56 protein-coding genes and 2 pseudogenes (2 of these 58 only partly in view) are annotated in these 56,336 nt (G+C 69.4%); 36 read left to right on the top strand and 22 right to left on the bottom strand.

Annotated features, from left to right (window positions below; all coding sequences use genetic code 11):
- Together H483_RS38875 and H483_RS39290 are read left to right on the top strand one after the other, a co-directional pair.
- Positions 1-309, top strand: partial view of a serine protease gene (locus H483_RS38875; protein ID WP_081615234.1) — the 3' end only. The gene continues 342 nt to the left of window position 1, outside the view; the window shows 309 of its 651 coding nt (coding positions 343-651); its start codon lies off the left edge, out of view; it ends in the stop codon at positions 307-309.
- A complete protein-coding gene (locus H483_RS39290; RefSeq protein ID WP_152428043.1) occupies positions 306-809 on the top strand; it encodes a hypothetical protein in 504 nt (167 codons plus the stop codon). The genes H483_RS38875 and H483_RS39290 overlap by 4 nt, the downstream gene beginning before the upstream one ends.
- 36 nt (positions 810-845) lie before the next feature.
- Here the strand turns inward: H483_RS39290 and H483_RS0120050 are convergent.
- Positions 846-1,331, bottom strand: a pseudogene (locus H483_RS0120050) (IS630 family transposase); the annotation flags it as partial.
- Between the two features lie 10 nt (positions 1,332-1,341).
- Between H483_RS0120050 and H483_RS0120045 the strand changes: the two are divergent.
- The 6 genes and pseudogenes from H483_RS0120045 (at position 1,342) to H483_RS40200 (ending at position 5,259) form a co-directional block, all read left to right on the top strand.
- Positions 1,342-1,635 carry a VOC family protein gene (locus H483_RS0120045; protein ID WP_193746904.1) on the top strand — a complete coding sequence of 98 codons (294 nt, stop codon included), beginning with the start codon at positions 1,342-1,344 and terminating at the stop codon, positions 1,633-1,635.
- A gap of 914 nt (positions 1,636-2,549) precedes the next feature.
- Positions 2,550-2,834 carry an alpha/beta fold hydrolase gene (locus H483_RS40210; RefSeq protein WP_238556366.1) on the top strand — a complete coding sequence of 95 codons (285 nt, stop codon included), beginning with the start codon at positions 2,550-2,552 and terminating at the stop codon, positions 2,832-2,834.
- Positions 2,835-2,932: 98 nt separating this feature from the next.
- Entirely contained in the window at positions 2,933-3,328 is a 396-nt protein-coding gene (locus H483_RS40205; RefSeq protein ID WP_238556365.1) for an alpha/beta fold hydrolase, read from the top strand.
- 186 nt (positions 3,329-3,514) lie between these two features.
- Positions 3,515-3,685, top strand: a pseudogene (locus H483_RS40615) (heme-binding protein); the annotation flags it as partial.
- Between the two features lie 104 nt (positions 3,686-3,789).
- Positions 3,790-4,086, top strand: coding sequence for a heme-binding protein (locus H483_RS39910; protein WP_017838081.1), 297 nt, complete (start codon positions 3,790-3,792; stop codon positions 4,084-4,086).
- Between the two features lie 72 nt (positions 4,087-4,158).
- The gene (locus H483_RS40200) at positions 4,159-5,259 is read left to right on the top strand and encodes a type IV toxin-antitoxin system AbiEi family antitoxin (RefSeq protein WP_238556364.1); all 1,101 of its coding nucleotides are present in this window, start codon (positions 4,159-4,161) and stop codon (positions 5,257-5,259) included.
- 239 nt (positions 5,260-5,498) lie between these two features.
- On the opposite strand, the gene H483_RS35195 is transcribed toward H483_RS40200, so the two are convergent.
- From H483_RS35195 to H483_RS35185, 3 genes are all read right to left on the bottom strand, one after another.
- On the bottom strand, positions 5,499-6,167 hold the full coding sequence (locus H483_RS35195) for a DUF3800 domain-containing protein (RefSeq protein WP_017838079.1): 669 nt from the start codon (positions 6,165-6,167) through the stop codon (positions 5,499-5,501).
- 344 nt (positions 6,168-6,511) lie between these two features.
- Positions 6,512-6,748, bottom strand: coding sequence for a hypothetical protein (locus H483_RS35190; RefSeq protein ID WP_017838078.1), 237 nt, complete (start codon positions 6,746-6,748; stop codon positions 6,512-6,514).
- 221 nt (positions 6,749-6,969) lie between these two features.
- On the bottom strand, positions 6,970-7,578 hold the full coding sequence (locus H483_RS35185; RefSeq protein ID WP_017838077.1) for a hypothetical protein: 609 nt from the start codon (positions 7,576-7,578) through the stop codon (positions 6,970-6,972).
- Between the two features lie 69 nt (positions 7,579-7,647).
- On the opposite strand from H483_RS35185, the gene H483_RS35180 reads away from it, so the two are divergent.
- A complete protein-coding gene (locus tag H483_RS35180) occupies positions 7,648-8,790 on the top strand; it encodes a plasmid pRiA4b ORF-3 family protein (protein WP_017838076.1) in 1,143 nt (380 codons plus the stop codon).
- Positions 8,791-8,872: 82 nt separating this feature from the next.
- On the opposite strand, the gene H483_RS35175 is transcribed toward H483_RS35180, so the two are convergent.
- The 3 genes from H483_RS35175 to H483_RS35170 form a co-directional block, all read right to left on the bottom strand.
- Complete coding sequence (locus H483_RS35175) at positions 8,873-10,201, bottom strand: type II toxin-antitoxin system HipA family toxin (protein WP_238556363.1); 1,329 nt, start codon at positions 10,199-10,201, stop codon at positions 8,873-8,875.
- Complete coding sequence (locus H483_RS38270; protein ID WP_193746902.1) at positions 10,119-10,565, bottom strand: helix-turn-helix transcriptional regulator; 447 nt, start codon at positions 10,563-10,565, stop codon at positions 10,119-10,121. The genes H483_RS35175 and H483_RS38270 overlap by 83 nt, the downstream gene beginning before the upstream one ends.
- A gap of 451 nt (positions 10,566-11,016) precedes the next feature.
- Complete coding sequence (locus tag H483_RS35170) at positions 11,017-11,466, bottom strand: siderophore-interacting protein (protein WP_081615233.1); 450 nt, start codon at positions 11,464-11,466, stop codon at positions 11,017-11,019.
- A 227-nt stretch (positions 11,467-11,693) separates the two neighbouring features.
- Between H483_RS35170 and H483_RS35165 the strand changes: the two genes are divergently transcribed.
- From H483_RS35165 to H483_RS38865, 3 genes are all read left to right on the top strand, one after another.
- The gene (locus tag H483_RS35165) at positions 11,694-12,371 is read left to right on the top strand and encodes a DedA family protein (RefSeq protein WP_017838072.1); all 678 of its coding nucleotides are present in this window, start codon (positions 11,694-11,696) and stop codon (positions 12,369-12,371) included.
- A 194-nt stretch (positions 12,372-12,565) separates the two neighbouring features.
- On the top strand, positions 12,566-13,591 hold the full coding sequence (locus tag H483_RS35160; RefSeq protein WP_017838071.1) for an LLM class F420-dependent oxidoreductase: 1,026 nt from the start codon (positions 12,566-12,568) through the stop codon (positions 13,589-13,591).
- A gap of 150 nt (positions 13,592-13,741) precedes the next feature.
- On the top strand, positions 13,742-15,214 hold the full coding sequence (locus H483_RS38865) for an SIR2 family protein (protein WP_193746901.1): 1,473 nt from the start codon (positions 13,742-13,744) through the stop codon (positions 15,212-15,214).
- Between the two features lie 299 nt (positions 15,215-15,513).
- Here the strand turns inward: H483_RS38865 and H483_RS35150 are convergent, their stop codons facing one another.
- The gene (locus H483_RS35150) at positions 15,514-16,773 is read right to left on the bottom strand and encodes a sodium:proton antiporter (protein ID WP_017838069.1); all 1,260 of its coding nucleotides are present in this window, start codon (positions 16,771-16,773) and stop codon (positions 15,514-15,516) included.
- Between the two features lie 68 nt (positions 16,774-16,841).
- On the opposite strand from H483_RS35150, the gene H483_RS35145 reads away from it, so the two are divergent.
- Positions 16,842-17,537 (top strand): TetR/AcrR family transcriptional regulator, encoded by a 696-nt coding sequence (locus H483_RS35145; protein ID WP_017838068.1) that lies wholly within the window; start codon positions 16,842-16,844, stop codon positions 17,535-17,537.
- Positions 17,538-17,564: 27 nt separating this feature from the next.
- Here H483_RS35145 and H483_RS35140 read toward each other — a convergent pair whose 3' ends face one another.
- Positions 17,565-18,350 (bottom strand): SDR family oxidoreductase, encoded by a 786-nt coding sequence (locus H483_RS35140; protein ID WP_017838067.1) that lies wholly within the window; start codon positions 18,348-18,350, stop codon positions 17,565-17,567.
- Between the two features lie 130 nt (positions 18,351-18,480).
- Here H483_RS35140 and H483_RS35135 point away from each other — a divergent pair, with 130 nt between their 5' ends.
- From H483_RS35135 to H483_RS35125, 3 genes are read left to right on the top strand one after another with little or no spacing between them, the layout of a single operon-like run.
- Positions 18,481-19,482: an NADP-dependent oxidoreductase gene (locus tag H483_RS35135; protein ID WP_017838066.1), complete on the top strand. Its 1,002-nt coding sequence runs from the start codon at positions 18,481-18,483 to the stop codon at positions 19,480-19,482.
- 11 nt (positions 19,483-19,493) lie between these two features.
- A complete protein-coding gene (locus tag H483_RS35130) occupies positions 19,494-20,447 on the top strand; it encodes an NADPH:quinone oxidoreductase family protein (RefSeq protein ID WP_017838065.1) in 954 nt (317 codons plus the stop codon).
- Positions 20,444-20,947 carry a thioesterase family protein gene (locus tag H483_RS35125; protein ID WP_017838064.1) on the top strand — a complete coding sequence of 168 codons (504 nt, stop codon included), beginning with the start codon at positions 20,444-20,446 and terminating at the stop codon, positions 20,945-20,947. The genes H483_RS35130 and H483_RS35125 overlap by 4 nt, the downstream gene beginning before the upstream one ends.
- A gap of 89 nt (positions 20,948-21,036) precedes the next feature.
- Here H483_RS35125 and H483_RS35120 read toward each other — a convergent pair whose 3' ends face one another.
- Positions 21,037-21,507, bottom strand: coding sequence for a MaoC family dehydratase (locus tag H483_RS35120; protein WP_017838063.1), 471 nt, complete (start codon positions 21,505-21,507; stop codon positions 21,037-21,039).
- Positions 21,508-21,615: 108 nt separating this feature from the next.
- Here H483_RS35120 and H483_RS35115 point away from each other — a divergent pair, with 108 nt between their 5' ends.
- From H483_RS35115 to H483_RS35065, 11 genes are all read left to right on the top strand, one after another.
- Complete coding sequence (locus tag H483_RS35115) at positions 21,616-22,377, top strand: SDR family oxidoreductase (RefSeq protein ID WP_017838062.1); 762 nt, start codon at positions 21,616-21,618, stop codon at positions 22,375-22,377.
- A gap of 11 nt (positions 22,378-22,388) precedes the next feature.
- Positions 22,389-23,195, top strand: coding sequence for an SDR family oxidoreductase (locus H483_RS35110; RefSeq protein ID WP_031265144.1), 807 nt, complete (start codon positions 22,389-22,391; stop codon positions 23,193-23,195).
- Entirely contained in the window at positions 23,192-24,718 is a 1,527-nt protein-coding gene (locus H483_RS35105) for a class I adenylate-forming enzyme family protein (protein ID WP_017838060.1), read from the top strand. Before H483_RS35110 ends, H483_RS35105 begins: the two co-directional genes overlap by 4 nt.
- A gap of 16 nt (positions 24,719-24,734) precedes the next feature.
- Positions 24,735-25,952, top strand: a complete 1,218-nt coding sequence (locus tag H483_RS35100) for an acyl-CoA dehydrogenase family protein (protein WP_017838059.1) — start codon at positions 24,735-24,737, stop codon at positions 25,950-25,952.
- Entirely contained in the window at positions 25,945-27,114 is a 1,170-nt protein-coding gene (locus H483_RS35095) for an acyl-CoA dehydrogenase family protein (RefSeq protein ID WP_017838058.1), read from the top strand. The genes H483_RS35100 and H483_RS35095 overlap by 8 nt, the downstream gene beginning before the upstream one ends.
- Positions 27,111-28,181: an acyl-CoA dehydrogenase family protein gene (locus H483_RS35090; RefSeq protein ID WP_017838057.1), complete on the top strand. Its 1,071-nt coding sequence runs from the start codon at positions 27,111-27,113 to the stop codon at positions 28,179-28,181. Before H483_RS35095 ends, H483_RS35090 begins: the two co-directional genes overlap by 4 nt.
- A 40-nt stretch (positions 28,182-28,221) precedes the next feature.
- The gene (locus H483_RS35085) at positions 28,222-29,418 is read left to right on the top strand and encodes an acetyl-CoA C-acyltransferase (protein WP_017838056.1); all 1,197 of its coding nucleotides are present in this window, start codon (positions 28,222-28,224) and stop codon (positions 29,416-29,418) included.
- 27 nt (positions 29,419-29,445) lie between these two features.
- The gene (locus H483_RS35080) at positions 29,446-32,637 is read left to right on the top strand and encodes a carboxyl transferase domain-containing protein (RefSeq protein WP_017838055.1); all 3,192 of its coding nucleotides are present in this window, start codon (positions 29,446-29,448) and stop codon (positions 32,635-32,637) included.
- Positions 32,638-32,654: 17 nt separating this feature from the next.
- A complete protein-coding gene (locus H483_RS35075; protein ID WP_017838054.1) occupies positions 32,655-34,331 on the top strand; it encodes an AMP-binding protein in 1,677 nt (558 codons plus the stop codon).
- Positions 34,332-34,588: 257 nt separating this feature from the next.
- On the top strand, positions 34,589-35,938 hold the full coding sequence (locus tag H483_RS35070; RefSeq protein ID WP_042330090.1) for an MFS transporter: 1,350 nt from the start codon (positions 34,589-34,591) through the stop codon (positions 35,936-35,938).
- Positions 35,939-35,997: 59 nt separating this feature from the next.
- A complete protein-coding gene (locus tag H483_RS35065; RefSeq protein ID WP_017838052.1) occupies positions 35,998-36,960 on the top strand; it encodes a phosphotriesterase in 963 nt (320 codons plus the stop codon).
- Between the two features lie 54 nt (positions 36,961-37,014).
- On the opposite strand, the gene H483_RS35060 is transcribed toward H483_RS35065, so the two are convergent.
- Both H483_RS35060 and H483_RS35055 read right to left on the bottom strand, forming a co-directional pair.
- On the bottom strand, positions 37,015-37,824 hold the full coding sequence (locus tag H483_RS35060; RefSeq protein WP_017838051.1) for an enoyl-CoA hydratase-related protein: 810 nt from the start codon (positions 37,822-37,824) through the stop codon (positions 37,015-37,017).
- On the bottom strand, positions 37,821-39,230 hold the full coding sequence (locus H483_RS35055) for an MFS transporter (protein ID WP_017838050.1): 1,410 nt from the start codon (positions 39,228-39,230) through the stop codon (positions 37,821-37,823). The genes H483_RS35060 and H483_RS35055 overlap by 4 nt, the downstream gene beginning before the upstream one ends.
- Positions 39,231-39,284: 54 nt before the next feature.
- On the opposite strand from H483_RS35055, the gene H483_RS35050 reads away from it, so the two are divergent.
- Genes H483_RS35050 through H483_RS35040 form a run of 3 tightly spaced genes read left to right on the top strand, consistent with a single transcriptional unit; the run spans position 39,285 to position 42,229 of the window.
- Positions 39,285-39,962, top strand: a complete 678-nt coding sequence (locus tag H483_RS35050) for an HAD-IA family hydrolase (protein ID WP_017838049.1) — start codon at positions 39,285-39,287, stop codon at positions 39,960-39,962.
- Positions 39,963-39,992: 30 nt separating this feature from the next.
- The gene (locus H483_RS35045; RefSeq protein WP_017838048.1) at positions 39,993-41,216 is read left to right on the top strand and encodes an acyl-CoA dehydrogenase family protein; all 1,224 of its coding nucleotides are present in this window, start codon (positions 39,993-39,995) and stop codon (positions 41,214-41,216) included.
- Positions 41,213-42,229 carry a phosphotransferase family protein gene (locus H483_RS35040; RefSeq protein WP_017838047.1) on the top strand — a complete coding sequence of 339 codons (1,017 nt, stop codon included), beginning with the start codon at positions 41,213-41,215 and terminating at the stop codon, positions 42,227-42,229. Before H483_RS35045 ends, H483_RS35040 begins: the two co-directional genes overlap by 4 nt.
- 181 nt (positions 42,230-42,410) lie before the next feature.
- On the opposite strand, the gene H483_RS35035 is transcribed toward H483_RS35040, so the two are convergent.
- The 6 genes from H483_RS35035 to H483_RS35010 form a co-directional block, all read right to left on the bottom strand.
- Positions 42,411-42,953: a Dps family protein gene (locus tag H483_RS35035; RefSeq protein ID WP_017838046.1), complete on the bottom strand. Its 543-nt coding sequence runs from the start codon at positions 42,951-42,953 to the stop codon at positions 42,411-42,413.
- A gap of 137 nt (positions 42,954-43,090) precedes the next feature.
- The gene (locus H483_RS35030; RefSeq protein ID WP_017838045.1) at positions 43,091-44,290 is read right to left on the bottom strand and encodes an FAD-dependent oxidoreductase; all 1,200 of its coding nucleotides are present in this window, start codon (positions 44,288-44,290) and stop codon (positions 43,091-43,093) included.
- A complete protein-coding gene (locus H483_RS35025; protein WP_017838044.1) occupies positions 44,287-45,192 on the bottom strand; it encodes a DUF1295 domain-containing protein in 906 nt (301 codons plus the stop codon). Before H483_RS35025 ends, H483_RS35030 begins: the two co-directional genes overlap by 4 nt.
- A gap of 112 nt (positions 45,193-45,304) precedes the next feature.
- Complete coding sequence (locus H483_RS35020) at positions 45,305-46,564, bottom strand: type II toxin-antitoxin system HipA family toxin (RefSeq protein WP_017838043.1); 1,260 nt, start codon at positions 46,562-46,564, stop codon at positions 45,305-45,307.
- Complete coding sequence (locus tag H483_RS35015; RefSeq protein WP_152428041.1) at positions 46,561-46,998, bottom strand: helix-turn-helix domain-containing protein; 438 nt, start codon at positions 46,996-46,998, stop codon at positions 46,561-46,563. The genes H483_RS35020 and H483_RS35015 overlap by 4 nt, the downstream gene beginning before the upstream one ends.
- A 166-nt stretch (positions 46,999-47,164) precedes the next feature.
- Positions 47,165-47,545, bottom strand: a complete 381-nt coding sequence (locus tag H483_RS35010) for a helix-turn-helix domain-containing protein (protein WP_017838041.1) — start codon at positions 47,543-47,545, stop codon at positions 47,165-47,167.
- Between the two features lie 79 nt (positions 47,546-47,624).
- Between H483_RS35010 and H483_RS35005 the strand changes: the two genes are divergently transcribed.
- A complete protein-coding gene (locus H483_RS35005) occupies positions 47,625-48,032 on the top strand; it encodes a RidA family protein (protein WP_031265139.1) in 408 nt (135 codons plus the stop codon).
- A 35-nt stretch (positions 48,033-48,067) separates the two neighbouring features.
- Here the strand turns inward: H483_RS35005 and H483_RS35000 are convergent, their stop codons facing one another.
- Together H483_RS35000 and H483_RS34995 are read right to left on the bottom strand one after the other, a co-directional pair.
- Positions 48,068-49,708 carry an alpha/beta hydrolase gene (locus H483_RS35000; protein WP_031265138.1) on the bottom strand — a complete coding sequence of 547 codons (1,641 nt, stop codon included), beginning with the start codon at positions 49,706-49,708 and terminating at the stop codon, positions 48,068-48,070.
- Between the two features lie 143 nt (positions 49,709-49,851).
- The gene (locus H483_RS34995; protein WP_017838038.1) at positions 49,852-50,100 is read right to left on the bottom strand and encodes a DUF6480 family protein; all 249 of its coding nucleotides are present in this window, start codon (positions 50,098-50,100) and stop codon (positions 49,852-49,854) included.
- An 82-nt stretch (positions 50,101-50,182) separates the two neighbouring features.
- On the opposite strand from H483_RS34995, the gene H483_RS34990 reads away from it, so the two are divergent.
- Positions 50,183-50,572, top strand: coding sequence for a VOC family protein (locus H483_RS34990; protein ID WP_017838037.1), 390 nt, complete (start codon positions 50,183-50,185; stop codon positions 50,570-50,572).
- A gap of 66 nt (positions 50,573-50,638) precedes the next feature.
- Here the strand turns inward: H483_RS34990 and H483_RS34985 are convergent, their stop codons facing one another.
- Positions 50,639-51,094 (bottom strand): hypothetical protein, encoded by a 456-nt coding sequence (locus H483_RS34985; protein WP_017838036.1) that lies wholly within the window; start codon positions 51,092-51,094, stop codon positions 50,639-50,641.
- A 185-nt stretch (positions 51,095-51,279) separates the two neighbouring features.
- Here H483_RS34985 and H483_RS34980 point away from each other — a divergent pair, with 185 nt between their 5' ends.
- The 4 genes from H483_RS34980 to H483_RS34965 all read left to right on the top strand — a co-directional run bounded on the left by H483_RS34980 (position 51,280) and on the right by H483_RS34965 (position 56,240).
- Positions 51,280-53,934, top strand: coding sequence for a helix-turn-helix transcriptional regulator (locus tag H483_RS34980; protein WP_017838035.1), 2,655 nt, complete (start codon positions 51,280-51,282; stop codon positions 53,932-53,934).
- A 167-nt stretch (positions 53,935-54,101) separates the two neighbouring features.
- Positions 54,102-54,689, top strand: coding sequence for a hypothetical protein (locus H483_RS34975; protein WP_238556372.1), 588 nt, complete (start codon positions 54,102-54,104; stop codon positions 54,687-54,689).
- 64 nt (positions 54,690-54,753) lie between these two features.
- Entirely contained in the window at positions 54,754-55,482 is a 729-nt protein-coding gene (locus tag H483_RS34970) for an alpha/beta fold hydrolase (RefSeq protein ID WP_017838033.1), read from the top strand.
- 383 nt (positions 55,483-55,865) lie between these two features.
- Positions 55,866-56,240: a hypothetical protein gene (locus H483_RS34965; protein WP_017838032.1), complete on the top strand. Its 375-nt coding sequence runs from the start codon at positions 55,866-55,868 to the stop codon at positions 56,238-56,240.
- A gap of 16 nt (positions 56,241-56,256) precedes the next feature.
- Here H483_RS34965 and H483_RS34960 read toward each other — a convergent pair whose 3' ends face one another.
- On the bottom strand, positions 56,257-56,336 hold the 3' portion of the coding sequence (locus H483_RS34960) for an SDR family NAD(P)-dependent oxidoreductase (RefSeq protein ID WP_017838031.1). It continues 676 nt past the right edge of the window; 80 of the gene's 756 nt are visible here — the last part of the coding sequence; its start codon lies off the right edge, out of view; its stop codon occupies positions 56,257-56,259.

The following is a 56,336-nucleotide window of genomic DNA, read 5'->3' as shown; positions in this document are numbered from 1 at the left end:
ACGCTAGGGTTTCCGCACGCAAACGTCGGAAGGTTCGTGCTCACTCAGCAACACGCGCATGTTGGGGCGCGGGTGCTAATCGATAACTCCGGAGTGAAGAGTAAGCACATCGTTTTGAATACGCAGGCGAGAGAAGGCCAATCCGGCGGGCCAGTGTTCGACACTGGGATGTCGAGTCTTGTCGCTGTTCTTGTGGGGAGTTTTGCCCCCGGGGGAGGGGGAGGGATCAGCCTCGGTGGTGTTGATCCCTGGACTCTTCACCAGACTACCCATGCTGTTTCAGCTGAGTATCTTCAGGGGATGCTGTGATAGGTGGAGCTTACGAAGGTATTTTTGCTAGCGGCGGGCCGGACTGGGTGGACGCTTTGCCGGGCTACCAGCGCGACCACTTGCAGGTGTTGTTGGAGTCGCGAGACCATGTTGAAGTAGCAAAGACTTGGCTCTACAACTCAGGTCCTGCGAACACAGCACCTTATGGCGGCGCAAAAGTCGCCGCGAGTCGCTTTTACGAGAACTTTCTGATGGAATTTCAGAAGCTTCTTTGTGTGGACGATCAGTACGTTGCTGAGCAGGAGCAGATAAGGCAAGTTTCGGAATCGGGAAAGCTCATGGTGATGGGGGCTATTTCCGCAATAGTTGCCCCTCATGTTGGCGTGGCTGCAACGGTTTTGATACCGGTTATTGCCGTAACTCTTTCGATGCTAAGTAACGCGGGCCGCGCAACCCTTTGTCAGAGCCTTAGCGAGTTGATAGAGCAGGTGCGGCTAGACGCAGGTGACTCATTTCCGCCCACAGATCGGGCTGATTGAGCGCCCATTGAATGCGCCTGCGCGGCGTCGCCGCTCCTAGTGGTCCGCATTTGAATTGTTCTTTCGGTTGGCTTTCGCGAGGACTTCCTCGGCGGTTTTCGTCCAGACGAAGGGGTGGGAGCAGTGGTTCCACCCGTCGATGAAGGCGCGGATCTTGGCGTTCAGGTCCTTGACGGAGGTGAAGACTCCGCGGCGGATGGCCTGGCGCTCGACGATGCCGAACCAGACCTCCACCAGGTTCATCCACGAGGCGTGGGTCGGCGTGAAGTGAACCGTGAACCGCGGATTGGCGGCCAGCCAGGCTTGGACGTTGGCGTGCTTGTGGGCGGCGTAGTTGTCCATCACCAGGTGCAGCTCGACCGGCTGGCCGTCCGCATCGACCACGTTCCGGTATGCCCGCTCGATTCGCTTCAGGAACGCCAGGAACTCCTGGTTGCGGTGCCGGGGCTTGAGGGCGGCGGTGACCTGCCCGGTGGCGATGTCCAGCGCCGCGAACAGTGTCGATGTGCCGTGGCGGACGTAGTGCTGGCGGATCCGTGAGGACGATGACTACTCGGACTGGGTCGACGTCCTCCCACCGGAGGGTGAACCGGGGGCGCTCGCGCTCGCGTGCCAGACCGTCCCCGACTTCCGCGCCCCGACCTGGCCCGACGGCCCGGTGCCGACGCAGATGCACCTCGACTTCTACGTGGACTCGATCGCCGACTCCGAGCCGGCCGTCCTCGCCGCCGGCGCCACCCGGCACGACCACCAGCCCAGCCCCGACGGGCGCTTCGTGGTGAACCTCGACCCGGTGGGGCATCCGTTCTGTTTCTGCGAGGAGTGATCGAGGGCCGTTGAGGGCAGGCCCGGTGCTCGGGCTCGCAGTCTGGTGCGACACGTCTGAGCATTCGAAGTGGAGCGGCGTTGACATTGAACCGGGAAACTCGCTTATTTGCCGTTTGCTCAGTGCATGATCGGTGGGATACGACGCCCACTCGGGCACTGACGAAGGGCCTGCAATTGAGTGCACCTACCCGCCGACATCTCTCGCACTCCTCGAAGTGGAGGGTGGTCGGCGCCGAGTTATCGACGCTCGTACTGGTGGCCGGGTGCGGGGGCGAACCGGCGACTGGCGAGCCGACCAGCACGGATACGACGACTTCGAAGTCATCGACGCGGACCACCACAAGCAAGTCCACCACCACGACCGTCGAAAGGACGCCTGAGAACGAGACCGCGGCGACGGGGGCGCCGGTCGCGGCCACTCCCGCAGCCACCGGGCCGACGCTCGTCGAGTGCGTCTACGGCGGGGGAGCGTGGACGGAGAGTGGCTGGCTGAGCGACGGATCGCACGGGTACCACCCGCAGTGCGCAGCTCTGCGCAGTGATCAGATGGCCAGGAACCCGTACCGATGCCCGCAGACAGATCATTACGTGGCGGGCCTGTCCGAATGTGCCAATCCGAACGGCATCCCCGTCCCGCCCGAGGAACAGAACTCTCCGGCGGTGGAAAAGCCCGAAGAGACAGTAGAACCCGTCGAGCCTCCTGCCGAGCCGCCTGTCGAACCAGGGGCTGGCGAAGCCACTGAAGCCGACCCGTGCGAAACCGGTAATACTGCCGACGCATGCCAGGAGTAGCCGTCCTCGTCCTTGGGGAACTTGGGCGGCGGGCTTGGCGGGAGGGGGACGAAGTTGTCGTCGTCATCGTTCCTCTCGTGTTTCCTCCTGTGTCTTGGGCCCCGGGAGCCCGCAGTAATCGTGAGTAGGGGCGGTCCCCACGACGGACATTGTCTTTCTCCCGGCCTCCACGGTGACGCGCAGACGTGGGCGCCGGTGATGCGTGCACTGCCGGACGGCGTCCACGCCACGCCGCTGGACCTTCCGGCCGTGGCCGACCTCGATGCGCTCGTCGACGAGGTGGCGGGCCGGGTTGCGCCCGGCAGCGTCGTCGTGGGGCATTCGCTCGGCGGCGTGGTGGCGATGCATCTGGCCGAGCGGCACCCATCGTTGCTGGCGGACTCGTCCTGGTCACCGCCCCGGTAGGCGCGGAGGACCCGGAGTCGGCGAAGGCGCGGGCCGACCGCGCCGCGGGACTGAGCCCGAAGGCGTACGAGGAGATCGCGCTCGACGGAATGGAGGCGGTGTACTACGGCGACCGCGGCCACGATCCCGAGGTCCGGGCCGAGCGGCTGCGCGCGGCACAGGCGTACGGGCTCGAGCGGTTCGCCGCCCATTCGGTGGCGATCGGCGCGCGGCCCGATCGCAGCGAGTCCCCCGCGCGGGCCGGTGTCCCGGTGCTGATCGTGGGCGCGTCGAACGACCAGGTGGTGCCCACCGAGGAGCAGCGGCGGTGGGCTGAGGCGAATAGGGCTGGTGCTGGGGCGGACGACGCCGGCGCCGGTGCTGGTGCGAACGGTGACGCGGGTGGGCCCGTGACCTACGTCGAGATCCCGGAGACCGGACACATGCTGCCGGTGGAGGCCCCGGACGAGTTGGCCGGCGCGATCGTCGACTGGCTTCGCGGACTCTCGGGCTGACCCGGCCGATTCCGCGCCACCCGGCGGCCGCGGGTCGGGCGGGTGGAGGTGCGCCTCGTCGTCGTCATCGTCGTCGTCGCGATCTTCCACCCGCACCACGTCGCCCAGTGGCATGCCCGCCTGGCAGTCTCCGGTGACTGGACGCGCGGCGCCGCCACTGGCCGCTCGCGCGCGTACCGTCGATTCATGACCGAGCAGCAGCCCTACGAGGTGCTCGAGCATCACCCGGAGTTCGAGCTGCGGCGGTGCCCCTCCCATGTCGTGGCGGAGGTGTCCGTCGGCGGGTCGTTCAGCAGTGCCGGCAACCAGGCATTCAGCGCGCTGTTCCGGTGCATCACCGGTCACGATGAGTCCGCCGGGTCCATCGCCATGACGGCACCGGTCGTCCAGGAGGCCTCCGGCTCCGAGAAGGTCGCCATGACCGCGCCCGTGGTCCAGACCGAGGCCGACGGCGGGAGCACGTGGTCGCCTTTGTCCTGCCCGCCTCGCTCACCGCCGCGACCGCGCCGGTGCCCACCGATCCTCGGGTGCGGGTCAAGCAGGTGCCCGACCGTGTCGCCGCAGCAGTGCGCTACTCGGGACGGTGGAGCGAGTCGGCCTATCGACGTCACCTGGCCGACCTCGAGGCCGCGATCGCCCGGGCCGGGCTGGTCGCCACCGGGCCGCCCAGGTACGCCCGATTCGACCCGCCCTTCACGCCGTGGTTCCTGCGGCGCAACGAGGTGGTGCAGGACGTGGTGTGGCACGAAGGCGGCTGACTCGCGTCGCGCTGGCGGTGTTCGGCAAATTGTCCGCTTCCGTTGGCTGCGGAACGGCGCTATTATCCGAACATGATAAACGGCAAGACGATAGATTCGAGACCCCCTTCGGAGGCGGAACTCGTCGATGCCGCGTCCCAGGCACTTCGCGAGAGACTCCCGCCGGAGTGGAAGATCGATACCAGGCAGGGCGCTACATCGTCGACATCTGGCGGCGCAGATTCTCTGATTGTCGCCAAGGCTCCCGATGGGAGTGCCGCAACATTCTGTGTCACCGTCAAGAGCGCCGTCGTAGCTCGCGACATACCTGCGCTTCGGAAGAGGTGCGGCGACACTATGGCCCAGGTGCCGGACAGTGGGTGCCTGGTCTTGACTCGCTATCTCGCGCCCGCCGACCGTGCGCGGCTCGACGCGGCTGGCATTTCATATATCGATGCGACCGGCAATATGAGGGTTTCATCCCCCGTTCCCGCACTCTTCGTCTCGGATCGTGGTGCCGAAAGAGATCCCTGGCGGGGGCCAGGGCGCCCGAGGGGCACCCTCAAGGGAGAACCCGCGGCGAAGGTAGTTAGAGCGCTACTCGATCTTCCCGGGCCATGGCGTGTGCGGGAACTCGCCGACGTCGCCAAGGCCTCGGTGGGGTCGGTATACCGTGTGATGCAGTTTCTCGAAGATCAGGGACTTGCGCAGCGGCTGCCTGACCGGCGATTCCTGGTGTCCGATTGGGCAGCTCTTCTGCGCAGATGGAGCGACGACTATCAGTTACTCCGGTCCAATGCCGTGTCCCATTGGATCGCTCCCCGGGGCCTGTCGGACCTTCTCGATACGGTGCGCGAGGAAGAGGACGTCGACTACGCGCTGACCGGGTCCGTCGCAGCAGCAGCGTGGGCTGCCTACGCGCCAGCCAGGTCGGCGATGGTGTACGTCCGAAACGTCGAACGTGCAGCGGCGAACTGGGGCTTGCGCGCGACCGAAGCGGGAGCGAACGTGCTGCTGATCGAACCCACTTACCCCGTCGTCATGGAACGCGCCATGACCGCGTTGAAAGGGCTCACGGTCGCCCGCCCGGCCCAGGTGGCTGTGGACCTCATGACCGGGCCGGGCCGGGCACCCGCAGAGGCGAACGAGTTGATCAAATGGATGGGGGCACATGAACAGTCCTGGAGGGGGTAGTGGCGATCTGCTCGTCAGTGCCCGGTCTGCGCTTCTGGACGCGGCCGAGGCGTTGTCCGAGCAGGCCGCAGTCGACGGGCTGATTGCGAGACCGGCATGGAGGGCCGCCCGTCATGACCTCGACACGCTTTAAGGCTGTCAAGTTGCTTGACACGGTGGTACATTTTCAGTGCGACCCCAATCGACGAAAGAGCCCCTGGGCTTCGGGAATGATCCCTAGTTGGTTGGGGTTTCGTGCGTCAGTAGTAGTGCTCGGTGCCGTACCCGAAGTAGTCACTCTCGATCCTGATCTTGCTCCGGATCAGTCTGTGAGCCCGGTCGTCGCCGGTCTCCCACTTCCGTGTGACCGCCCAGGTGCAGTAGTCCGCAGCCTGGAGACCGAAGTCGGACTCATCCCGCCAGAATGCCAATACTCGCTTGGCGCGGAAGGGCAGACACTGGGCCATGACATCGTCCACGGCGCCCCTGAACGCAGCCCGGGTCTTCCTGGTTCCCATCTGAGCGGCGACGACCTGGATGGAATCGCCCTGGTGGAACAACTGAGGGGCGGCCCGACTGAGATGAAAAAACCAGGCGCACTGGTAGAACTTCGGTTCGGTTGGGCGGATCGAGGGCTGGGCCTTGGACTTCTCCAACAGAGTGATGTCGAACCGGAACTCAAGTTCCACCAAGGCGTCGAACACCGCGTCTCGCACGACCTGGGCGTCCGGAGAGGCGTGGAAACACGAATCCAAACCCTGGGCCTTCCAGGCCAGTTCGTCCCGGAGCCGCATGAGGCGCGTCCGGAGCGCCCACACCTGTTCTTCGTCGGCGCACAGCGTGCCAACCGCGAAGTACCTGGATGCCTTCCCATTGCGGAGGAACTGGAGGTCGCCACTCTCATCTGCGAACAGATACTTGATCGCCACGAAGGGGCCTTTCTCTCGACTGCCACCTATGGAAGCACATCGAGAGGACACTCCTCGGGCGGGAAACTCACTAAGCGCCATTACCCGCAGATGACATAAAGGCAGGTCAGCGCGAATATTCAGCTGTTAATCCACAGGCACTCCCCAGCAAGTCACAGCCTTGTAGGCCACTGTGACGAGTTGAGGGCGCGGTGGGTGAATAGCGTGGACCAGCTCTACGTCGCGCCGCACGAGTTGGTCTATGCCGGTCGGTTCGAATGGCGGGAAGTGGCGGTCCGCTCTCGGCGGTCGTGGGCCTTGTCGTCGTCGCCCTCAAGACCGCAGTCCACGTCGGACAGTGAGCGTTAAGACGGAGCGGGTCCGGTGAGCCACCAGGCGATCACGTTACTTGTCAGCTCGGGGATCGGGCCCTCGCCGGTGGAGCCGTCGCCCCACCGCGGAAGGTCCACCCAGATGCGCAATGGTGGACTGCCGATCATCGGGAGGTCGACATGGGCGAGTGGGCGCATCGTCGAGGCGAGCACGTCCCTTTCGGAGGTCCCGCAGTTGAGCGCCGGGACGACACCCGGCAGGCAGATCACCTCGGCTCTCCGCCACACCGGCGCCGTGGGCCTGCACAAGGGACCCCGCCACTCCGCGCAACTACCGCACGTCGCTCGACCCGCGTGCTGACCGTCCTGGCCTCCGCCCGATCGCCCCGCGTTGGGGGCGAGCGCCCCGGATCGAGCGGGATCGTCCACTCGGCGGGATCCGCCCGGTGGTTGGGGGCTCGGTGCGCGGAGCGCGGGAGCGGCGGCCGTCGTCATCGCTTTCGCGCTGGCACGTGAGCGATGTCGACGGACACCGGCCGCCACGAGATCCCGGGGATCGAACGCAGGGGAGCGAACGAGTCGGCAGCGCGCAGCCAGGCGACCGCCAGACTGCTCGCGATAAGGTCGGCGTCGGCGGGGTGGGCTCGCGTGGCGACGCGACGCAGGAGCTGGACGTCGGTGAGCTTGACCGTGACCGTCCACGTGATCGTCCCCCGGTCGTAGATCTCGGTGGTCACAGCGCTCTCAACATCGAGAACCCGGAACGCGCCCTCTTCGAGGAGTTCCTCCACACCGCCCGTAGGCCAGATCAGCCAGTTCAGTTGAGGCAGCGGCGGCAGGGTGGGATCGGGCCCCGCCTCCTCACTCGCCGGGTCCTCGATCACCGCACCGGAGAACGCATCGACCACCACCGTGTCCTCACGGTACTGGGCCAGTGCCGCCGTCACCGCCGCCGCATCGACGATGGCGACCTCCGCGGACACAGTGCAGGACCATGTCTCGCGGTTCCTGCCGGGACGGGGCCGCGCAGGCGAGGGCTGCGGGGTGGGCTCAGGCGCGGACTCGGGTAGGTCGAACAGCCCGGGCTCGTCGGTGTCCATGGCGGCTGAGACTACTTTCCCGAACGGGGGCGTCCCAGCACGCCACTCGCATCTCGTATCGTCGGTGAGGTGACGCCTTCGACAGATCGCCCCTACGGACCAGGCGACCTCACCGCAGACGAGTTGAAGCACGCGGTTCTCGACGCATTGGCGAGCGCGGGAGTCCCGCAGACCGAGCTGATGGCCTCCCTCGCAGCTGGAGCCGACTACCAGTCGCCGTGGGACCGCCCGGCCGTCAACCGGCGACACCCGAGGCGCGAGACACCGGTGATCTACCGTGTCAAGGTCGAGCTGCAGGACTCGTCCCCGCCCATCTGGCGACGCCTGGACCTGCGCAGCGACCTCATGTTGCCGCGCCTTCACCTGATCCTGCAGGAAGCCATGGGCTGGACGAACAGTCACCTGCACGAGTTCGTCCACGCATCCTCGCGCCGGGACCGCGACGCCGAGCACTTCGCCTCCATGGACTACCCCGACGCCGGGGAGATGGGCGAACTCGACGAGGCTGACGTACGGCTCGACGAGCTGGCGCACAGCGTGGGCGATAGGTTCCTGTACCTGTACGACTTCGGTGACAGTTGGTGGCATCGCGTCACCGTGGAGAAGGTCCTGGAGCCCGACGACGACGACGAGATCCCGGATGCGACGGTGGTGGCAGGTCGCCGGGCATGCCCTCCGGAGGACTGCGGGGGGATCTGGTCATATAACGAGTGGATCGCCGGCGGCGAAGAGTTCGACTCGGATGGCTGGGGCCCGGAGGTACTCGAGTTCTGGGCCGGCTGGGACGCGGAAGAATTCGACCTCGAGGACGTTCAGCGGCGAGTGGTCGGAATCGTCGACACGCCAGCCACTCTCAGGGAAGTCCAGCGGGACGAGGCCGCGAAGCTGCAGATCCTGCTCGAACGGGTCGGCGACGGGGTCAAGCTCACCGCGGCCGGGTACCTGCCGCCGACGATGGTCGAGCAACTCATGGCCGACACCGGCTGGGACCGCACGTGGATCGGGAAGAACAATCGCGAAGACCTGACGTTCCCGATCTGGCAGCTGAGGGACTGGGCCCGCGCGCTGGGGCTGGTGCGTAAGTACAAGGGCGAGCTCCGGCCGACCCGCCGCGGTACCGCGTTGAAGAACGACCACCAGGCCCTCACCGAGCTGATCGCTCGCAGCTTGCCGCACGATCGGCTCTACGGCACCCCGCTCGACTGGTTCTGACCCGGCCGGTTCCGCGCGGCCGGGTTTATGCGGGCCGGGGGCGGGTGGCGGACCTCGTCGCCGTCGCCCCAGTTCGGTTCACTCAACCGAACCAGGCCAGAACCCGTCGACACTGGGCCTCGACCTCGGCCATAAGCGTGTCTGCCAACCGGTGTTCGTCGTCAGTGCGCGGGGGGTGCAGCTCGATGGCGGATCGGAGTGCCCCGGGCAGCTCATCGGCGTCGAGGTAGATCTGGGCGGTGAGCACGCTCGGATCGAGGTCGTTGGTCTCCGCAAAGGTGATCCAGTGGCGGAGGGTGATCTCGTCGTAGGCGTACCGACTCCCGATCTTCATGGCGAGTCTGCGCTGACTCCGTTGTGGTGAGTACGGGTAGATCGACGCGATGTCATAGAGCGGTGCGAGCCGGGGTGGGGAATCATCGGCGTGAAGAATCGCGTAATTCTTGGCATGGGCGTCGGTGGCGCCGAGCAGAAAGTTGATCGCAAGCGCTCGAACGAAAAGCCAGACGTCTTCCTCGAGGCGGAGCGCCCGCAAGAAGGAGATGACATCGCCGGGGGATGGGCCTCCATCGGCCTGGTACTTGCGCGACGGATGAACTGCGAGAGCTTGGCAGAGGTCCTCCTGATGGACACGGGTCACGGTTCCATCAACGGCGACATGGCGGTCCCACCGTCGGCTGATCACAGCGGGAGTGCCAGCGAAATCGACATAGTTCGTGGCGGCCGTCGGCAAACCGATTGTTCGGACGGCTTGCAGACACAGGACTTCGTTGTACGCCTGGCAGGGGAGATCGGTAACACCGGGCTTGATGATGTGCGTAGTGGGGATCGCGCCGGTCGCCTGGTACCACTGGTCTGCTCGTCGGTGGAGAGCGACCTTCTCCTGAGCTCCTGCGAGCGACCAATGCTCGCCGCGGGCCTGCCAGGATGCCTGTCTGCTCGAGATCAGCTCGCGAAGTCTCCTGCTGATGTCGGCGTCAGATATCGGTACGAGGACCCCCTCGTCGAGTTCATCCATCGCATCGGGGCGGAGGAACTGAACAGCGCCGGCGCAATCGCGACCGACAGCGGTGAGGAGGGAAAACGTGTTGCCTGCGACGGCCCCGTGATGGCGGGCGATCTGGACCCGCGCGGCCTGGTTGTCGGGCAACAGTCCGTCGAGGAAGGGCTCGACCCGATCGGGGCCCCAGGCCTGACGGCGTCTGGGCATGGAGAGCGAGAGATTCCGTTCGGGGCCGTCGAGGTCGTAGGAGAACGAGTGCTTGCCATGACGGTCCTCCGTCAACGTCCCCAGTCTCTGTCCAGACAGTAGGACCGCGAGTTCCTTGTCAGGCATCGGAAGACCGCTGAGTGATGTCATCTGCGACGTCGCGTGCACGGTGGGCCGCCCGGATGGCGCGTGCAGCGGCAAGCGCTACTTCGCCAGGGGGGGCCACTTTTGCGGAAGTCAGGACTTCAAAATCGTCCGCCGGTGTGTCGACTGCTTCGGGTGCCTCCATCGCCTCGACTGCATCGACCGCCTCGGGCAGGTGCCGCGGGTGGCGGGCCGACTCGGCGGGGGGCGTGTCCGAGTCCGGTACGGGATACGCCAGCCGGATCGTGACGTCCAGAACATCCATCATCGCGAGCACCTTGCTCAGTGACGCATTGGGAGCGCGCCCGCTCTCGAAGAGGCTCACCCAGGAGCGTGTGAGATGGGCTGCCGCTGCGAGGTCGGCCTGGCTCATACCGGCGGCGAGACGGGCGTCCCTGACCGACGTAGCGATGTCGGTCACAGTCCGGGCCCTAGCGGCGAACGTTGCCATGACGCTCCTGAGGTTCGTTGTATCGAACGCAGCCTAGGTGTTCGGTTTACCGAGCACAAGGTAGTGTGTGCGCTATTTCGAACTTTGCGGTCGTCAAGCACCCTGTCCGGGTATCGGGGAGAGCCTTGTCGTCGTCGCTTTCAGGCGCGCAACCACAGGCCGAACTGTGCGCGTTACGACAGCGTGCGGCCGGTGAGTCACTTAGACGATGACGTCGTTCGTCGCCTCGCGGATGGGGCTCTCGCCGGTGGAGCCGTCGCCCCGCCGCGGAAGATTCACCCAGATGCGCAGCGGCGGCCCGCCGAGTTCGAGATGGCCCGGCCGGTTCCGCGCCACCCGGCGGCCGCGGGTCGGTCCGGGCAAAGGGTGAGCCTCGTCATCGTCGCCGCTTCCCAACGCGGGCCGGGGAGCGGCTCAGGAGCTACAGCGGCCCGCCGAGGCGCCAGTTGCCGGTGAACTTAATGCGGTCGGCGCCGGCGGGCAGACCGCGGGCAGGACGGTCTGGGTAGCGCCGCCTGGCCGGACCCTCCAGCCAGTGCGCGCCCGCGCCCGAGGCGTGCCGGACCAGGTCCACGCACAGCGCACCGTCGCGCAGTGAGCGCACCGTGTACTCCCGGACCAGCGCGGCGCCGCCCGGCGGGTGCGCCAGACCGCCGCCCGGCGCGGCCACGGGGAGGTGGACCTCGCCGGTGGCGGGATCGGGAAGGCAGAAGAACACCACGTCGTCGAAACCCTCGCTGTACGCCGCCGGCGCGGAGTCCTCGGTGGCGGCGGTGAACTCCCCGAGCTGATCGCCGTCGAGCGTCACGCGCACCAGATCCGCGGCGAAGGCAGCGACGGCCGCGTGTGCCGGCCAAAGGGACGGGTGCAGTAGTAGCTGCGATCACTGTTGAGCGAGTGGTCTCGCCGCACCACTCCCACGCCGGCCGGCCCGCTCGGCCGTTCACGACAGGAAATCTCTCAGCCAACCCGGGGTTCTGAACCGGTATCCTCCAATGGTTGCCGGGCATGCGCTGCACCGCGACCGGGCCGTGGACACCCGGCCCCGCGACCAGAGACGCTCGGCGGGCCCCGAGCGTGGGAGAAACGGACATCGATGTGATCACCCTTGCCGCGGCACCGCCGGTCGAACCCTCGGCCGAGTACAGCGGGTTCATCGGATGGGTCCTGAACCTGATGGAGACGCTGGGCGAGCTCGGCGTGGGCATGGCGATCCTGCTCGAGACGTTCCTGCCACCGATCCCGTCCGAGGCGGTCCTGCCCGGGGCGGGGTTCCTCGCCTACGAGGGGCGGATGAGCTTCTCCCTCGCCTGGGCCGCGGCCACGGCGGGCGCGCTGCTCGGCGCCTGGATCTGGTACGCCGTCGGGGCCGCGCTCGGACGCGATCGCACGAGGCGCCTGGTGGGCAGGATCCCGCTGCTCGACTACGAGGACTTCGACAAATCGGAGGCCTTTTTCCAGCGGTGGGGCGGAGTGGCCGTGCTGCTGGGGCGCTGCGTCCCCCTGGTGCGCTCGTTCGTCTCGATACCCGCCGGGATCAACCGGATGCCTGTCACGCACTTCACGGCGTACACGCTCATCGGATCAGGGGTGTGGAACGCCATCTGGATCGGCGCGGGGTTCGCGTTCGGCCCGGCGATCAAGCCCGCGCTGGAGCGGTGGAGCGGGGTGCTGTCCAACGCGGTGTTGGTGGTCATCGCGATCCTGGTGGTCTGGTTTGTGGTCAAGCGCGTACGGCGGCTGATCGAGCGCCAGCGCGCTGTGAGCGTGCAGTGAGCGCCGGTGTTCTCCCGCCCACTCGTCGAGTGGTCGAATGTGACGGATTCGCCAACACCCGACCTGGGAGAACGCGATCAAGAGTGACCCTGCGATGGCTTTGTCGTCGTCGTTCGTTTCGTGCAGCCCCGGTTGGGACGCGCATGGGCCGGTCACACTGGCACGCCTGATCAAGCGGAGGCATTCTGGACGTCATGCCAGCCGACTCCAGCCAGCCCGCGCCCGGCGCCACCACGGTGCCCAGCTCCGCCACCGCGTCCAGCGCCACCACTGACCGCGCGTCTGACGAAAAGGTCGGGCTGCGCGTCTTTGTCGAACCCCAGCAGGGTGCCACCTACGCTGATCAGCTCGCGGTCGCCCGCGCGGCAGAGGAGCTGGGCTACGAGGCGTTCTTCCGCTCGGACCACTACCTCAAGATGGGCGACGTCAGCGGCCTGCCCGGACCCACCGACGCCTGGCTCACCCTGGCCGGCCTGGCCCGGGAGACCAGCACCATCCGGCTCGGCACCCTGCTGACCTCGGTGACGTTCCGGCACCTCGGCCCGCTGGCGATCTCCCTCGCGCAGGTCGACCAGATGTCCGGGGGACGCCTGGACATCGGCCTGGGCGCCGGGTGGTACGACGACGAACACACCGCGTACGGGATCCCCTTCCCGCCCATCGGCGAGCGATTCGACATGCTCGAGGACACCCTCGGCGCACTGGAGACCCTGTGGTCGACGCCTGAGGGCGAGACGGTCACCGTGCGCGGCAAGCGAATCGATCTAGTGGACTCTCCCGGCCTGCCCAAGCCGCTGCAGCAGCGACCGCCGGTCATCGTCGGGGGCTTCGGCAAGCGTCGCACCCCCGCACTGGCCGCCCGGTTCGCCGACGAGTTCAACGTGCCCTTTGCCGACGTCGACACCGTGGCCACCCAGTATCGCCGCGTCGACGAGGCGTGCGCTGAGCGCGGCCGGGCGCCGGGGGAGATCGTGCGCTCAGCGGCCCTGGTCCTGTGCTGCGGCCGCGACGAGGCGGAGCTCGCCCGCCGGGCCGGCGCCATCGGCCGGGATCCGGAGGAACTGCGGGCCAACGGCGCGGCCGGAACCCCGGATCAGGTGGTCGACACCATCGGCCGGTACTCGGCGATCGGTGCCCGGCGCATTTACCTGCAGGTTCTGGACATGTCCGATCTCGATCACCTGGAGCTCGTGGCCTCGGAGGTCGCGCGGCAGCTGTAGGGGGAGCGGATTAGGTCCCTCTCTTCGCTGGAGAAAGCGTGCGTTGCGGGACAGAGAGGTCGCCTATGAACCAGTTCGAAAGGTGGGTTGTCGGAGTCTGCGCCTAGGGTGTCGATGGAAGTTCCAGATCGACGCGGATGGGGGCGCTGCATGGTCGCTGCTGACCTGGATGCGGTGAAGCTCGCTGCTTTCGCTTCAGCTGCCGACTCGACCGCGATCTCGCTGCTTTTGGGTGCAGGGGCTTCAGTCCCGGCGGGACTCCCAGATTGGGAGGAACTCGTCGTTCGACTTCTCGTCAGAAGTGGGGTTGTCGCGCAAGAAGACGATGCGCGGGGGTTCGTCCGAACGCAGGACCCGATGCTCGCCGCGGAGGCGGCGCGCTGCGACGACCCCGAGTGGCGCACCCTTGTTCGGCAATCGTTGTATGGAGAAGGCACGGATGGTGCGCCGCTGGCGGATCCGACAGACCTTCACTATGCGGCAGCGTCATTGGCGCTCCACTACCAGCCGTCAGGGCTGAGGCTCTTCACTACCAATTTTGACCTCTTGCTCGAGGGCGCCCTGTTCACAAGTCTCGGTGAGAATCAGAGGGACCTACCGGTTCAACCTCGTGCCCGAGCTGCACCCCCAGACGCGGAAGGAGGTTTTCTGGTCCACCATCTACATGGACTGGTGGGCGACACTGAGGACGTCTGGGAGAGCCCGATACTTACCCTCAATGATTTCTCCGTGCTCGCTGGTCGGCCAAACACATGGCAGGCAACGGAAATGTACTCTGCGCTCCAGCAGGGTCCGCTGATTCTCGCTGGGACTTCGTTCAGAGACGTCGACATCAGGAAGTGGTTGCACGAAATCATCGCGGATGGCTTCGCCCCGATGGTTGTCGCCGCCATGGCTCGTGAAGGATTGCAGCTAACTCCGGGGGAGTTGACCGCAGTCAGCGTGGCAATCGAGAACCAGTGGCGAGCGATTGGAGTAACTGCCGTGATGTTCGACGATTACGGGGAGATCGCCCAGGCGGTGAAGGAGCTTCCGTACCTTAGGCGCTCCGACTACGCGTCTCCGAGCTTGAGGGTTGAGGCGCTTTGGCGCCCGATCCACGGTGCATTCGACACTTGGCAAACTGCTCACTCTGAGGCTCTGGCAACTGGACGTGAAGCGCTGAGGGACGCGCTCGGACGTGACGCAAACCTGACCTTGTGGCTTGCCGACGGGAACGGCGGTCTAGTTCGGTGGGCATCCCCAGATCGCTGCTACAGAACTCGAGACGACTTGCGCCGGGTGGCAGCCGCATATGACAGTCCGTGGGTCGCCAGTCTCGCTCTCACCTATGGTGCGATCATCGCCAGGGACCCGGAGGGCATCTCCACAACCGGGCGGTGGCGTTCAGTGGTGGCAGCCCCGGTATCGGTACAGGTAGGGGAGTACCCACCCGTCACTATGGCGGTGTTGTCGTCCGCTGTTGGAGTCCCGCTGGACGAGACCGACCCAAATCTCTGGGTCGAAGTACTGCAGGAACTTTCCAACGAATGGTCCGAGAGACTGTCAGAGATCGCGAACGTTCCCAGCCAATTGGATCCATCACTAGACGTAGACTCGAAGCCTGACGAGGAGACCACATGAAGTCGACACAGAAAATTGCAGTCAACAAGATCGCGGCCGGAACCTATCGAGTGAGCAGTAGCCACGGGCGTAGCGTGAGCACCGGCCGTTACGTTACGGGCAGAACGTCGACGACCGCGAAGCCCGAGCCGAGGAGCAAGACCAACTGAGCGAGGGCGCCCGTCCGTCGCCGACAACCTGATACACAGCCCGTACAGGCTGGGCGAAAGGTCCTTGGCTCTCGGCCCGAGCGCCCGGGGTGACTCCGCGGCCGACCCTCGATTCGATCATTGCCCTTAGTGCCGTGCGCTTTTCGGCGCTTAGCTCCCCGCCCGGGACCTCCGGCGGTCCAGCGCCCGCATGACCTGGGACGCGCTCGCCCCGTGGAGCACCAGGGAGGCGATGATGACCAGCGACACCGCCGGCCACAGGGACCAACCGTCCTCCTTGGGGAAGAAGCCCATCGCGTAGCAGAGGTAGAACAGCGAGCCCACGCCGCGGACGCCGAACACCGACACCACCATCCGCTCGTCGCGGCGGAGTTTGCGGTCTCCCAGGAGCGAGACCCAGGCGGCGATCGGGCGGACCACCAGCAGGACGCCGGCAGCAACCGCCACGTGGGTCCACTCCAGGCGGCCGACCGCATCGGAGATGAACGAGGCGCCGATCACTAGAAGAACCAGCAAGGTGAGCAAGTGCTCGGTGTACTGCACGAACTCGTGAAAGTGCTCGTGCTTCTCGTCGTCACGCTCGGACGCGCGGACCCCGAGCGCCGCGCAGAACACGGCGAGGAAGCCCCAGCCGCCCAGCAACTCGCCGAGGCCGTAGGCCAGCAGGAGCGTGGCCACGGCGGCGGCGGGTTCGGCGAATCCCACGAGTCGGTGGTCTCCCACCCGCACCCGGTAGACCGCGGCGCCGATGAGCCGGCCGAGGAGATAGCCCACCACCGCGCCGATGACCGTCTTGCCCACGAGGTCCCACGCCAGCCAGCCCAGGAGCCACTCGCCGGGATCCCCCTTGGTCGCCAGGTAGATGGCGAGGTACACAAACGGGAACGCGAGGGCGTCGTTCAGCCCGGCCTCGGAGGTCAGGGCGAAGCGGGCCTCGTCGTGCTCGTCGTCGACCTCCTCCCCGGAACTCGGACCCTCAACCTGCACGTCGGAGGCCAGGACCGGGTCGGTCGGGGCGAGCACCGCCCCCAGCAGCACGGCGACCGCGGGGGTGAGCCCCAGTACCCACCACCCCAGTACCGCCACTCCCGCGATGGACAGGGGCATGCCGATCGCCAGCAGCCGCCACGTGGTGGTCCACCCGCGCAGGCTCAGCGGCCGATCCAGCGCGAGGCCCACGCCGAAGAGCGCCACGATCACGGTGACCTCGGCCATCCGCTCAGCCAGCTCGGCGTGCTCGATCACGTCGACGAGCTGCGACTCGTTTGGCATCAGCCAGCCGATGAGCATGCCCACGCCCACCACCACGATCGGTGCGGACAGCACCCGCTCGCGGAGCAGGCGCGGAAGGAACGACCCGATGAGCAGGGCCGCGCCGATGACCGCGTACATCAGGTCGGTATTGGGCACGCAGTGAGTGTGGTCGCCCTCAGGTCACCTGCGCCACCGCAGACGAATCAACAGACACACCCGCTAGCATGTTCGACATGCCCGGCGACAGCGATACCAATACGGAGGCCCCCGACCTCGTCGACGCCGCACGTCTGGGCAGCCAGCCGCAGCCGCAGACGGCACGGGGTCGGCGAACGCGGGAGGCGCTCATCGCGGCGGCCCGCACGGTCTTCGAGCGTGACGGGTACGTGGACTCCCGGCTCATCGACATCGCCGCCGAGGCCAAATGCTCGATCGGCAGCTTCTACACCTGGTTCGACAGCAAGGACGAGGTCTTCGCCGCGGTCCTCTACCAGGCGCAGAGCGATATGCTTCACCCCGGTACGGGCCGTATCGAGGCGAGCGATGACCCCGTCGCCATTATCGCGGCGAGCAACCGCGCCTACTTCGAGGCCTACCGTCGCAATGCCCGCCTCAACATGCTCCTCCAGCAGGTGGCGGCGCTCGACCCACGCTTCCGCGACCTGCGCAATGCGCGCTCGATGGCCTTCGTCACCCGCAACGCGCGCGCCATCGCGGACCTGCAGGAGCGGGGCCTGGCCGATCGCGGTGTCGATGCCTCGATGGCCGCGATGGCCCTGTCCGGGATGGTCGCCCGACTGGCCTACGAGGCCTTCACCGGGGGTGCGGTCGTCGAATCCGTCGACGACCTCGTCGAGACGGCGACCCGACTGTGGACCAATGCCCTGGGGCTGACGACGCCGGAGCTGCGCGCGGACTGATCCGTCCGCGCGCAGCCCCGTCCGTGGTCATCGGGCGATGGTGACCCCGCCGTCGACGGTGAGTGTGCTGCCGACGACGTAGTCGCCGGCGTCCGAGGCCAGGTAGACCGCGGCGCCCGCCATGTCCTCGGGGCGGCCGATTCGGCCGGAGGGGATCTGCCCGGTGATCTGGTCGCCGTGGTCGCGCGCCTCCTTGTTCATGCTCGAAGCGAAGGCGCCGGGCGCGATCGCGCTGACGATGATGCCCTCGGGCGCGAGGCGCATCGCCATCCGCTTGGTCAGGTGGACGATTCCGGCCTTGCTCGCGTGGTACGAGTAGGTCTCCATTGGGTTGAGCGAGAGGCCGTCGATCGAGGCGATGTTGATCACCTTGGCCAGGTGGCCGGTCTGCTCGCGGCCGGCGAGCAGCAGGCCCTTGGCGGCCTGGGTGAGGAAGAAGGGCGCCTTGACGTTGAGGTCCATGACCTTGTCCCAGCCGCTCTCGGAGAACTCGTCGAAGGGCTCGCCCCAGGCCGCACCCGCGTTGTTAACGAGCACGTCGAGGTGGTCCTCGTGCTCGCGGAAGGCCTTTAGGAGGGCCGCGATACCGGCGGTCGTCGAGATGTCGTGGGGGAGGGCGACGCACCGCCCCTCACCGTGGATGGTGGACAGTTCGGCGGCGGTGGCCCGGCAGGCCTCCTCCTTGCGTGCGGTGATGTAGACGGTCGCGCCCTGGGCGAGCAATCCCTCGGTGATCATGCGGCCGATGCCGCGGGAGCCGCCGGTCACGAGCGCGACGCGTCCGTCGAGTGAGAAGAGGGCAGGGATGTCCATGGAGGTCCTTCGCGTCGGGTGGTGGTGGATCGACGGTAGCGGTAGTTGAATCCGGATTCAATAGTAGTTGAGCCGGGATTCATGTTGTGGGAGGGTGGCGGGGACATCCAATCGAGCACAGGAGCAGCCCATGACCCGGAACTCGCAGGAGATCCGCCTCGCCGCCCGACCGCAGGGCCGCACCGACGAGAGCACCTGGAACCTCACGACGAGCGAGGTGCCCGACCCGGGACCCGGTGAGATCCTCGTGCGCGTCGACCTCGTCTCGCTCGACCCGGCGATGCGCGGCTGGCTCAACGATGTGCGCTCCTACGTCCCCCCGGTCGGTATCGGCGACGTGATGCGGGCACTCGGTGCCGGCGAGGTGGTCGCGTCCGAGCATCCCGACTTCGCCGTCGGCGACGTGGTCAGCGGCACCTTCGGCGTGTGCGAGTACGCCCTGTCGGACACGAACGGGGTCACCCGACTCGACCTCGACGTCGCACCGATGAGTACCTGGCTGGGCGCACTCGGCATGCCCGGAATGACCGCATACTTCGGTCTCATCGACATCGGCCGGCTGCAGGCCGGCGACACCGTCCTCGTCTCCGCGGCGGCCGGCGCGGTGGGCAGTACCGTCGCCCAGCTGGCCAAGGCCATGGGGGCCCGGGTCATCGGCGTCGCCGGCGGCGCGGACAAGGTCGCCTGGCTGCGTGAGCTCGGTCTCGACGAGGTGATCGACCGTCGCGACGGCGACCTGCTGCGCCAGGTCCGCAAGGTCGCCCCCGACGGGATCGACGTCTACTTCGACAACGTCGGCGGCGAGCTCCTCGACGCCGCCCTGGCCAACCTGCGCCGCGGCGCGCGAGTCGTCCTCTGCGGCGCCATCTCGGCCTACAACGACGAGACCCTCGCCGAGGGCCCCCGGCGCTACATGTCCCTGCTGGTCTTCCGCGCGACGATGCAGGGCTTTGTCGTGTTCGACTACGCGGACCGCTACCCCGAGGGCGTCGCCGAGATCTCCCGACTCATCTCAGAGGGCCGCCTCGTCCCGACCGAGACCGTCCTCGAGGGCGGGGTCCCCGCCTTCCCCGACGCCCTGCTCGGCCTCTTCGACGGGGTCAACACGGGCAAGCTCCTCCTGAAGATCTGAAGGGACCCACCATGCGTGCCATCCACATCTCCTCGCTCGACGGCCCGGGCGCCGTCGAGGTCGTCGACCTGCCCGACCCCCACCACGAGGACCTCGTGACCATCGAGGTCAAGGCGGCCGGGGTCGCCTTCCCCGAGCTGCTCCAGACGCGCGGCCTGTACCAGGTCAAACCCGACCTCCCCTTTGTCCCGGGGGCGGAGGTCGCCGGCGTCGTCACCGCCGCCCCCGAGGGCAGTGGCCTGTCCGTCGGTGACCGCGTCGCCGCCCTCACGCTGCTCGGCGGGTTCGCGGAGCAGGCCCTGGCCCGCCCCGACCTCACCTTTGTGCTGCCCGACGAGGTCGGCTTCGAGGAGGGGGCCTCCTTCCTCTTCAACTACGCGACGGTCTACTTCGCGCTCATCGAGCGAGGCCACCTCGCCGAGGGGGAGACCGTTCTCGTCCACGGTGCCGCCGGTGGCATCGGGACCGCGGCCATCCAGATGGCCAGGGCGTTCGGGGCGGGCACGGTCATCGGAGTGGTCTCCACGCAGGAGAAGAGGGAGATCGCCCGGGCCGCGGGTGCGGACGAGGTGGTCCTCGCCGACGGCTTCCTCGAGGCCGTCGGCAAGGCGAGCGTCGACGTCGTGGTCGATCCCGTCGGTGGCGACCGGTTCACCGACTCGTTGCGCTGTCTGCGCGAGCACGGCCGCCTCCTCGTCATCGGCTTCACCGCCGGCTCGATCCCTGAGGTCAAGGTCAACCGGCTACTGCTCAACAACGTCTCCGTCGTGGGGGTCGGCTGGGGTGCCTACGCCCTGTCCCGCCCCGGCCACATCGCCACGGAGTGGGACGCGATGCTCCCGCACCTGCGCAGCGGGGCCCTCCGGCCCGTCGTCGGGGCGACCCACCCGCTCGGGGACGCGGCGGCGGCGTTGCGTTCCCTCGAGGGCCGGACGGTCACCGGCAAGGTCGTGCTGGTGCCGTGAGCGGGAGTCTGCCCCCCGTCGAGGAGATCGACCGGATCCCGGCGGCCTGCAGCACCGTCGCCGGTCGCGAGTGGGAGGACGGCAACGGCCACGTCAACGTCGCCCACTTCTACGGCTTCCACATCCGGGGCGCCGAGGAGGCGCTGCGCCGGGTGGGGATCGACGACGACTACCGCAGCAGCCGGCGGCTGGGGGTCTTCAGCATGGAGCAGCACCTGCGCTTCTTCCACGAGGTCCACATCGGCGAGGAGGTCTCGGCACACGTGCGGTGGCTCGACCGGGGGGACAAGGTCTTCCATGGCATCTCGGTCGTTCTCAACCGCACGACCGGGCGCATCGCCAACACGCTCGAGGTGATCGAGGGCCACGTCGACCTGGCCACGCGTCGCGCCGCGCCCTTCCCGGCCGACGTCGCGCAGCGGATCGACGACGAGTTGGCCGCCCACCGGGCCCTCGGGTGGCAGCTGCCGCTCTCGGGGGCCATGGGTGTGCGTCGCTGACCGGGCCCCGGCCCGGATATGAGAGGACCGCACCTGCTCTGCAGGTGCGGTCCTCTCGTGCGTGACGGGGTCGGACGGTGGCCCAGGGGTCAGACGGTGAAGCGGCCGATCGACTCGGCGACGAGGATCGGCTTGTCGATGCCCTCCGTCTCGACGGTCAGCATGGTGACGACCTTGACCGCGCCCGGTGCCGTCTCCTCGACCGATGTCAGGCTGGCCCGCAGCCGGATCCGCGAATCCACCGGTAGCGGGTGGATGAAGCGGACCTTGTCGTAGCCGTAGTTGAGGCTGTGCGCGAACCCGTCGAAGGCCATGAGCTCCTCGAGGAAGGCGGGCGTGCGCGAGAGGCTGTAGAGGCCGTGCGCGATCGTCGACCCGAAGGGGGAGTCCGCCGCCCGCGCGGGATCGACGTGGATCCACTGGTGGTCGCCGGTGAGCTCGGCGAAGCCGTCGATGCGCGACTGGTCGACGACGTGCCACTCGGTGGGGCCGAGCTCCACCCCCACGAGGTCCCGGAGGTCCTGCACGGAGGTCGGGCGGCGCTGGGCGGTCTGGGTCACGATGGGCTCCTTCGATCAGGGACGATTCTCCCCGAATCTAGTTGAACTTGAAGCCGGATTCAAGTATGTTTCGGGTCATCCGGCAGTCGAGACCACAGGAGTTCTCACATGACCATTGACCACCAGCGCATCGCCGTCGTCACCGGCGCGGCCCGAGGTATCGGTGCGGGTGTCGCCCGTCGCCTGGCCGACGACGGGATGGCCGTCGCCGTCCTCGATCTCGACGAATCCGCCTGCGCGGGCGTCGTCGAGGAGATCGTCGCGAGCGGGGGCCGGGCGCTCGCCGTCGGCGCCGACGTTTCGGATCCCGGGCAGGTCGAGGCGGCCGTCGCGCGCATCGCCGACGAGCTCGGAGCGCCCACGGTCCTGGTCAACAACGCCGGCATCATCCGCGACAACCTGATCTTCAAGATGTCCGTCGAGGACTGGGACTCCGTCATGGCGGTCCACCTGCGCGGGGCGTTCCTCATGACCAGGGCCTGCCAGGCGTACATGACGCAGGAGCGCTTCGGCCGAATCGTCAACCTCTCCTCGACCTCGGCGCAGGGGAACCGCGGCCAGGCCAACTACTCGGCCGCCAAGGCCGGCATGCAGGGACTCACCAAGACCCTGGCCATCGAGCTCGGCAAGTTCGGGGTCACCGCCAACGCGATCGCCCCCGGCTTCATCGAGACCGAGATGACCGCGGAGACCGCCGCGCGCATCGGCATCGCCTTCGACGACCTGAAGAAGATGGCCAGCGAGCAGGCGGCGGTGGCCCGCACCGGTACGCCGCGCGACATCGCGCACGCCGTCTCCTTCTTCGCGAGCGAGGGCGCAGGCTTCACCACCGGCCAGGTCCTCTACGTCGCCGGCGGGCCGTGCGACTGATGGGTACCGCGATGCAGGTGCAGGACAAGGTGGCCGTCGTCACCGGCGCCGCGGGCGGCATCGGTGCCGCCCTCGCCGAGGCCCTCGTCGAGGCCGGCGCGAGGGTCGTCGTCTCCGACCTCGACGAGGCGCGGTTGACCACCACGGCCGAGCGGCTCGGCGTGGTCGCGGTCGCGGGGGACGCCTCCAGCGACACGACGATCACCGCGATGATCGCCGCCGCGCAGGATCACCACGGCCCGGTCGACCTCTTCTTCGCCAACGCGGGGGTCGGAGACGGTTCCGGCCTGGCCGCCACCGACGAGCAATGGCAGCTCGCGCTCGACGTCAACCTCCTCGCGCATGTGCGCGCCGCCCGGCAGCTCGTGCCGGGCTGGGTCGAGCGGGGGAGCGGGTACTTCGTCTCCACCGCCTCGGCCGCGGGACTGCTCACCCAGATCGGTTCGGCCACCTACTCGGTGACCAAGCACGGCGCCGTCGGCTTTGCCGAGTGGCTCGCCGTGACCTACGGCGCCGACGGTGTCGGCGTCAGCTGTCTGTGCCCGATGGGCGTCGACACCGACATGCTCCACTCCGGCATGAGCTCGACCGAGGGCGACGGCGGCCGGGTGGCCGCGGCCGCCGTGACGAGCGCGGGCGAGGTCCTCGCCCCGCGCGACGTGGCCGATCAGGTGCTCGCCGCGGTCGCCGAGGGGACCTTCCTTGTCACGCCACACGCCGACGTGCGGGAGTTCCTGCGTCGCAAAGTGGACGACCACGACCGGTGGATCCACGGCATGCAGCGCTACCAGCGACACCTCCAGGGAGGGACCCGATGACCAACGCAGCCGGACTGGTGTGGACCTGGGCCGACAAGACGCCCGAGGCCGTGGCCCTGCGCGAGGGGGAGCGAACCTGGACCTACGCGCAGTTGCGTACCGGGGTACGCGGGGCGATGGAGCGTCTCGTCGCCCTCGGCGTCGAACCGGGGGACCGGGTCCTCATGGTCCTGCCGACGAGCGCCGAGTTCGTCCTGGCCTACCACGCCGTCCTCGCGCTCGGCGCGACCGCCGTGACCGTCAACCCGTTGTGCACGCAACGCGAGTTGACCCACTTCGTTGACGACGCGGGCTGCACCACCGCGCTCGGCTGGCACGAGGGACGCGAGCCGGTGGAGGCGACCGCGAACGCGGCCGACCTGCCCCTGTGGCTGCTCGAACCCGGGTGCGTCGCCGCCCCCCAGGGGCAGCCCGCCCTCGCCGACGTGTCGCCGGAGGACGCCGCGGTGCTGCTCTACACCTCCGGCACCACCGGCGCACCCAAGGGCGCCGTGCTCACCCACGGCAACCTGCTCGCCTGCGGCGCCGGCTTCGCCGAGGCACTCGAGGTGACGCGCGAGGACCGGATGGGCACCGCACTTCCCCTCTTCCACGTCTTCGGCCAGGCCGCGGTCATGTTCACCGTCTACACGCCCGGCGGCAGCCTGTCGCTCATGCGCCCCTTCGACCCCGCGGCGCTGTTGCGCCTGGCCGCCGACCAGCAGCTCACCGCGCTCGCCGGCGTGCCGACGATGTGGAACGCCATGCTCCACGCGGACACCGACGTGACCGCCGAGGACCTGGCCCACCTGCGGCTGGCGTGCTCCGGCGGTGCCGCCCTCCCCCTCAAGGTGGCCAAGGCCTTCCGCGACCGCTTCGGCGCGATGGTCCTCGACGGCTACGGGTTGAGCGAGACGACCGGCGCAGCGAGCTTCAACCGCGCGATCCACCCGCGCAAGGAGATGAGCGTCGGCCGCGCCCTCGACGGGTGCCGATTGTCGATCGTGGACGACGACCGCAACCACCTGCCACCTGGTGAGGTCGGCGAGGTCGCCATCGCGGGGCCGGTGGTCATGCGCGAGTACTGGGGCCGGCCCGACGCCACCGCCGACGTCCGCGAGGGCGAGTGGTTCTTCACCGGGGACATCGGCCGGATGGACGAGGACGGCGACCTGTGGATCCTCGACCGCAAGAAGGACCTCGTCATCCGCGGCGGATACAACGTCTACCCGCGCGAGGTCGAGGAGGTTCTCTACGGCCACCCGGACGTCCTCGAGGTAGCGGTCATCGGGGTCCCCGATGAGCGGCTCGGCGAGGAGATCGCCGCGGTGGTCACCCCACAGCCCGGCGCGACGATCGACCCCGCAGCCCTGCGGGCCTGGCTCGCGGAGCGGCTCGCCTCCTACAAGGTCCCGCGGATCTACCGCCTCGTCGAGGCGCTCCCCAAGGGGGCGACCGGCAAGATCCTCAAGCGCCAGATCGACCGCGACGACATCGCGACCACCGGTGAGCGGCCCGCCCGGGCCACCACCCCCACCACCTGAGCGAAGGGAGCGACCCGTGGACTTCACGACGGACGCCGAGACCGCGGAACTGCAGGAGCAGCTCGACGCCTTCATGGACGAGCACGTCTACCCCATCGAGGCGACCTACCAGGAGCAGCTCGACGCGGCTCCCGACCGCTGGTCGCCGCCGCCGGTCATCGAGCAGGCCAAGGAGGCGGCCCGCAGCCAGGGGCTGTGGAACCTCTTCCTCCCCGGGGAGGACGGCGCCGGGCTGACCAACCTCCAGTACGCGCCGCTGTGCGAGACCCTCGGTCGGAGCCTGCACATCGCCCCGGTCGCGACCAACTGCGCGGCGCCCGACACGGGCAACATGGAGGTGCTGCACATGTTCGGCACCCCGGAGCAGAAAGAGCAGTGGCTCCAGCCGTTGCTCGATGGACAGATCCGCTCGGCCTTCGCCATGACCGAGCCACGCGTGGCCAGCTCCGACGCGACCAACATCGAGTGCGCGATCGTCCGCGACGGCGACGAGTACGTCATCACCGGCCGCAAGTGGTACATCTCCGGCGCGATGAACCCCGACGCCAAGATCTTCATCGTCATGGGCAAGACCGACCCGTCGGCCGGCCGCAACCGGCAGCAGTCGATGATCCTCGTCCCGCGAGACACCCCCGGCGTCGACGTCCGGCGCGGGATGAAGGTCTTCGGCTACGACGACCGCGACCACGGTGGCCACGCCGAGATCGACTTCTCCGACGTGCGCGTGCCGGTGAGCAACCTCATCGGCGACGAGGGAGCGGGCTTCGCGATCGCCCAGGCCCGCCTCGGCCCCGGCCGCATCCACCACTGCATGCGCCTCATCGGTATCGCGGAGCGCTCGCTCGAGCTGATGGTGGCCCGGGCCGCGAGCCGAGTCGCCTTTGGCAAACCACTGTCCGAGCAGGGCGTCGTCCGTGACTGGATCGCCGAGTCGCGGGTGCGCATCGAGCAACTCCGCCTGCTCACCCTCAAGGCCGCCTGGCTCATGGACACCGTGGGCAACAAGGGCGCCCACACGGAGATCCAGGCCATCAAGATCGCCGCGCCCGCCACCGTGGAGTGGATCCTCGACAAGGTGGTGCAGGTGCACGGCGCCGGCGGCCTGAGCCAGGACTTCCCCGTGGCGGAGTGGTACGCCCAGGTGCGCACCCTGCGCTTCGCCGACGGCCCCGACGAGGTGCACAAGAACGCCCTCGCCCGCCACGAGATCCGCAGGATGACGGCCGATGTCTGATCTGCACCAGCGCGTCGACCAGCTCCTCGCGAGCCACGACCCCCGGACCACCCCGGACGCCGAGTTCCTCGCCGCGCAGTTCGACCATGGCCTGGCCTGGGTCCACTTCCCGGAGGGGAAGGGGGGACTCGGTCTTGCCCGCGGACGCCAACTCGAGGTCGACGCCCTGCTCGACGCCGCGGGGGCACCCCGACCGGACCTCGGGCGCAACAGCATCGGCCTGGGCATGGCCGCCCCGACCATGCTCGCCTTCGGCAGCGAGGAGATGCAGCAGCGCTACCTGCGGCCGCTCTTCGCGGGGACCGAGGTCTGGTGCCAGCTGTTCAGTGAGCCGGGCGCCGGGTCCGACCTCGCGGGCGTCTCCACCCGGGCGGTTCGCGACGGCGACGACTGGGTCGTCGACGGACAGAAGGTGTGGACCTCCGGTGCCCACAACGCCGACCTGGCGATCCTCCTCGCCCGCACCGACACCTCGGTGCCCAAGCACGCGGGGTTGACCTACTTCGTGCTCGACATGACCGATCCCGGCGTCGAGGTGCGTCCCCTGCGTCAGATCACCGGCGAGGCGGAGTTCAACGAGGTCTTCCTCACCGGCGTCCGAGTGCCCGACACCCACCGGGTCGGCGCCGTCGGCCAGGGGTGGAAGGTCGCGACGACGACCCTCAACAACGAGCGCGTCGCCATCGGCGCCGGAAGCGACCGCGAGGCGGGCCAGATCGGCCTCGTCGCGCAGCGCTGGCGCGACGATCCCTCCGTGCGCACGCCCGGACACCACGCCGAGCTCATGCAGTGGTGGGTCGAGACCGAGGTGACCCGGCTGGCCGGGGAGCGGCTGCGCCAGTCCCTCGAGGCCGGTCAGCCCGGCCCGGAGAGCTCGGCCATGAAGCTCGCCTTCGCCCACCAGGCGCAGCAGGTGAGCGGTTTCGCCCTGGAGGTCGCCCCCGAGGAGGGGTTGACCTACCACGACTGGACGATGGTCCGTCCCGACGGGGGATCGTTCCTCGGGCACGGCCCCGGCTACCGCTACCTGCGCGCCAAGGGCAACTCGATCGAGGGGGGCACGAGCGAGATCATGCGCAATGTCATCGCCGAGCGGGTGCTCGGCCTGCCCCCCGACCACCGCCCCGACAAGGGGATCGCCTTCAAGGACGTGCCGCGATGATCGACCTTCTCCACTCCGACGTCGAGGAGTCCCTGCGCTCGAGTGTCCGCTCGGCACTCCAGCGCGCGCTCGACGACGCGTTGCCCGCCCGCCTGGCCGACGAACCCACCGCAGACGTCACCGGCCTGTGGCGCATGCTCGCCGAGCAGCTCGGCCTCGCCGGTCTGCTCGTTCCCGAGAGCCTCGGTGGATCCGGGGCGAGCGCCCGCGAGGCCGCGGTCGTCCTCGAGGAGCTGGGGGCCGCCGTCGCGCCGATCCCCTTCCTCACCAGCGCCGTCGTGGCCACCACCGCCCTCGTCCACGCCGGCGACGAGGTGCACCTGCCGGCCCTCGCGGCCGGGGAGCGCACCGCCGCGCTCGTCCTGCCGTGGACCGCGCGGCGGGGGGCGTGGACGCCGGTGGACCACTCGGCCGAGCCGGTCGCCGGGGCGCTCGGCGCCCACCTCTTCCTCGTCCCGACCCGGGACGACGGGGGCGCGACCTCCCTTCGGGCGTTCGGCCGGGACGAGGTGGACCTCACGCCGATCACCTCGCTCGACGTGACCCGGCCGCTGGCCCGGGTCACCGTGACCGGCACCGGCACCGAGATCGCCTCCGGGGGCCGGGCCGACGACGCCGTCGACGCCGCCCTCGCGGCGGGGGCCGCGCTGCTGGCCTCCGAGCAGCTCGGGCTGACGCGGTGGAGCCTCGAGACCACGGTGGAGTACGCGAAGACCCGCGTGCAGTTCGCTCGCCCGATCGGGTCCTTCCAGGCGATCAAGCACCGGCTGGCCGACCTCTACCTGCTCCTCGTCACCACGCAGGCGGCCGCCCGGTACGCCGCCGCCACGCTCGCCGACGAGGACCCCGACCAGCACGTCGCGCAGGCCCTCGCCCAGTCCTTCTGCTCCGACGCCGCCGTCCGCGCCACCGAGGAGGCCCTGCAACTGCACGGCGGCATCGGCATGACGTGGGAGGCGCCGGTGCACACCCGGCTCAAGCGGGCCAAGTCCGACCAACTCGCCCTCGGCACGCCGGACCGCCAACGCACCGACCTCGCAGCGCTCGTGGACCTCCCCGCGAGCTGACCCCCCACCCGACCCCACCCCAGTCGACACAGGAGTGACCATGCGCGACGCAGTCATCGTCTCCACCGCCCGCACCCCGATCGGTCGCGCCTACCGCGGCGCCTTCAACGACACCCAGGCCCAGGAACTCATCGGCCACGCCGTCCGGCACGCCGTCGAGCGAGCCGGCGCCGAGGGCGAGCGCATCGAGGACGTCGTCATCGGCGCCGCGCTGCAGCAGGGCTCGACCGCCATGAACATCGGACGGCAGGCCGCGTTGCGCGCCGGCCTGCCCGTCTCCGTCGCCGGCATGTCCGTCGACCGCCAGTGCGCGAGTGGCCTCATGGCCATCGCGACCGCGGCCAAGCAGATCGTCCTCGACGGCATGGAGGTCGCGGTCGGCGGTGGCGTCGACTCGATCTCGCTCGTGCAGAACGAGCACCTGAACACCTACCGCGCGCAGGACCCGTGGCTCGTCCAGCACGTGCCCGCGACGTACATGTCGATGCTCGAGACCGCAGAGGTCGTGGCCGAGCGCTACGGCATCAGCCGCGACGCGCAGGACGAATACGCCCTGCAGTCGCAGCTACGCACCGCGGCCGCCCAGGAGGCCGGTGCCTTCGACGACGAGATCGTCCCGCTCGAGTCGACGATGCTCACCAAGGACCGGGCCACCGGCGAGGTCGGGTCGCAGCAGGTCACGCTCACCCGGGACGAAGGCAACCGGCCGACCACGACGATCGAGAACCTGGCCACGATCGGCCCGGTCCTGGCCAAGGACGGCACCGAGGGCTACTCGATCACCGCGGGTAACGCCTCCCAGCTGTCCGACGGTGCCTCCGCCGCGGTCGTCATGGAGGCCGCGGAGGCCTCCCGCCGGGGACTGACCCCCCTCGGCGCCTTCCGCGGGATGGCCGTCGCGGGGTGCGAGCCCGACGAGATGGGAATCGGGCCGGTCTTCGCCGTGCCGAAGCTACTCGCACAGCACGGCCTGACCGTCGACGACATCGACCTGTGGGAGCTCAACGAGGCCTTCGCCGTCCAGGCCCTCTACTGCCGCGACAGGCTCGGCATCGACCCGGAGAAGTACAACGTCAACGGCGGGGCCATCTCCATCGGCCACCCGTACGGCATGAGTGGCGCCCGCATGGCCGGTCACCTCCTCATCGAGGGCCGCCGCCGCGGCGCCAGGTACGGCATCGTGACGATGTGCGTCGGAGGCGGCATGGGCGCCGCCGGCCTGTTCGAGATCTTCTGACCCACCCCGTCCCGCCGAGGAGCCCGCGTGCCCGAGTCCGTCTTCGTCGCCAACCGTGGAGAGATCGCCCTCCGCATCGTCCGTGCCGCCAGCGAGATCGGTCTCGACGTCGTCGTGGCCGTGACCCGGGCGGAGGTCGACTCGCTCGCCGCCCGGGTCGCCACGGGGGTCCACGTACTCCCCGGCGAGGGGGCGGGCGCCTACCTCGACGCCGAGTCCCTCGTCGCCGGGGCGACGGAGCACGGGTGCACCCTGCTCCATCCCGGCTACGGGTTCCTCAGCGAGAGCCCGGTGCTCGCCCGGGCCTGCGCCGCCGCGGGCGTGACCTTCGTCGGTCCGGACGCGTCGCTGCTCGAGCTCTTCGGCGACAAGGGCAGCGCCCGGGCGGCGGCGCACGCGGCCGGCGTGCCGGTCCTGCCGGCCACCGACGTCGGGGTCACGAGGGACCAGGTGGAGGCCTTCGCCCGGGAGCAGGAACCCGCCGGTGTCATGGTCAAGGCGGCGGCCGGAGGCGGGGGCCGTGGCATGCGGGCCGTGCCCGCCGGTGAGCCGCTCGCCGACGCGTGGGAGCGGGCGCGCTCGGAGGCCGAGCGCAGCGTCGGCTCCGGCGCCCTCTTCGCCGAGCTCTACGTCGCCAGGGCCCGTCATATCGAGGTCCAGGTGGTCGCAGACGGCGACGGGGGCGTCACCCACCTCGGCGACCGTGACTGCACCCTGCAGCGCCGTTTCCAGAAGTTCGTCGAGGTCGCCCCCGCCCCCGACCTGCCCGACGAGGTGCGCGCCGATCTCCACGCGGCAGCCCTGCGGCTCCTGGCCGGCCGCGGCTACCGCGGCCTGGCGACGGTCGAGTTCCTCGTCGACGCCGACCACCCGACCCGGTGGTGGTTCATCGAGGTCAACCCCCGCCTGCAGGTCGAGCACCCGGTGACCGAGCTCGTCACCGGCGTGGACCTCGTGCTGGCCCAGCTGCGCCTCGCCTCGGGCGGGACGCTCGCCGACCTCGGTCTGTCATCCCCTCCCCGCGTCACCGGCGCGGCGGTGGAGGTGCGGGTCGCGGCCGAGCGCACCGGCATCAGCGGCGAGGCCCTCCCCGCGCAGGGCGTCGTCTCCGGCCTCGCGCTCCCGGCCGGCCCGGGGGTACGCGTCGACACCCATCTCGTCGAGGGCACCCGGGTGGACGGCTCCTTTGACTCGCTCGTCGCCAAGATCGTCACCCACAGCCACGGTGGGCACGCCGGGGCGATCGCCAAGGCGCGCCAGGCGGTGGACGAGTGCGCGATCGGCGGCCTGGAGACCACACTGCCCGTGCTGAGCGAGGTGCTCGGGCACGACGACGTGGCGACGTGGTCGGTGACGACCCAGTGGTTCGCCTCCGCCGACCTGTCGCGCGCAGCGGTACCCGCCCACGTCGTCGACGGCGAGGTCCTCGCCGAGATGGGCGGGACCGTCGTCGCGGTGCTCGTCGAGGAGGGGCAGGACGTCGCGGCGGGGACGCCGCTCCTTGTGGTCGAGGCGATGAAGATGGAGCACCTCCTGCCCGCGCCGGTCTCAGGGGAGGTGGCGGCGATCCGGGTAGCCGCCGGAGCGACCGTCGTCGCCGGCGACCTGCTCGTGCGGCTCCTCCCGTCGGCCGACCAGTCCGCGACCGGTGCCGTCGAGGACGGCCCCGACCTCGACTCCGATCGGCCCGACCTCGCACGTGTGCTCGAGCGCCGCGACCGGCGCATGGACGACGCGCGCCCCGAGGCGGTCGCCAGGCGGCACGCCCGCGGTCAGCGGACCGCGCGGGAGAACATCGCCGACCTCGTCGACGAGGGCAGTTTCGTCGAGTACGGCGGGTTCGCCGTGGCGGCCCAGCGTGCCCGCCGGACCGAGGAAGACCTCATCGCGAACACACCGGCCGACGGCATCATCACCGGGATCGGCCGGATCACGGCGGCCCCGGCGGAGGACACCCGCTGCGCAGTCCTCGCCTACGACTACACCGTCCTCGCAGGCACCCAGGGATACCTCAACCACAAGAAGACAGATCGCATGCTCGAACTGGCAGAGCAGCAGCGACTGCCCGTGATCCTCTTCGCCGAAGGTGGCGGTGGGCGTCCCGGCGATACCGACACGACCGTGGTCAGTGGCCTCGACGTGCCGACCTTCGCGACGATGGGGCGCCTCAGCGGGCAGGTGCCCACGATCGGCATCGCCGCCGGCCGCTGCTTCGCGGGCAACGCCGCCCTCCTCGGGTGTTGCGATGTCGTCATCGCCACCCGCGACTCGACCATAGGGATGGGCGGCCCGGCGATGATCGAAGGCGGTGGTCTCGGGCTCTACTCTCCGGACGAGGTCGGCCCCATCGACGTCCAGAGCGGCAACGGCGTCGTCGACGTCGTCGTGGCCGACGAGGCGGAGGCGGTCGCGGTGGCCCGACGCTACCTCGGGTACTTCCAGGGTGTGCAGCCGGAGTGGGCCGCGGCCGACCAGCGCACGCTGCGCCACGTCGTCCCCGAGAACAGGGTGCGCGCCTACGACATCCACGCCGCGATCGACGCCCTGGCCGACGAGGGGTCGGTGCTCGAGCTGAGGGCGGGCTTCGCCCCCGGTATCGTCACTGCCCTGGTGCGCATCGAGGGGAGGCCGATGGGTCTGGTCGCCAACAACCCGCGGCACCTCGGCGGGGCGATCGACACGCCGGCCGCCGACAAGCTCGCGCGCTTCCTGCAGCTCTGCGACGCTCACGGGCTGCCCGTCGTCTCCCTGTGCGACACCCCCGGCTTCATGGTCGGCCCCGATCACGAGCGCACTGCGACCGTGCGGCACTTCGCCCGGCTCTTCGTCATCGGAGCCCACCTTCGGGTGCCGATCGTCACCGTCGTCCTGCGCAAGGCCTACGGACTGGGAGCGCAGGCGATGGCCGCCGGCAGCTTCCACCGACCGGCCGCGACGCTCGCCTGGCCCACCGGCGAAGTCGGGGGGATGGGGCTCGAGGGGGCCGTGCGGCTCGGCTTCCGTCGCGAGCTCGAGGCCGTTGCCGACCCGACCGAGCGGCGTGAGCTCGAGGACCGACTCCTCGCCGACCTGTACGAACGCGGACGGGCCGTCAACGCGGCCGCCGTCGTCGAGCTCGACGACGTCATCGACCCGGCCGACACCCGACGGTGGATCCTCACCGCGATGGCGACCGCGACCCCGGTCGACGGACCGACCCGCTACATCGACACCTGGTGACGCGAAGGAGCGCAGGAATGGAATACACCCAGCACCTCGAGGACGTCCGACGCCGACAGGAGCGGGTCCGTCCTGCGGACACGCCGCGTGACGTCGTCCACCCCCTGGGCGACCTCACGGTGCCCGAGTACATCGACGCCTGGGCCCGGCAGCGCCCCGACCGGGCCGCCGTGGTCCACGACGACGTCGTCATCGACTACCGCGCGCTCGCCGACCGGCACGCACGGTGGGCCGGCTGGCTGCGGGAGCAGGGAGTAGCCCCCGGGGACCGCGTGGGCGTCCACCTGGGCAACGTTGCCGAGTTCGTCGTGGCCTTCCTCGGGACCCTGCGGGCCGGCTGCGTGCACGTCCCGGTCAACCCGATGTTCCACCACGCCGAGCTCGTCCACGAGCTCGGCGATTCCGGAGCCCGTGTGGTCGTGACGAGCGCGGCGCTCGCGGAGCGGCTCTGCGCCGCGGCCGCGGAGACCGAGGTGCGCACCATCGTCGTCCTCGGGGAAGAGGGGGACCCCCTTCCCTCCGTCGACGGTGTCGAGGTCGTGCGCTGGTCCGAGACAGCCGGGGCCGAACCGCTGCTCGAACCGGCCGGGGACCTCGACGCCCTCGCCGCGCTCAACTACACCGGGGGCACAACGGGCTTGCCCAAGGGGTGCGAACACACCCAGCGACACATGGTCTACACCGCGGTGAGCGCGACGGGGGCCAACGGGCTCGCCGGCCGTGACATCGTCTCCCTGTGCTTCATCCCGGTCTTCTGGATCGCGGGGGAGGACCTGGGAATCCTCATCCCGCTCGTCATGGGTGGCACGACGGTCCTGCTCGAGCGCTGGGACGCGGCGACGGTCGTCAACCTGATCGAGCGTCACCGGGTGACGATGACCGCGGCGACCGTCGAGAGCTACCTCGACATCCTGGAGGTACCCGGGGTGGAATCGCGCGACCTGACCTCCTTCACCGCCCCCATGGCGATGTCCTTCATCCGCAAGCTGACCCCGGAGATCCGACACCGCTGGTCGCAGGTCATCGGTGCGGGGTCGGTCCTGCGGGAGGGGTCCTACGGCATGACCGAGAGCCACACCGTCGACGTGGTGCCCCACGGCTTCCACGAGAACGACCACGACCTGCTGACCGAGCCGGTCTTCTGCGGGCTGCCCGTGCCCGGGACCGACGTGATCGTCGTGGACCCGGTGACCGCCGCGCCGATGCCCTTCGGAGAGGCGGGGGAGATCCTCCTGCGCAGCCCCTCGATCATGACCGGCTACTGGGGCAAGCCGGCCGCGACCGCCGAGCAGCTGCGCGACGGATGGTTGCACACGGGCGACACCGGTTACCTCGACGACGACGGGTGCCTGCACTATCTCGCGCGCAGCAAGGACATGATCAAGGTCAAGGGCATGAGCGTCTTCCCCGCCGAGGTGGAGATGATGCTCGCCGACCACCCCGAGATCGGCTCGGTCGCGGTCGTCCCCGCCGAGGACGCGAACAGCGGTCAGCGTCCGGTCGCCTTCGTCAGCACCCGGGCGGGGTCGTCGCTGACCGCGGCCGCCGTGGAGGAGTGGGCGCGCGGCCGCATGGCCGGCTACAAGGTGCCCCTCGTCGACGTGATCGAGGCATTCCCGCTCACCGACACTGGCAAGATCCGCAAGCCCCTGTTGCTCACCCGCGCGCAGGAACTCGCCGACACCCGGGACTGACAGCGGGGCTCCAACAGCGGCGTCTGCGCTGACGGGGCAAGAGAAGCGCCCGCGGGGAGCAACCCCGATCGCGGCCGGCTCACAGCCACGTCGACCCGCGGACCAGACGCGGATCCCGGGCTGTGCCGCTCGACATCCGTAGTGGCCTCCCCTTGCTCGCCCCGAACTGTCGAGGGGCACGCCAAATGTGACCCTTGACACAACCTGAATCTGGGTTCAATATGAACCTGAATCATCATTCAGATCCAGGAGTTCACATGACTGCACCGGCAACCCCGTCGGACCTCGTGCACGCCAGGGCGACCAGGAAAGCCTTCGTGCGCCTGATGCCCCTGCTGATGGCGGCCTACTTCATGGCCTTCGTCGACCGGACCAACGTCGGTCTGGCCAAGACCTCGCTCGAGATCGACGCGGGGATCGACGCCGCGGCCTACGGGCTCGGGGCGGGCCTGTTCTTCCTCACCTACGCGGCCCTCGAGGTGCCGAGCAACCTCATCCTGCACCGGATCGGTGCCAAGGTCTGGATCAGCCGCATCGCGGTCACGTGGGGATTGATCACCATGGCGATGATGTTCATCTCCAGCCCGATGGTCTTCTACATCCTGCGGCTGCTGCTCGGGGCGGCCGAGGCCGGCCTCTACCCCGGAATCATGTACCTGATCACGACCTGGTTCGCGCAGAAGGACCGCGCCACCGCCGTCGGCCTCATCCTCACCGCCTCGTCCGTCGCCTTCATCGTCGCCAACCCCATCGGTGGTGCGCTCATGAAGATGGACGGCATCGCCGGCCTACACGGCTGGCAGTGGCTCTTCATCCTCGAGGGCATCCCCACCGTCCTCCTGGGCATCTTCATCTACTTCGCCCTACCCAACTCGCCGGCGACGGCGCCGTGGCTCGAACCGGAGGAGGCGCGCGAACTGACCCGCCGTGCCCTCGGTGAGCAGCCGGAGGAGTCGCGCCCCGGCGCGATCATCCGTAACGCGATGTCCAAGCCGTTCCTGTTGACCATCGCGGCGATCTACTTCATGAACCAGATCGCGACCTATGGCGTGGTCTTCTTCGTTCCCTCCATCGTCGAGGCGATGGAGGTCACCGACAGCTTCATGATCGGGCTCATCTCGGGCGTCGTGGGTATCGGTGCCGTCATCGGCGTCCTCGTGGTGCCTCGGGTGCTCAAGCGCAACCCCGGCACCGAGGTGCAGCTCATCGGCATCACGACCGCCGCCGCGATCGCCATGGCTCTCACCTTCATCTCCCTGGAGAACCCGGTGGCCAAGATGCTCGTGCTCAGCGCGACGATGGTGTTCATCGTAGGCGTCCAGCCCCTCTACTGGTCGGTCCTCATGGCCCGACTCGGGGGAGTGGCCGCCGCCGCGGGACTGGCCTTCGTCAACACGATCGGGCTCACCGGCGCCTTCGTCGGACCGTACGCATTCGGCCTCACGGAGAAGGCGACCGGTTCGCCGTCCTCCGGGTTGTGGGTGCTCGCGGGCGCGACCTGCCTCGGCCTCCTCTGCGTTCCGCTCCTCAAGCGCATGCTCGCTCGTCACGACCGCGAACATCCGGACGTGCAGCCGGAGGCCGTACCCGTAGCGGACCGAATCTAGTAGTTGAACTCAAGTTCAGTTGAGCTTACGCTCCGAGAACCGACCTTAAGGAGAGCGCCATGGTGGCCGTCCCGACAGTGACAGGGAGTATCGACTCCGCCGACCTGGGCCGTGTGCTGGCCCATGAACACATCTTCGTACTGGGGGAGGAGTACCGGGAGAACTACCAGGGCGACTGGGACGAGGACGCCAAGGTGGCCGAGGCCGTCGTCGAGCTCGCGCAGCTGCCGACCCTCGGTATCGACACGATCCTCGACCCGACCGTCCTCGGGCTGGGTCGTTACCTCCCGCGCGTGCAACGTGTCGCCGAGCAGGTCGACCTCAACATCGTCGTCGCGACCGGTCTGTACACGTACAACGAGATCCCCTTCCAGTTCCACTACACCGGCCCCGGCCTGCTGTTCGACGTGCCCGAGCCGCTCACGCAGCTCTTTCTCAAGGACCTGCGCGAGGGCATCGCCGACACGGGAGTGCGCGCCGGATTCCTCAAGTGCGCGATCGAGGAGCAGGGGCTGACCCCGGGCGTCGAGCGGGCCATGCGGGCGGTCGGTGCGGCGAGCGCCGAGAGCGGGGCCCCCATCACCGTGCACACCAATCCGCACACCGGGTCCGGACTCGTCGCCCAGCGTGTCCTCGCCGAGGAGGGGGTGGATCTGGCGAAGGTCGTCATAGGCCACAGTGGCGACACGACCGATCTCGACTACCTCTGCAAGGTCGCCGACGCCGGCTCCTACCTGGGCATGGACCGTTTCGGACTGGACGTGCTCCTGCCATTCGAGGACCGCGTGTCGACGGTGCTGGAATTGCTGCGCCGCGGTTACGCCGAGCGGATGGTCCTCGCCCACGACGCGGCGTGCTTCATCGACTGGTTCGACCCCGAGGCCAAGCGTCAGGTGGTCCCGCGCTGGAACTACAGGCACATCAGCGAGGACGTCATCCCGGCGCTGCTCGAGGGCGGCGCGTCGGAAGACGACATCGACACGATGCTCGTGAAGAACCCGCGCGCCTACTTCGAGGGGTAGCCCACGCGCTGACACCGCGTCCGCACCGCGGACTCGGTGTCAGCGGGCCCGGTGTCAGCGAGGGAAGACCGGAGGGCGCTTCTCGACGAAGGCCCGGGCCGCCTCGACGTGGTCGTCGGTCAGGCCGCATTCCTTGTGTCGCGGGACCTCGCCGGCCATCGACTCCGAGAGCGTCTGGTTCGGGGCCTCGCGCAGGTTCCTCTTCATGTGCGCGAGCGTCAGCGCCGGACCGTGGGCCAGGCGGGTCGCGAGCTCGGTGGTCGCCCGTTCGAGCTCATCCTCGGGGACGAGCCGCGTGAGCAGGCCCGCGTCGAGGCAGGCCTGCCCGTCGAGGCGCGGGTTCAGGAGCATCAACTCGCACGCGCGCGCGGGCCCGACGAGCCGGTCGAGCAGCCATGCGACGCCGAAATCGCCGGACAGGGCGACTGCGGCAAAGGCCGTCGCGACGACGGTCCGCGGGGTCCCGATTCGTAGGTCGGTCGCGAGTGCCAGACCGAGGCCGGCCCCGGCGGCCGCGCCGGGGAGGGCAGCGATCGTCGGCTTGGTGAACGCGTGCAGGCGCCCCACGGTGAGCTCCTGGTGGTGCAGTTGCCCGGCGACCGCTTCGGGGTCCACCTCGCTGGCGCCGCCCCCTTCTCCGCCGTTCTCGTCGAATTGCTGGACGTCGCCGCCCGCGCAGAAGGCGCGCCCCGCGCCGGTGAGAACGAGGACACGCACGGCGGGGTCCTCGTCGGCCCGCGCGAGCAACTCACCGAGCCGCTCGATCATCGGCACCGACATCGCGTTGCGCCGGTCGGGCCGGTTGAGCGTGATCGTCGCGATGCCGTCGGCCAGGTCGTACAGGACGTGGTCGGTGTCGGTCATGGGTTCTCCTGCGGTCGTGGTCGTGGTCGTGGTCGTGGTCGTGGTGAGGGAAGTGGACGGGCGAAGGCGAGAGCGGCCGTCAGCGGGAGGACGGCCAGCACGAGCAGGGCGCCGGGGAGGCTGATGGCCTCACCGAGGCCACCGACTGCGGCGGCACCGAGGCTGCCGCCCAGCAGGAAGACCAGAGTGAGCAGCCCGAGCGCACCGCCGCGATGGTGCACGGACACCGAGTCGGCTACGAGTGCGGTCATCGCCGGCTGACCGAGGCCGAAGGCCAGCATGAGCACGAGCGTGGCTGCGATGAGGGCGAGGGCGTCTACCCGGGCGGCCCCGAACGCGGCCAAGACGATCGCCAGGGCGGTGCCGATCGCAGCGAGCAGCTGACTGCGGGGTGCGCCGAGCCTGATGAGCGCCGGCCCGGTGATGCGAGGAGCGACGAGCCCCAGCGCAGCACACGGCAGCAGGAGTATCCCCACTGCAGCGCTCGACCAGCCGTGGGCGGTGAGCACCGTCGGCACCGTGACGAGCATGCCGAACCACGCCGCCGGGAGGCTCGCCGCGGTGAGCAGGCTCCTGCGGGCGGCCGGATTGCGGACCAGCGCGGCGGGGACGACGCCGTGCGGCCGCCTGCGCGAGCGCAGGACCACAGTGGGCGCGCAGACGAGGAGAAGCACCGCGCCGGTGGCCGCGACTGCCGGGCCGAGGGTCGCTGCCTGCAGGGACAGCACGGCGCCGACGGCCGCGCCGCCCACGAGTGCCGCCCCGAGGGGGTCGAGGGTCGCGCCCTGCTGCCGCTCCGTCGGCAGGGCACGCCACACGAGCGGCACCACCAGGAGGGTGAGCAACGGGATGGCGACGACCGGTCGCCAGCCGAAGGGGTCGACGAGCAGCGCCCCGACGACCGGTCCGAGGACATTGATCGTCGCGCCGACTCCCGAGTACGTGGCCATGGCCCGGGCTCGCGAGTCGCCGGTGAAGAGCGCCTGGACCGCGGCGATGGTGAGCGCCGGGACGGCCGCTGCACCCAGGCCCTGCAGGGTCCGGGTGACGACGAGGGCGGGAAGGGAGTCGACGAGCGACCCCGCGCAGGCCGCGGCGAGCATGACCGACATCCCGACGAGGAGGGGTAGCCGGATGCCGAAGAGATCGCCGAGTCGCCCGAACACCGGGCTGCCGACCGCGAGGGCGAGCGAGTAGCAGCTTACGACGAGCGCTGCGCGGCCCGCCGTCAGGTCGAGGTCCGCGGAGATCGCCGGTAGCGCGACGGCGACCGCGGCGCTGCCGAGGCCGGTCACGCCGAAGAGCACGGCGAGCGCGACCGCGAGCGCGCCACGGTGTGGCGTCGGCGGCGGGTTGGCGCTGGAGATGGTGGCTCCTCGGGCGGTGACGACGAGAGGGTTGAACATGAATCTGAATTCAAGTATACCTGTTGTCACCACGAGGATCGAAGGAGCCATCCAATGACACCCACGTCACCGGAGCCGCCCCCGGCCGACGCGCGCCCCGTCCGAGCGTTGCTCATCGACTTCGGGGGAGTGCTCACGGTCCCGATCAGCACCGCCTTCCGCGCGCTGGCCGCCGACGTGGGGCTCGAACCGGACCGGGCGCTCGGCGTGCTCGCCACCCACGAGGGTGCCCGCCGCGCGCTCGTCGAACACGAGGTGGGCCGGCTCGACGACGAGGGCTTCGAGGATGCCTTCGCCGCTGCGCTCATCGAAGCGGGCGGCAGGGTCGAGGCGCGGGGCCTCCTCGCCGGTCTGGCCGCTCACCTCGGACTCGACCTGCCGATGGTCGAGCTGGTGCGCCGGGTCCGCGCCGCGGGCACGCCGGTGGCGCTCGTCTCCAACTCCCTGGGGCGGGACTGCTACGCCCGTGTGGATCTCGAGGAACTCTTCGACGTCAGCGTGGTCTCCGGCCAGGTAGGCGTGCGCAAGCCCTCCCGCGAGATCTACCGCATCGCCTGCGACAGGCTCGGTGTCGACCCGGACGAGTGCGTCCTCGTCGACGACCTCGAGCACAACCTCGCCGGCTCCGCCCGCCTCGGCATCCGCGGCATCCTCCACCGGACCGCCGAAGACACGATCCCCCGGGTCCACAAGGCCCTCTCCCTCCCGGCACCGTCCGGCGCTACCGCCTGACTCGCCCACCTCCAGACAAGGACGACCACGATGCTCGAGCTCAGCCCACGCGGACAGGATTACCGCGACCGTCTCCTCACCTTCATGGACGAGCACGTCTACCCCGCGGAGAGCGTCTACCGCGAACAGATGCGCGCCTCCGGTGACGCCAACCACCACCCGCAGATTCTCGAAGACCTCAAGGCCGAGGCTCGCAGCCAGGGATTGTGGAACCTCTTCCACCCGCACCCCGAGTGGGGGCCGGGTCTGACCAACCTCGAGTACGCGCACCTCGCCGAGATCACGGGCCGCAGTCTCGAGATCGCGCCCGAGGCCATCAACTGCAACGCCCCGGACACCGGCAACATGGAGGTGCTCACGCTCTTCGGCACCGATGAGCACAAAGAGAAGTACCTCGGGCCGCTGCTCGCCGGCGAGATGGCCTCCGCCTTCGCCATGACCGAGCCCGCCGTCGCCAGCTCCGACGCCACCAACGTCGAGACGCGCATGGAGCGCGACGGGGACGAGTACGTCATCAACGGCCGCAAGTGGTGGACGTCGAATGCTCTGCACAGGAACTGCAAGGTCATGATCGTCATGGGCAAGACCGACCCGGACGCCCCGACCCACCGCCAGCAGTCGATCATGGTCGTCCCCGTCGACACCCCGGGAGTCAAGATCGAGCGCGGTCTTCCGGTGTTCGGTTACATGGACCGCGAGGGCCACGCCGAGGTGACCTTCACTGACGTGCGCGTGCCCCGGTCGGCCCTACTCGCCGGCGAGGGCGACGGTTTCATGATCAGCCAGGCCCGGCTCGGCCCGGGGCGTATCCACCACTGCATGCGAGCGATCGGCGTCGCTGAGCGGGCCCTGGACATGATGATCGACCGTGCTCAGTCGCGGGTGACCTTCGGTGAACCCGTGGCCAACCGGGCCAACATCATGGACTGGGTCGCCGAGTCGCGGATCGAGATCGAGATGGCCCGTCTGCTGACCCTGAAGGCGGCACACATGATGGACACCGTGGGCAACAAGGTGGCGCGTACGGAGATCGCGGCGATCAAGGTCGCGGCCCCCGCAGTCGCGCTCAAGGTGATAGACCGCGCCATCCAGGTCCATGGCGGCGGGGGCGTGAGTGACGACTTCCCGCTCGCCCTCTGGTACGCCCACATGCGCACCCTGCGCCTCGCGGACGGCCCCGACGAGGTGCACAAGATGACCATCGCGCGTCGCGAGTACCGCCGGCGCAGCCCCGAGTGGGGCCGGCAGAAATGATCGAGGGCATCGACACGACCGCGATGACGGCGTGGCTCGCCGAACGGGTGGAGGTCGAGCAGCCGCTGACCTACGAGCGCGTGGGCCTGGGGCAGTCCAACCTCACCTACCTCGCAACGGACACCCGGGGCCGACGGGTGGTTTTGCGGCGCCCGCCGATGGGGGAGATTCTCGCCTCAGCGCACGATGTCGCCCGGGAGCACCGGATTCTCTCGGCGCTCGAGGGGACCGGGGTTCCGCTGCCCGCCGTCCACGGGCTGTGCGAGGAACCGGCGGTCTCCGACCGGCCGGTGCTCGTCGTGTCCTTTGTCGACGGGCTCGTGCTCGACGACCGGGCCGACGCGGAGCGCCTGTCGACAGCGGCCCGTCATGCCGTCGGACTGTCGCTCACCGACACGCTCGCGCGCCTACATGCCGTCGACCTCGAGAAGGTCGGCCTGACCGACCTCGCGAGCCACAAGCCCTACGCCGCACGCCAGCTGCGCCGGTGGAGCGGGCAGTGGGAACTCTCCCGCACCCGCGAGCTCGCCGATCTCGACCGGCTGACGACCCGGCTGCGCGAGCGCGAGCCGGCGCCCGGTGAGATCACCCTCGTGCACGGCGACAGCCACCTACGCAACGTCATCGTCGACCCGGACGACGCGCAGGTGCGGGCGATTCTCGACTGGGAGCTGGCCACGCTCGGCGACCCGCTTGCCGACCTCGGGACCCTCCTGGCCTACTGGCCCCAGGCGGGGGACCCGCCCACGATTCGATTCGATGCCTCGACCGTGCCCGGCTTCGCGACGCGAACCGAGCTCGTCGAGCATTATGCCGAGGTGTCGGGGCGCGATGTCTCAGACGTGCCCTTCTGGCACGGACTCGGCCTGTGGAAGCTCGCGATCATCCTCGAGGGGGTTCGCCGGCGGCAGCTCGACGATTCACGCAACCTCACGGCGATGGGGCAGATCCCGGCAGGGTCGGTCGACGAGCTCGTGACCTGCGCGCACGTAGTGCTCGACCAGGCGTCCTAGGCGTACCGACCACGGGGGGCCTTCGGTCGACTGAGCTGACGAACGGAAGACCTCCGTTGCGGCAGTGGGGGAGCGATCACGCTTCCCACTCACAACGGAGGTCTTCGTGGCCCGGGTTCACCCGAGCGAAATACCGTGCCGGGCCCTGAGTGAACAGATCACCTGGGTCAGCCGCGTGCGATCACGCGGAGGCGTCCCGCGCGGCGCCCTTCTCGGTGGCGTCGTCGGCGGTCGGCAGCTCGCCGGAGGCGTTCTCCAGGTGGGCGCGGACGAACCACTGGAACTTCTCGAGCTCGGCGGTCTGACCGATGAGGATGTCCTCGGTGACGGGGTCGACGTCACCGGCAACGGCGATGGCCTTACGGTGGTCGCCGATCATCCCGTCGTACACCTTGTCCAGCGCGCCGAGGTGCGCCTGCGCGGTGTCGCGGCCCAGCGAGTAGTCGTCCCACGACCGGTGGTCGGCGTTGGCGCCGATCGTGCCCACGGGCGAGCCGCCCAGGGTGGCGATGCGCTCGGCCAGCACGTCGGCGTAGCCGCGGACCAGCTCGACCTGCGGGTCGATCATCTCGTGGACCGCGATGAAGTTGGGGCCCACCACGTTCCAGTGCACGTGCTTGAGGGTCAGGTGCAGGTCGTTGCACGCCGTGAGTCGCTTCTGCAGGGTGTCCGCGAGGGTCGCGGAGTCGTCGGTGGACAGTCCGGGAACGGTGAATTGAGGCATGCCCCGAACTTAGCGCCGCCGCCGCAACCGTGCGACCGCCGTGCTCGCCGCGCAGGTCAGGCCCCGTGAGCGCGGTCCTCGGCCCTCGCCGACACCGACCGGAACCGACAGGCCCTCACCGCCCCCGCCCGCGGCCCTCACCGCCCTCGCCCGCGCACCCCGCCGTAGATCACCTGGTGCGTGATGAGCCGCTGGAGCAGCACATCGGACGCCGGGGCGGGGACGCGGACACCGCGGCCGGGCGGGGTGAAGACGATGAGCCCGTCTCGCAGCGGTCCCAGCACCGAGCCCCAGCGGCGCCTGGGTGGCCGGTAGTCGCGCAGGGGCTTGCCGCGGAGCTGCGCGCGGATGTTGCGCGCGACCAGCACGTGACCGCGGTTGCGGGCGGTGGTGCGCAGCGGGTCGGTGGCGGCCACGTCGCCCACGGCAAAGACGTCGCTATGGCCCGACACCTGTAGCGTCGGCTCGACCCGGACGAAGCCGCGGTGGTCAAGCATCTCCGCGGGCAGCCACGAGGTGTTGGGCCTCACTCGGCCGATCGCCCAGATCACCACGTCGGCCGTGGTCGGTGGCTGACCCGTCGACCAGCTCACCGGGTCGGTGGTGAGGTGGGCGGTGTCGTCGTCGTCCCCGGCCGGCAACTCCGCGCGGTGACCTGGGTGCAGGCCGACGCCCAGCTCCTCCAGTCGCGCGCGTACCCGGTCCCAGACGCGGGCGTGGTGGTGAGGTAGCGCGCGGTCGTCGGGGAAGTAAAGGTCTACGGTCTTGCCGGGCCAGCGCTCGGCCACCTGCGCCGCCGAGCTCACCGCTGCCGCGCCGCCGCCGATGATCGCCACCGACCCCGCGCCCGCGACGCGCTCGTGGGGGAGGGTGATGTCGGCGTCCACGCCGCGGGAGTCCCGGAGCGTGGCGCGTCGCCAGAAGCCGTTGGTGACCCCGGTGGCGACGACGACGACGTCGTACGGCACCTCGGCGACGGAGCTATCGCACGCTGCGCCGTCACCTGCTGGGCCGTCCGCTGCCGTACCGTCCGCTGCCGTACCGTCCGCTGCCGTACCGCTGGCGAGCCTCACCCGCACGACCCGGTTCTCGGTATCGAGGGCGGCCGCGCTGCCGTGCACGATCCGCACCCGGTCGAGGCCGCGGAACCGGCGGTAGGCGATGCGGTAGTCGCGCGCCCACGCCTCCGGGCGGGCCAGCCGCAGGCCTAGCTCCTGGCCGCTGACGAACTCCGGCGTGGCCGTGATCCCCACGACGTCGCCGTGGTGTCGCAGCGCGATGGCCGTGAGGACGCCGGTGTCCCCGAGTCCGACCACGACGATCCGGGGGCGGCTCACGCGGAGGTCGTGGTCCGGCTCTTCTCGGGCGGGAGCTTCTTGGGCGGGCGCGGGATGAACAGCGACACCCGCTCCACCACGCGCGCGTACTCGGGTCGCCGCTCGAGGCTGCGTTGCTCCATCATCGGGATGCTCACGGCGAGGAACATCGCCACCATGGCGGCGGTGCCCACGAAGACCCACCACGCGCCGGGCCAGGCCGCCAGCCCGAACAGGCCCATGGAGAACCAGATCCCGCACTCGCCGAAGTAGTTCGGGTGACGGGACCACGACCACACGCCGGTGTCCATGACCTGGCCCGGCTTTCTGGTGGCGATGAAGCGGTGCATCTGCAGGTCGGCGACGGTCTCGAGCGCCAGCGCGGCCAGGCCGACGCCAAAGGCCACGAAGTCCAGCCAGCCGAGCGGCTCACCGGCGCGCGTGGCCACCACGTAGACGGGGATGAGCCCGGCGAACACCTGCAGGGTCGGGAACACATGGATGCCCATGAGGTCGGCCACGAACTCGAAGCGACCGGCCCGCTCGCGGACCATCGGGTAGCGCCAGTCCTCGTGGTGCATGCCGGGGAAGGTGCGGACCCAGTTGAGAGTCAGGCGCACCGCCCACGCCAGCAGAACGGTCATCATGAGCCACCAGCGGACGTCGTTCACGCCCGCGTCGGCCGCGATCCACCAGTAGAACGCCAGCAACGGCGGGATGACCGACCAGAAGGCGTCGTAGAACGTCGAGTTCCCGTAGAAGCGGCTGAAGGCGAATATGACGACGGTCGCGATGAGGTCGGCGATCAGACCGTCGAGCAACAGCTGGCCGGTGCCCGGCCCCCACAGCAGCCACGCCAACCCGGCGCCGATGGCGATGACATAAGCGATCCCGACCCGCAGGAGCGACGCAGCTTGACTCATGTCAGGAAGCGTAATGACCGTTCTTCGCAGGGACCGGAGCAACGGTGAGATGCGGTGGGGCGCTGGTGGGGCCGGGCTCACGGCACGAACCGGTACCCGCGCCCGGCCGGTCTCAAGGATCCACGAACCAGTTGAGAACTCGGGCGCACTGGGACTCGACCGCGACTGTCAGCGTGGAGGCCAGCGTGTGCTCGTCGTCGCGGCGAGGGGGATTCTTGTCGAGTGCCGATCGCAGTGCTGCAGGAAGGTCCGCGGCGTCGAGGTAGATCTGGGCGGTGAGAACGCTCGGGTCAAGCTTGTTGACCTCGGCAAAGGCGAGCCAGTGACGCAGCTCGATCTGGTCGTAGTTGTAGCGGCTCCCGATCTTCATCGCGAGCTTCCGGTGCTTCGGTCCCGGTGCGTACGGGTAGATCGATGCGATGTCGTAGAACGGGGCGAGCCGAGGGCGGCCAGACTCGGGATGGATGATCGCGTAATTCTTGGCGTGGGCGTCGGTAGCGCCGAGAAGAAAGTTGACCGTCAAGGCACGAACGAAGAGCCAGATCTCGTCTTCGAGAAGCAAAGACCGCAGGAGAGAGATGACATCGCCGGGGGAGGGGCCCCCCTCCGACTGGTACTTGGCCGCCGGAGAGACCCCGAGAGCCTGGCACAGATCCTCTTGATGGAGCCGGACGACAGATCCATCCCGTGAGACCAGGCGATCCCAGCGGCGGCTGACGAGGGCGGGGGTTCCCGCGAAATCCACGTAGTCGGTGGAGGCGGTGGGGAGCCCCAACTCGCGAACAGCCGCTAGGCACAGCACCTCGTTGTATGCCTGGCACTTCAGATCGACGACGCCCGGTTTGATGATGTGAGTGGTCGGAATTGCCCCCGTGGCCTGGAACCAGTGACCACCTCGCCGTTGCAGGGCGATCTTCTCCTGCGCCCCGGCGAGGGACCAGTGCTCGCCCCGGGCCTGCCAGGAGGGCTGTCGACTGGTGATGAGACTCCGCAGCCGCGCGCCGATCTCAGATTCGGAGACCGGTATCAGGGCGCCCTCGTCGAACTCGTCGGCCTTGTCAGGAGGGAGGAACTGGACGGCACCCGCGCAATCGCGGCCGACTGCCGCGAGTAGCGAGAAGGCGTTGCCGGTGACCGCATCATAGTGACGTGCGATCTCGTTCCGCGCAGCCTGGTTATCGGGTAGCAGACCGTCGAGAAACGGTTCCACCTGGTCAGGGCCCCACGGCTGCCGCCGGCGCGGCATGGAGAGGGACAGATTGCGCTGCGGGCCGTCGAGGTCGTACGCGAACCAGTGCTTGCCAAGATTGTCCTCTGTCAGGGTGCCGATTCGTTCCCCGGACAGCAGGACGACAAGGTGCTTGTCACTCATCGCTCAGCGTCTGACTCTAGATCGTCAGCATCGGCGCGGGCGAGATGGGCGCTCCGCCTGCGCCTAGCCGCGTCGAGAGCCGCCGGGTCGAGCACGGCGGGACCGGAGGTTGCGGACTGACCGGGGTCGTCCCTCGGTTGCGCCACCGTTCTCTGCTCGGACGTGGTGAGACGGCCGAGCTCGTGGGCGTTCGACTCGGGATCGGGAACGTCGTAGGTCAAGTGGATAGTGACCCCCAGAACGTCGAGCATGGCGAGGACTTTGCCAAGTGAGGCGTTGGGTGTGTGGCCTCCCTCGAAGAGGCTGACCCAGGAACGGGTCAGATGGGCTGCAGCGGCCAGGTCGGCTTGACTCATCCCCGCCGCGAGGCGGGCGTCTCTGACCGAGGTGGCGAGATCGAGTGGAGTACGAGCGCTGGCGGAAAACGTCGCCACATTTCCCCCTTGGACGTTCGTAATATCTAACAATAGTGAGGCGTTAGATAAAGCTAACACAGAGAGTATGTTCGGTAAAGCGAACACTTGTGCCCCGGTTCACGGCACGAACCGGTACCCGCGCCCGGGCTCGGTGACCAGGTGCCGGGGCGGGAGGGGCCGTCGGTCAGGAGGAGTCCTGCTCGTCGAACGCCTCACGGGCTCGCTCGATGGCCGGCAGGTTCGCCGATGCCCAGTCGAGCAGCGCGTCAAGCGGCTCGCGCACCGTCTTGCCGAGGGGAGTGATCCGGTACTCGACCGCGATCGGTCGGGTGGTCAGCGCGCGGCGCTCGATGAGTCCGTTGCGTTCCAGGCGGCGCAAGGTGGTCGACAGGGATTTCTGCGACACGGCCGGAATGGTCCGGCGCAGTTCGTTGAAGCGACTCGGGGCCTCGCACAGTGCGGACATCACGGCCAGAGACCACTTGTCCAGGACGTGAGCGAGCAGTTCGCGGTGCGCCTCGTCGACGGCGACCTCGTGGTCACGCGGGGTCGTGGTATCGGTCATGACACCTAGTCTCGTTGAAGTAACCCGTGGATACCAAGTACACAGTAGCTACCACTAGTTCCCGACTTTCAGGAGAATCATGACAGTCACTGTGTCCAGCCCCGAAGGCATGCTCCCTGACGCCCCGTACCACCACATCGCCGTGGCCACCGGCACCCGCCAGGTGTATGTGGCCGGTCAGGTCGCTCACATGCCCGACGGCTCACCCATCCCCACCGACCTGGCCGGGCAGGTCTCGCAGGCGCTCCGCAACGTCGCCCGCGGGCTGGCCGGAGCCGGGGCGGGCTTCGACGACGTCGTGCGATTGACGTTCTACGTGACCGACTGGCAGCCGGAGAAGATCGGCGAGTTCATGGCCGGCGTGGAGGCGGTGGCCGACGAGATCGGCCTGTCCACTCCCATGCCGCCGGCATCGCTCATCGGGGTGGAGATTCTCTTCGAGCCTGGCGTGCTCGTGGTGATCGAGGCGACCGCCGTTCTGGACTAGTCACGCCCCGGGTCCGACGGGGGCCAGACTCCGACCTACCCCGCCGCGGGCATCGGCGGGGCCGGGGCATGGGTCACGCCGGTGTGGCCGGTGCGCAGGTACTCCACCACGGCGTCGTCGACGATCGTGTTCCCCTTGGCCACCTGCCCGTGGTCGCCGCCCTCGACCGTCAGCACGTGCGCGCCCATGCGCTCGGCAAGTGCGAGCGCGCCGTGATACGGCGTCTGCGGATCCCCCAGCGAGTTGATGAGCAGCGGCGCTGTGGCCAGGCCCGCGTTGTGAACCGCGACGGGCGTAGTGACCGGTGCGGCACCGGCGCAGGCGGCCCCCGAGCTGTAGGTCAGGCCGACGGCGTCGAAGATGTCCCCGGTCACGAACTGCGTCCACAGGAATCCCGGGTAGTCGATCGGCCGCGGGGCCACCCGGTTCTCGTTGCACAACACGGCGGACTGCATGTTCAGCGAGACCACCGCCTCCTCGGGAAGCTCCGGCATCTGGGGGTCCTGCGGCCCGACGGGCGTGCCGTCACGCAGGGACTCCGCGATCACCGGCCACCCCGAGCTCTGTGGGGCCAGGCCGCGGGTCGCGCCGAGCATCGGCGACAGCGCCTGCACCGCGCCGGGCGTGCGGAGCTGGGTGAACAACCCCTCGATCTGCACCCGTAGCGGGCCGGTGAGCGTGACCCCGTCGACGTACTGCTGCGCGAGCGCGCGCCACTCGGGCGGCACGTCGCCGATCCGCGCCGGGGGAGGGGCGAGGGTCGGGGTGGTCCCGGACTCGGCCATCACCCGCTGCGACCAGCGCTCGTACACCTTGAGCGGGGTGTCGCCCAGCCCGTACACGGCGTCGTTGGCGGCGATCCAGTCGAACATCGCCAGCACGCTGCGCTTGTACGGCTCGGTCTGCTCGCGCAGCACGTCGTTCCACATCCAGTCCGGGTGCGCTGCCGAATCCAGCACGACCTTGTCCGTGTGCTGGGGGAAGAGCGTCGCGTACGTGGATCCGAGCAGCGTGCCGTAGGACAGGCCGTGGATGGAGATGCGCTCCTGCCCCAGTGCGCGCCGGACCTCCTCCCAGTCGCGCGCGGTGTTCTCGGTGGTGAGGTGGCGCCAGTAGCCGCCGCTGACCTGCTCGCACGACGCCCGGTGCGCGCCGCCCAGGTTGGTGGCGATCATCAGCTGGTCGGCGCCGTCCATGGGCGCGCAGTGGAGCGGGCCCGCATGCGCCAGCCCCCGCGGCTGGACGCCGATGAGGTCCCACTCGTCCCGCAGGGCGTCGGGCCAGGTGAACAGCTCGTTGTCGTCGAAGTAGGTCAGTGAATCCCCGCCCGGCCCGCCCGCGTTGCCGAACAGCGACCCCCGCGCCGCCGCCGGGTTGCGCGCCGGGAGCTTGGACACCGTCACGTCGATCCGGTCGCCGTCGGGAACCGCGTAGTCCACCGGAACGCTCACGCTGGTGCACACCGCCGACGGGGTCGTGACGGTCTCGGGGCACGGTCCCCACGCCAGCGCCGTGGGCGCCGTGGGCGCAGTGGGTGCTGCCTGGGTGGTCGGTGCGGCTGAGGTGCCGGACTGGACGACGACGACGAGCCCCGCAGCCGCGAGAGTGGCCGCCATGGCTGAGGCCGCGGGACGGCGGGATCGGGGGCGAGGGGTCACCGAGACGGGAGTGTTCATGCTGTGCACTCTGTCATGCGTTCGGGCCCGGAGGGGCGAATGTTGTCGTCGTCCCCTCAGTGGGCCGCGTCACATCGGCAGCGGCGCAGCAGGGTTGGCGTGACTCCGGGGCTGGCGTCGTCGGGTCGGCCTCTCCGGAGCGGTCAGCCGAGGCCGAACAGCCTCCCCGAGAGCCCCAACGCCATGAGCAGGACCACCAGGACGATGATCCCCAACACCACGTAGACCCCGAGTCGGGACCCGGACTTCGTCGGACTCTGCCCGGTGCGTGCGCTGTCCGAGGCCAGGGAGGTGGAATCCGAGTCCGGCGTCTGCGGTCCCGTGGGCGAACCGCCGGCGTCGAGGTCGGGGGAGTCGCTGGGGTCCGGGTCCGGCGGGAGGGAGTTGGCCATGCCCCACCATGGCACGAGCACGGTCCGGCGTGCCGGTGGCGGTGGCTTGAGGAGCGAGAGTGTCGGTCATTAGCGTGGCCGTATGCCCGGGATCACGACGCGGCGTGTGGTCGTCGCCCTCGACTGCCCTGACGCTGCCCAGCTCGCCGACTTCTACGCCGCGATGCTCGGATGGCGAGTCCGATCGGACCCCGCGTACCCGGACTGGGTGGACGTGCTGCCGCCGCAGGGGGAGTCAGAGGCGGTCGCGCTGGGGTTCCAGACGGTGTCCGACTTCCGCGCTCCGACCTGGCCCGACGGTCCGGTCCCGCCGCAACTGCATCTGGATTTCTATGTGGAGTCGATTGCCCAGTCCGAGCCGGCCGTCCTCGCCACCGGTGCGCGGCGGCACGAGCACCAGCCCAGCCCCGACGGGCGATTCGTGGTGTACCTCGACCCCGTCGGGCATCCGTTCTGCCTGTGCGAGGAGTGACGGCGCGGCAAGCCGTGATTCGACCGACGGATAGATCGTGAGTTCGGTGTCGTGCCGCCGGTTGTCTCAGTGCGCCGAGGCCAGGTGCTCCGGTCGGGACTCCAGGTAGTCCAGCGCGTGGTCGTCATAGGTGAAGAGCAGCGCCACGGCGTTGGCGACGAGCAGCAGCCAGGCCGACCACAGCGTCGGGTCGTACACCACGGCCATCAGGGGGACGCTCGCGGCGGTCGTGAGCAGGGGGCGGCTCCAGCGCTCGCCGGCACGCAGTCTCGGGGCGGCCACGACCTGCACCACCATGGCGGCGAACAGGACGGTCGCGAGGGCCCACCCGGTCCAGCCGGGAGCGCCGGCACTGCTCAGGCCCGCCCCGGCCCCGCCGCGCGTGACCTCGCCGACGCCCAGCCCCGCGACCAGCGACAGCGCGTCGGTCGCGGTGATCACGCCGGCGATAATGATCGTGGTGAACAGGCCACAGAACACCCAGATCCAGGATGCGATCGAGACGGAGAGTGGTCTGTTCACGTGGGGTCCCTCGGGTCAGCGGCCGGGCCCGGGTGGGGCGAGCCTGGTGTAATAGCTCCTATCCTCTGACGGGGTCGGGTTGTCTCGATAGAGTGCGGCACACCTGATTTTTGCTGCGCCGCAGCGGCGCTCGTGGCCCCGGACCCCTGGGTGAGCCCGGTCGCTGGCGATGCGAGCAGGCGGACGTGGTGCCCCCCCGGCGCCCCGACGCGGTTGGTCTGGAGGTGGATCTGGTGCCCGCGTGGAAGAAGGATCGCGCGGTGCTGCGTGCGGACACCGTGGCCCGTGCGGTCGCCCTGTGCGTCGAGACCCGACGCGGTGTGCTGGTGGTGGGGCCGCCGGGCGCGGGGGCCAGCCGATGTGCCGCCGATATCGCCGCCGGACTTCGCGCGGCCGGGGTCCGGGTCTCCGTGTGGGACAACCTGGACCGGGCCGCCGCTCGGAAAACGCTGCCCGACGGGGCGGTGGTGGTGGCCTCGGCCCGGGTGGGTGCCGCACTCCCGGAGTGGAGCTGCGAGGTGGTGACCGCCAGCACGACGCGCCTGACCTTGCGCAATCTCACGCGCGGCGGGTCGGAGGCGGCCGTGTCGGCGGCTGTGGGGGTCCCGATCTCGGCACGACTGGTCGAGGCGCTGTGGACCTGTTCTCACGGCAACCTCATGGCGCTGCGCGCCACCTATGACGACCTCGCGACCCGCGGGCTGACCCGACGGATGCGAGGTCGTCTGACCCTGACGGTGGACCCGGCCACCGCGGTGGCGGACGTCGCCGTGGATCCCCAGCTGTGGATCGGCGGAAGCGGAACCGGCCCCGGCGGCGTGGACCCCATGACCGACGCCCTGACCACGGTCGCACTCGCTCGGCGCCTCAGCGTCCCGGACCTCGAGGACCTGCACGGCTGCGACGTGGTGAGTGAGCTGTTGGCCCGCGCGCTCGTGGTCGAGGGCCAGCATGACGGGGCGAACGTCCTCGCCGTGCAGCCGCCCGTCCTGGCCGCCGCGCTCCGCGACGCTGCGGATCATCGCCGTCGGCGGGAGACCTACGACGCCGTCCTCGAGCGTCCGGGAATCGTCCCCCCGGACCCCAGCGTGGTGCTGTGGGCGCTGGCCAACGTGCCCGCCGCGCAGGCCGCCACCGCCGCGCAGGCCGCCACCTCGCAGGCCACCGCCTCGCAGGCCGCGACCGCCGCGCGGTCCGCCACCACAGCCTTGGCCGCCGCCCGTGCCGCGCTCGACGCCAACGACTACCGGACCGGCGTCGAGTTGTCCCAGGCGGCCAGGCGCGCGGGAGTGGTGATGACGCCATTGCAGCAGGCCGAGTTCGACCTGATCGCGGGGTCGTGCCTGCGGCTGGCGGACAGGGTGTACGAGGCGGCCGAGATGTTCGAGCGATCGCTGGAGTGTCTGCGGGCATCGGCCGGGCACCGTGGCGACGACGACGAGCCGGGTGGGCCCGAGTTCACCAGGGTGCTGCTCGACAACGTGGCGGCCCGGGCCGACCTCGCGCAGTACCGCGATCGGAGTCCGGAGAACTCGCTGGCGCTGATCGAGTCCGCTCACGCACTCCTGGCACCGGGTCACCCCGGGCACTCGGTACTCGACGCGTTGACCGTGGTGCACCTCAGCTATGCCGGGCGGTACCGCGAGGCCGTCCGGGCCTACGACGAGATCCACGAGCCGCGGTTCGACGGCGTTCCCCGCGAGCCGTGGGCCGTCGCCGACCCCCTGCACCCCGCACCCCTACCCGTCGAGTGGGAGTGGCGGCTGGAGGCCATCTACGCCATCGCACTGGACGCCCTCGGGCAGTCCGACACCGCACTGGCCGTCCTGCGGCGGCTGGCCCGCCGAATGCGCACCGTGGATGCACACGCACGGTCGACGGAGGAGTACCTCGCCGCGTGGATGTACGTGGTCCTGCACGGTTTCGGCGTCACTGCGCTGCTCGCCGAGCTCTCGCCCTTCTTAGCTGCCGAGCAGGACGACTCCGTTCGCCTGGGTCCCGGTCTCCGCCGGGTCGCCGACGCGGAGATCGCCCTGGCCGCCGGGGACCTGTCGGCGGCGGTGGCCGCCGCGTCCGATGCGATCGACACCATCGAGGTGGACGGCCCCGAGGAGTACCTCTCGCGCGCCCTGTCCCTGTGCGCGCTGATCGCGGCCCTGTCCGGTCGAACCGCCACCGCGAAGGAGAAGCTGCGGCGCCTCCGAGCGGTCCCCGGGTACGCCAATTCGCCGCTCGGGCCGGAGATTCGAGGTGCCGAGGCAGGGGTGTTGTACTGCTTCGGGCGGTTTGCGGAGGCCCGCGATATCGTCCGCTCGCTCATCGACGAGGGGCAGCTGGGCGCCGCTGCCCGCGCGGCCCTGGCCGGGGTGTTGGTGGCCGATACCGAGAGCTGCCGGATGGTGTCCGGGCTGGAGGTCAGTGGTGAGGTGCCGGTGCTGTTGCGGGACATCGCCGCCGACACACTCGCCAAGAATCCCCGGCGGCTTCTCGATGCCGCCCAGCGTGCCCGCGGCGTCGGTTTCCACCTGGTCTCGGTGGCGGTTGCCGACCGCGCTCGTCAGCTCGCCACCCCGGGTTCGCAGCACCATATCCAGGCCGAGCGGATGATCGCGACCACAGAGATCGGCGGAGCGCCGGCCGATCTGACCGGTCTCGGAGGCTCCGCGCCCGGGGTGCCGTCCGGCGTCACACTGACCCGGCGAGAGTCCCAGATCGCCGATCTCGTGGGCCAGGGTCTGACCAATGCGGAGATCGCAGCCGAACTCCACCTGTCCAAGCGGACCGTGGAGGGACACCTCAACCGGATCTACACCAAGACCGGCACCCGACTACGAGGGTGACCGAGAGACCGAGTCGAGGTGTGAGCATGCGTCGGTCACAGAGGAATCCAGCGCCGGGAAGTCCAGCGCCGGGGAATCCAGCGCCGAGCGATCCGGTCCGGGGCGATCCGGCCACCTTCTGCGAGGCGCCCGCCGCCTACATCGTGGAGACCTATTTCGTGCTCCGGATGGTCATCGCGGCCGGTGCGCTCATCCTCCCGGCAACCCTTCTCCTGTGGGTGGCCCTCGACCCCGGCGTGTCGATGATGGGCTCACTCAGTGCCTTCTACTACTCGCCGGCCCGAAGCCTCTTCGTGGGGATACTCGTGGCGATTGGCGTCGCGTTGGTGGCCTACCGCGGCTACACCGGAGGGGAGAACGCGCTGCTCAACGGAGCCGGGATCCTGACCATTGTGGTGGCGTGGGTCCCGACGGGGGACTCGTCTCTGCCCGGGCTCACCGTGGCGGGTGTCGTCCACGCGGCGGCCGCGGTGGGATTCTTCGTCCTTGCGGCGCTGTCGATCTTCTTCTACGGGCAGGAGACCCTCGGATCCCTGCCGGATCCGAATCTGCGGCGCAGGTACCGCGTGGCCTACCGGGTTCTGGCCGTACTGGTCGTGGCGTTCCCGGCCGCGGCGGTTCTGGTCGCCTGGGTGGTGGGGCCGTCCGTGGCCCTGTTCGCCGGGGAGGCGGCGGCGCTGTCCGCGTTTGCTGCGTTCTGGCTGGTCAAGACCTATGAGCTCTCGCAATCCCATGCCGAGTTGAGGATCGTGTGAGCCAGCCGATGCGGCCCTTCACAGACACCGCGTCGCTCGCGGCCGTCGCGCGTAGGGTCGCGACATGACGAGTCTTGTCTTTCTCCCCGGCCTCCACGGCGACGCGCAGACCTGGGCCCCGGTCGTTCGCGCCCTGCCTGACGACCTGCCCGCCAATGCCCTGGACCTGCCGGCCGAGCCAGACCTCGACACGCTCGTCGACGATGTGGCCCGCCAGATCGCGACGGGCAGCGTCGTCGTCGGACACTCCCTCGGCGGCGTGGTGGCCATGCACCTCGCCGAGCGTCACCCGTCACTGCTGGCAGGACTCGTCCTGGTCACCGCGCCCGTGGGCACCGAGGACCCGCAGGCAGCCGCGGCGCGCGCCGCCCGAGCGGCGGACCTGAGTCCAGAGGAGTACGAGGAGATCGCCCTGGACGGCATGGAGGCGGTGTACTTCGGCGACCGCGGCCACGACCCGCAGGTGCGGGCCGAACGACTGCGCGCGGCGCGCGGATACGGCCCGGCGCGGTTCGCCGCCCACTCTGTGGCCCTGGGTGCGCGACCGGACCGCGGTACCTTCCCCGCGCAGGCGCCCTGCCCGGTCCTGATCGTGGGAGCGTCACATGACCAGGTGGTGGCCACCGAGGAACAGCGCAGGTGGGCTGAGGGGAACGGTGCCGGGGGCGACAGCGCGGACGCCCAGGCGGTGACCTACGTGGAGATACCGGAGACCGGGCACATGCTGCCGGTGGAGACGCCTGAGGAATTGGCCACCGCGATCAGCGACTGGTGGCGTCGCACCGAGGCCTGATCCGGGCGAGGCTCGGGTCGTCGAACTCGAGTTCCTCGCCGCGATCGCCCGGACGGTCTAGAGTTCTTCCCCAGAAGGCGGGGTGGTCGTCAATGGCTTCTCGGAATCGACCGTTGTCCCAGAGATCCGTCGCGCCGGGGGACAGGGCGAATCGCGCGTTGAGGGAGCTCGACGACCAGGTCTTCTCGGACGTCGTCCTGCGGGAAGTGCATCGTCGCAGCGCGTTCGGCCGGGTCGCCGGGCAGATCGACAGGGCCGTAAAGACGGTCCGGGCTCCGGAGGTCGAAATGCTCCGGGGACCCGCGGCACCACGTGCCGGAGGTGGCGCCACTGCCGCTCGTCGTGCCCGTGCTGTCGCGGTCTCAGTCTCGCGGGGTGCCGCAATGCAGGTGCCCGTGATGTGCTCGGTCGAAGCGGCTGAGGCCCTCGCGCGGCGCGGAGTGTTGTCCGAATCCACCGCCGCCGACGCACTGCGGACGTTTGCGCGAGACGGTCGCCTGATCGCGCTCCGGGGTGACCGGAGATGGGTGTACCCGCGATTTCAACTGGACCACTTCGATCCGCGCGACCCGGGCAACATCATCTGCGCGATCAACCGGGTGCTGGACGCCGGTCGCCACCCGGACGCTGCGACCGCCTGGTGGACCCTGCCGTCGGTCGCCTTGCCCGGCCAGCGCCCGCCCGTCGACCTCCTGGGAGAGGATCACGACGCACTGCGGCAGCTGGCGTCGGAGTACGCATCCGGAGCCGATCGGTGACAGGTGCGCGTCCGATTCAGCGGGGGAGTTGCCCGTCGTCGATCTTGATGACGGTCCCGGTGACCGCCTCCGACTCGTCGGAGGCGAGGTAGAGCA

This window comes from Dietzia sp. UCD-THP (assembly GCF_000349585.1).
GTDB lineage: Bacteria > Actinomycetota > Actinomycetes > Mycobacteriales > Mycobacteriaceae > Dietzia > Dietzia natronolimnaea_A.
Note: the sequence above shows the minus strand (reverse complement) of the source record. Positions and strands in the feature narration are given on the sequence as shown.

What these genes read in the sequence shown, in the direction of transcription:
- H483_RS35105 (WP_017838060.1), top strand. Translation starts at nt 23,192, where the DNA reads ATGACCAACGCAGCCGGACTGGTGTGGACCTGGGCCGACAAGACGCCC.
- H483_RS34975 (WP_238556372.1), top strand. Translation starts at nt 54,102, where the DNA reads ATGGTCATCGCGGCCGGTGCGCTCATCCTCCCGGCAACCCTTCTCCTG.
- H483_RS35140 (WP_017838067.1), bottom strand. Translation starts at nt 18,350, where the DNA reads ATGGACATCCCTGCCCTCTTCTCACTCGACGGACGCGTCGCGCTCGTG.
- H483_RS35090 (WP_017838057.1), top strand. Translation starts at nt 27,111, where the DNA reads ATGATCGACCTTCTCCACTCCGACGTCGAGGAGTCCCTGCGCTCGAGT.
- H483_RS35160 (WP_017838071.1), top strand. Translation starts at nt 12,566, where the DNA reads ATGCCAGCCGACTCCAGCCAGCCCGCGCCCGGCGCCACCACGGTGCCC.
- H483_RS35185 (WP_017838077.1), bottom strand. Translation starts at nt 7,578, where the DNA reads ATGGACACCGACGAGCCCGGGCTGTTCGACCTACCCGAGTCCGCGCCT.
- H483_RS35000 (WP_031265138.1), bottom strand. Translation starts at nt 49,708, where the DNA reads ATGAACACTCCCGTCTCGGTGACCCCTCGCCCCCGATCCCGCCGTCCC.
- H483_RS35035 (WP_017838046.1), bottom strand. Translation starts at nt 42,953, where the DNA reads ATGCCTCAATTCACCGTTCCCGGACTGTCCACCGACGACTCCGCGACC.
- H483_RS34965 (WP_017838032.1), top strand. Translation starts at nt 55,866, where the DNA reads ATGCAGGTGCCCGTGATGTGCTCGGTCGAAGCGGCTGAGGCCCTCGCG.
- H483_RS40200 (WP_238556364.1), top strand. Translation starts at nt 4,159, where the DNA reads ATGATAAACGGCAAGACGATAGATTCGAGACCCCCTTCGGAGGCGGAA.
- H483_RS34970 (WP_017838033.1), top strand. Translation starts at nt 54,754, where the DNA reads ATGACGAGTCTTGTCTTTCTCCCCGGCCTCCACGGCGACGCGCAGACC.
- H483_RS35005 (WP_031265139.1), top strand. Translation starts at nt 47,625, where the DNA reads ATGACAGTCACTGTGTCCAGCCCCGAAGGCATGCTCCCTGACGCCCCG.
- H483_RS34995 (WP_017838038.1), bottom strand. Translation starts at nt 50,100, where the DNA reads ATGGCCAACTCCCTCCCGCCGGACCCGGACCCCAGCGACTCCCCCGAC.
- H483_RS35110 (WP_031265144.1), top strand. Translation starts at nt 22,389, where the DNA reads ATGCAGGTGCAGGACAAGGTGGCCGTCGTCACCGGCGCCGCGGGCGGC.
- H483_RS34990 (WP_017838037.1), top strand. Translation starts at nt 50,183, where the DNA reads ATGCCCGGGATCACGACGCGGCGTGTGGTCGTCGCCCTCGACTGCCCT.
- H483_RS38865 (WP_193746901.1), top strand. Translation starts at nt 13,742, where the DNA reads ATGGTCGCTGCTGACCTGGATGCGGTGAAGCTCGCTGCTTTCGCTTCA.
- H483_RS35115 (WP_017838062.1), top strand. Translation starts at nt 21,616, where the DNA reads ATGACCATTGACCACCAGCGCATCGCCGTCGTCACCGGCGCGGCCCGA.
- H483_RS35055 (WP_017838050.1), bottom strand. Translation starts at nt 39,230, where the DNA reads ATGTTCAACCCTCTCGTCGTCACCGCCCGAGGAGCCACCATCTCCAGC.
- H483_RS35135 (WP_017838066.1), top strand. Translation starts at nt 18,481, where the DNA reads ATGACCCGGAACTCGCAGGAGATCCGCCTCGCCGCCCGACCGCAGGGC.
- H483_RS35070 (WP_042330090.1), top strand. Translation starts at nt 34,589, where the DNA reads ATGACTGCACCGGCAACCCCGTCGGACCTCGTGCACGCCAGGGCGACC.
- H483_RS35060 (WP_017838051.1), bottom strand. Translation starts at nt 37,824, where the DNA reads ATGACCGACACCGACCACGTCCTGTACGACCTGGCCGACGGCATCGCG.
- H483_RS35145 (WP_017838068.1), top strand. Translation starts at nt 16,842, where the DNA reads ATGTTCGACATGCCCGGCGACAGCGATACCAATACGGAGGCCCCCGAC.
- H483_RS35095 (WP_017838058.1), top strand. Translation starts at nt 25,945, where the DNA reads ATGTCTGATCTGCACCAGCGCGTCGACCAGCTCCTCGCGAGCCACGAC.
- H483_RS35040 (WP_017838047.1), top strand. Translation starts at nt 41,213, where the DNA reads ATGATCGAGGGCATCGACACGACCGCGATGACGGCGTGGCTCGCCGAA.
- H483_RS35045 (WP_017838048.1), top strand. Translation starts at nt 39,993, where the DNA reads ATGCTCGAGCTCAGCCCACGCGGACAGGATTACCGCGACCGTCTCCTC.
- H483_RS35075 (WP_017838054.1), top strand. Translation starts at nt 32,655, where the DNA reads ATGGAATACACCCAGCACCTCGAGGACGTCCGACGCCGACAGGAGCGG.
- H483_RS35010 (WP_017838041.1), bottom strand. Translation starts at nt 47,545, where the DNA reads ATGACCGATACCACGACCCCGCGTGACCACGAGGTCGCCGTCGACGAG.
- H483_RS35025 (WP_017838044.1), bottom strand. Translation starts at nt 45,192, where the DNA reads ATGAGTCAAGCTGCGTCGCTCCTGCGGGTCGGGATCGCTTATGTCATC.
- H483_RS35085 (WP_017838056.1), top strand. Translation starts at nt 28,222, where the DNA reads ATGCGCGACGCAGTCATCGTCTCCACCGCCCGCACCCCGATCGGTCGC.
- H483_RS35065 (WP_017838052.1), top strand. Translation starts at nt 35,998, where the DNA reads ATGGTGGCCGTCCCGACAGTGACAGGGAGTATCGACTCCGCCGACCTG.
- H483_RS35130 (WP_017838065.1), top strand. Translation starts at nt 19,494, where the DNA reads ATGCGTGCCATCCACATCTCCTCGCTCGACGGCCCGGGCGCCGTCGAG.
- H483_RS35020 (WP_017838043.1), bottom strand. Translation starts at nt 46,564, where the DNA reads ATGAGTGACAAGCACCTTGTCGTCCTGCTGTCCGGGGAACGAATCGGC.
- H483_RS35050 (WP_017838049.1), top strand. Translation starts at nt 39,285, where the DNA reads ATGACACCCACGTCACCGGAGCCGCCCCCGGCCGACGCGCGCCCCGTC.